Origin of the sequence: Paenibacillus sp. 102 (assembly GCF_039549175.1) — a bacterium.
Taxonomy (GTDB): domain Bacteria; phylum Bacillota; class Bacilli; order Bacillales; family Bacillaceae_G; genus Bacillus_A.
Genome location: NZ_JBCGHT010000005.1, coordinates 227,439 through 275,761, shown reverse-complemented (window position 1 = coordinate 275,761; position 48,323 = coordinate 227,439). Strand labels below are relative to the sequence as shown.

The 48,323-nt window shown below is 37.4% G+C and carries 41 protein-coding genes and 3 pseudogenes (1 of these 44 only partly in view); 34 read left to right on the top strand and 10 right to left on the bottom strand.

The genetic code is table 11. The features are described from left to right. Window positions 1-125: 125 nt before the first annotated feature. Window positions 126-314 carry a hypothetical protein gene (locus AAIE21_RS15360; RefSeq protein WP_343267560.1) on the top strand — a complete coding sequence of 63 codons (189 nt, stop codon included), beginning with the start codon at window positions 126-128 and terminating at the stop codon, window positions 312-314. A gap of 28 nt (window positions 315-342) precedes the next feature. Here the strand turns inward: AAIE21_RS15360 and AAIE21_RS15355 are convergent, their stop codons facing one another. Together AAIE21_RS15355 and AAIE21_RS15350 are read right to left on the bottom strand one after the other, a co-directional pair. Further along, window positions 343-1,512: an acyltransferase gene (locus AAIE21_RS15355; RefSeq protein ID WP_343267559.1), complete on the bottom strand. Its 1,170-nt coding sequence runs from the start codon at window positions 1,510-1,512 to the stop codon at window positions 343-345. A 235-nt stretch (window positions 1,513-1,747) separates the two neighbouring features. Continuing rightward, the gene (locus AAIE21_RS15350; RefSeq protein ID WP_343267566.1) at window positions 1,748-2,965 is read right to left on the bottom strand and encodes a dicarboxylate/amino acid:cation symporter; all 1,218 of its coding nucleotides are present in this window, start codon (window positions 2,963-2,965) and stop codon (window positions 1,748-1,750) included. A 213-nt stretch (window positions 2,966-3,178) separates the two neighbouring features. Between AAIE21_RS15350 and AAIE21_RS15345 the strand changes: the two are divergent. The 4 genes and pseudogenes from AAIE21_RS15345 (at window position 3,179) to AAIE21_RS15330 (ending at window position 5,277) form a co-directional block, all read left to right on the top strand. Continuing rightward, window positions 3,179-3,957: pseudogene (locus tag AAIE21_RS15345) on the top strand (PTS sugar transporter subunit IIC). 1 nt (window position 3,958) lies between these two features. Beyond that, the gene (locus AAIE21_RS15340; protein WP_174100385.1) at window positions 3,959-4,276 is read left to right on the top strand and encodes a PTS lactose/cellobiose transporter subunit IIA; all 318 of its coding nucleotides are present in this window, start codon (window positions 3,959-3,961) and stop codon (window positions 4,274-4,276) included. A 133-nt stretch (window positions 4,277-4,409) separates the two neighbouring features. Continuing rightward, window positions 4,410-4,859: a LytTR family DNA-binding domain-containing protein gene (locus tag AAIE21_RS15335; RefSeq protein ID WP_343267558.1), complete on the top strand. Its 450-nt coding sequence runs from the start codon at window positions 4,410-4,412 to the stop codon at window positions 4,857-4,859. Window positions 4,860-4,863: 4 nt separating this feature from the next. Next, window positions 4,864-5,277 carry a DUF3021 domain-containing protein gene (locus AAIE21_RS15330; RefSeq protein ID WP_343267557.1) on the top strand — a complete coding sequence of 138 codons (414 nt, stop codon included), beginning with the start codon at window positions 4,864-4,866 and terminating at the stop codon, window positions 5,275-5,277. 125 nt (window positions 5,278-5,402) lie between these two features. Here AAIE21_RS15330 and AAIE21_RS15325 read toward each other — a convergent pair. Further along, window positions 5,403-5,937: pseudogene (locus AAIE21_RS15325) on the bottom strand (IS3 family transposase); the annotation flags it as partial. 116 nt (window positions 5,938-6,053) lie between these two features. Between AAIE21_RS15325 and AAIE21_RS15320 the strand changes: the two are divergent. The 6 genes from AAIE21_RS15320 (at window position 6,054) to chbG (ending at window position 12,006) form a co-directional block, all read left to right on the top strand. Further along, window positions 6,054-6,713, top strand: coding sequence for a hypothetical protein (locus tag AAIE21_RS15320; RefSeq protein WP_343267556.1), 660 nt, complete (start codon window positions 6,054-6,056; stop codon window positions 6,711-6,713). Between the two features lie 695 nt (window positions 6,714-7,408). Further along, entirely contained in the window at window positions 7,409-7,711 is a 303-nt protein-coding gene (locus AAIE21_RS15315; protein ID WP_002174230.1) for a PTS sugar transporter subunit IIB, read from the top strand. A gap of 17 nt (window positions 7,712-7,728) precedes the next feature. Beyond that, window positions 7,729-9,036 (top strand): PTS cellobiose transporter subunit IIC, encoded by a 1,308-nt coding sequence (gene celB / locus AAIE21_RS15310; protein ID WP_343267555.1) that lies wholly within the window; start codon window positions 7,729-7,731, stop codon window positions 9,034-9,036. 182 nt (window positions 9,037-9,218) lie between these two features. Continuing rightward, the gene (locus AAIE21_RS15305) at window positions 9,219-9,542 is read left to right on the top strand and encodes a PTS lactose/cellobiose transporter subunit IIA (RefSeq protein ID WP_343267554.1); all 324 of its coding nucleotides are present in this window, start codon (window positions 9,219-9,221) and stop codon (window positions 9,540-9,542) included. 3 nt (window positions 9,543-9,545) lie between these two features. Continuing rightward, window positions 9,546-10,871, top strand: coding sequence for a 6-phospho-beta-glucosidase (celF, locus tag AAIE21_RS15300; protein WP_343267553.1), 1,326 nt, complete (start codon window positions 9,546-9,548; stop codon window positions 10,869-10,871). A gap of 430 nt (window positions 10,872-11,301) precedes the next feature. Next, window positions 11,302-12,006 carry a chitin disaccharide deacetylase gene (gene chbG / locus AAIE21_RS15295; RefSeq protein ID WP_343267552.1) on the top strand — a complete coding sequence of 235 codons (705 nt, stop codon included), beginning with the start codon at window positions 11,302-11,304 and terminating at the stop codon, window positions 12,004-12,006. A 223-nt stretch (window positions 12,007-12,229) separates the two neighbouring features. Here the strand turns inward: chbG and AAIE21_RS15290 are convergent, their stop codons facing one another. Beyond that, complete coding sequence (locus AAIE21_RS15290) at window positions 12,230-13,390, bottom strand: chromate transporter (protein WP_343267551.1); 1,161 nt, start codon at window positions 13,388-13,390, stop codon at window positions 12,230-12,232. Between the two features lie 226 nt (window positions 13,391-13,616). Between AAIE21_RS15290 and AAIE21_RS15285 the strand changes: the two genes are divergently transcribed. After that, entirely contained in the window at window positions 13,617-14,045 is a 429-nt protein-coding gene (locus tag AAIE21_RS15285) for a CHRD domain-containing protein (protein WP_343267550.1), read from the top strand. 43 nt (window positions 14,046-14,088) lie between these two features. On the opposite strand, the gene AAIE21_RS15280 is transcribed toward AAIE21_RS15285, so the two are convergent. The 3 genes from AAIE21_RS15280 to AAIE21_RS15270 form a co-directional block, all read right to left on the bottom strand. Next, window positions 14,089-16,764: a sigma-54-dependent transcriptional regulator gene (locus AAIE21_RS15280; RefSeq protein ID WP_343267549.1), complete on the bottom strand. Its 2,676-nt coding sequence runs from the start codon at window positions 16,762-16,764 to the stop codon at window positions 14,089-14,091. A 102-nt stretch (window positions 16,765-16,866) separates the two neighbouring features. Next, window positions 16,867-17,601 carry a polysaccharide deacetylase family protein gene (locus AAIE21_RS15275; protein ID WP_481858683.1) on the bottom strand — a complete coding sequence of 245 codons (735 nt, stop codon included), beginning with the start codon at window positions 17,599-17,601 and terminating at the stop codon, window positions 16,867-16,869. A 198-nt stretch (window positions 17,602-17,799) separates the two neighbouring features. Next, a complete protein-coding gene (locus AAIE21_RS15270) occupies window positions 17,800-18,873 on the bottom strand; it encodes a glycosyltransferase family 4 protein (RefSeq protein WP_343267547.1) in 1,074 nt (357 codons plus the stop codon). 665 nt (window positions 18,874-19,538) lie between these two features. Between AAIE21_RS15270 and AAIE21_RS15265 the strand changes: the two genes are divergently transcribed. Next, window positions 19,539-20,864 (top strand): UDP-glucose dehydrogenase family protein, encoded by a 1,326-nt coding sequence (locus AAIE21_RS15265; RefSeq protein ID WP_343267546.1) that lies wholly within the window; start codon window positions 19,539-19,541, stop codon window positions 20,862-20,864. Window positions 20,865-21,344: 480 nt separating this feature from the next. Beyond that, window positions 21,345-22,463: a non-hydrolyzing UDP-N-acetylglucosamine 2-epimerase gene (gene wecB, locus AAIE21_RS15260; RefSeq protein ID WP_343267545.1), complete on the top strand. Its 1,119-nt coding sequence runs from the start codon at window positions 21,345-21,347 to the stop codon at window positions 22,461-22,463. A gap of 62 nt (window positions 22,464-22,525) precedes the next feature. Here wecB and AAIE21_RS15255 read toward each other — a convergent pair whose 3' ends face one another. Both AAIE21_RS15255 and AAIE21_RS15250 read right to left on the bottom strand, forming a co-directional pair. Beyond that, window positions 22,526-23,635 carry an LCP family protein gene (locus tag AAIE21_RS15255; protein ID WP_343267544.1) on the bottom strand — a complete coding sequence of 370 codons (1,110 nt, stop codon included), beginning with the start codon at window positions 23,633-23,635 and terminating at the stop codon, window positions 22,526-22,528. 31 nt (window positions 23,636-23,666) lie between these two features. Further along, on the bottom strand, window positions 23,667-24,302 hold the full coding sequence (locus AAIE21_RS15250) for a YigZ family protein (protein ID WP_343267543.1): 636 nt from the start codon (window positions 24,300-24,302) through the stop codon (window positions 23,667-23,669). Between the two features lie 240 nt (window positions 24,303-24,542). Here AAIE21_RS15250 and AAIE21_RS15245 point away from each other — a divergent pair, with 240 nt between their 5' ends. The 16 genes and pseudogenes from AAIE21_RS15245 (at window position 24,543) to AAIE21_RS15165 (ending at window position 44,243) form a co-directional block, all read left to right on the top strand. Further along, complete coding sequence (locus AAIE21_RS15245; protein ID WP_343267542.1) at window positions 24,543-25,385, top strand: DegV family protein; 843 nt, start codon at window positions 24,543-24,545, stop codon at window positions 25,383-25,385. A 359-nt stretch (window positions 25,386-25,744) separates the two neighbouring features. Further along, the gene (locus AAIE21_RS15240) at window positions 25,745-26,059 is read left to right on the top strand and encodes a winged helix-turn-helix transcriptional regulator (RefSeq protein WP_016112543.1); all 315 of its coding nucleotides are present in this window, start codon (window positions 25,745-25,747) and stop codon (window positions 26,057-26,059) included. A gap of 138 nt (window positions 26,060-26,197) precedes the next feature. Continuing rightward, window positions 26,198-27,657: pseudogene (locus tag AAIE21_RS15235) on the top strand (C40 family peptidase). A 128-nt stretch (window positions 27,658-27,785) separates the two neighbouring features. Beyond that, window positions 27,786-29,132 (top strand): ATP-dependent helicase ComFA, encoded by a 1,347-nt coding sequence (locus tag AAIE21_RS15230; RefSeq protein WP_343267541.1) that lies wholly within the window; start codon window positions 27,786-27,788, stop codon window positions 29,130-29,132. After that, entirely contained in the window at window positions 29,132-29,836 is a 705-nt protein-coding gene (locus AAIE21_RS15225; protein WP_343267540.1) for a ComF family protein, read from the top strand. Before AAIE21_RS15230 ends, AAIE21_RS15225 begins: the two co-directional genes overlap by 1 nt. Window positions 29,837-30,156: 320 nt before the next feature. Then, window positions 30,157-30,354, top strand: a complete 198-nt coding sequence (gene cspC / locus AAIE21_RS15220; RefSeq protein WP_001162040.1) for a cold shock protein CspC — start codon at window positions 30,157-30,159, stop codon at window positions 30,352-30,354. Between the two features lie 482 nt (window positions 30,355-30,836). Beyond that, the gene (hpf, locus tag AAIE21_RS15215; RefSeq protein ID WP_343267539.1) at window positions 30,837-31,379 is read left to right on the top strand and encodes a ribosome hibernation-promoting factor, HPF/YfiA family; all 543 of its coding nucleotides are present in this window, start codon (window positions 30,837-30,839) and stop codon (window positions 31,377-31,379) included. 319 nt (window positions 31,380-31,698) lie between these two features. Continuing rightward, a complete protein-coding gene (secA, locus tag AAIE21_RS15210) occupies window positions 31,699-34,209 on the top strand; it encodes a preprotein translocase subunit SecA (RefSeq protein ID WP_343267538.1) in 2,511 nt (836 codons plus the stop codon). 419 nt (window positions 34,210-34,628) lie between these two features. Further along, a protein-coding gene (prfB, locus tag AAIE21_RS15205; RefSeq protein ID WP_343267537.1) for a peptide chain release factor 2 occupies window positions 34,629-35,730 on the top strand; the annotation gives its coding sequence in 2 pieces (ribosomal slippage) (window positions 34,629-34,700 and window positions 34,702-35,730; 1,101 coding nt in all). A gap of 451 nt (window positions 35,731-36,181) precedes the next feature. Continuing rightward, a complete protein-coding gene (cccB, locus tag AAIE21_RS15195; protein ID WP_343267536.1) occupies window positions 36,182-36,505 on the top strand; it encodes a cytochrome c551 in 324 nt (107 codons plus the stop codon). Between the two features lie 789 nt (window positions 36,506-37,294). Beyond that, window positions 37,295-37,981, top strand: coding sequence for a cell division ATP-binding protein FtsE (ftsE, locus tag AAIE21_RS15190; RefSeq protein ID WP_343267535.1), 687 nt, complete (start codon window positions 37,295-37,297; stop codon window positions 37,979-37,981). Further along, window positions 37,971-38,864, top strand: a complete 894-nt coding sequence (gene ftsX / locus AAIE21_RS15185) for a permease-like cell division protein FtsX (protein WP_343267534.1) — start codon at window positions 37,971-37,973, stop codon at window positions 38,862-38,864. The genes ftsE and ftsX overlap by 11 nt, the downstream gene beginning before the upstream one ends. A gap of 118 nt (window positions 38,865-38,982) precedes the next feature. Then, complete coding sequence (locus AAIE21_RS15180; RefSeq protein ID WP_481858682.1) at window positions 38,983-40,422, top strand: S41 family peptidase; 1,440 nt, start codon at window positions 38,983-38,985, stop codon at window positions 40,420-40,422. A 300-nt stretch (window positions 40,423-40,722) separates the two neighbouring features. After that, a complete protein-coding gene (locus tag AAIE21_RS15175) occupies window positions 40,723-41,925 on the top strand; it encodes a PDZ domain-containing protein (RefSeq protein WP_343267533.1) in 1,203 nt (400 codons plus the stop codon). A gap of 150 nt (window positions 41,926-42,075) precedes the next feature. After that, on the top strand, window positions 42,076-43,791 hold the full coding sequence (locus AAIE21_RS15170; RefSeq protein ID WP_343267532.1) for an ABC transporter ATP-binding protein: 1,716 nt from the start codon (window positions 42,076-42,078) through the stop codon (window positions 43,789-43,791). 140 nt (window positions 43,792-43,931) lie between these two features. Continuing rightward, the gene (locus tag AAIE21_RS15165; RefSeq protein WP_174101036.1) at window positions 43,932-44,243 is read left to right on the top strand and encodes a heavy metal-binding domain-containing protein; all 312 of its coding nucleotides are present in this window, start codon (window positions 43,932-43,934) and stop codon (window positions 44,241-44,243) included. Between the two features lie 358 nt (window positions 44,244-44,601). On the opposite strand, the gene AAIE21_RS15160 is transcribed toward AAIE21_RS15165, so the two are convergent. Further along, entirely contained in the window at window positions 44,602-45,495 is an 894-nt protein-coding gene (locus AAIE21_RS15160; RefSeq protein ID WP_343267531.1) for a LysR family transcriptional regulator, read from the bottom strand. Between the two features lie 398 nt (window positions 45,496-45,893). Between AAIE21_RS15160 and AAIE21_RS15155 the strand changes: the two genes are divergently transcribed. The 4 genes from AAIE21_RS15155 to AAIE21_RS15140 all read left to right on the top strand — a co-directional run. Then, on the top strand, window positions 45,894-46,916 hold the full coding sequence (locus AAIE21_RS15155) for a YeiH family protein (RefSeq protein ID WP_343267530.1): 1,023 nt from the start codon (window positions 45,894-45,896) through the stop codon (window positions 46,914-46,916). A gap of 119 nt (window positions 46,917-47,035) precedes the next feature. Continuing rightward, on the top strand, window positions 47,036-47,239 hold the full coding sequence (locus AAIE21_RS15150; protein WP_343267529.1) for a helix-turn-helix transcriptional regulator: 204 nt from the start codon (window positions 47,036-47,038) through the stop codon (window positions 47,237-47,239). Window positions 47,240-47,260: 21 nt separating this feature from the next. Then, complete coding sequence (locus tag AAIE21_RS15145) at window positions 47,261-47,488, top strand: hypothetical protein (protein ID WP_343267528.1); 228 nt, start codon at window positions 47,261-47,263, stop codon at window positions 47,486-47,488. Between the two features lie 98 nt (window positions 47,489-47,586). Then, a protein-coding gene (locus AAIE21_RS15140; protein ID WP_343267527.1) for a MerR family transcriptional regulator crosses the window boundary here: on the top strand, window positions 47,587-48,323 show its 5' portion. The gene runs 25 nt beyond the window's last position; the window shows 737 of its 762 coding nt (coding positions 1-737); the start codon lies at window positions 47,587-47,589; its stop codon lies beyond the right edge, outside the window.

Here is a 48,323-nt window from a genome sequence, read left to right as displayed (position 1 = left end):
AAGATAACTCTTGTTTTTGATGCATATTCATAAAAAGCACGTCACCCTTTCTCATTAACATAAGAGAATAGTAACGTGCTTTTAACTTCAAAAATAGTCTAAATCCTTAAGTTGATGGATGTGGGGTGAACACACATAGGCTATTAATTAGAGGGTACCGCGTTCCTTATAATGAAAAAGAAAAGAAAAAAGAAGAAAGTGCTAAGCCATTTAGGATAGATAAAAGGATGGCAGCAGCTTCAGCGGTTATTGCAAGTGGGATTTTATTTGCTATTTATAAGAGAAGAAAGAAACAGAAACCGGTTTCTGAATAAGAAGGAGCTGCCCCTAGGGACAGCTCCTTTACTTTTTACTTCTTAATAGCGGTCGTAACGGTACAAGCGTTGGCCATTTTATTGCCGGAGCAGGAGAAGGCCCTATAATCCATGTATGGAATGGAATAGTGCTACATATAACCATTGTGATGATAGAGAATGTTGCCGTCATAAGAAATAGTAATAGACTATATAGAATTGTATTTGCTTGTATTGTAAATAAAGATAGTAATTTCGTACTTAGATGTAAAAAGAAAAAGTGTGCTAAATAAGCTCCGTATGTGTAGCTCCCGATAAAATGTAATGTTTTATATAATGTTCCTCGCCGCTGAACAATCATAATAGATAGTACATATAGTATGAATATTTCACAGACGATATATAAAAACATAGATGGTTTTAAATAAGTAGATACAGTAAGGTGAATCGAATCTACACCATAAAAGCTAAACAACTCATAGTTGATATATAAGAATAAAATAAAAAACAAAATGGTAAAAAGAGGTATATGTTTCGTGACGAATGCACGCCAAGCTTTTAACGCTACAGCAGCAATTCCTCCCATGACAAAATAGAACGAATAGAAGAAAAAGGATCGATCTGTATATTGTAAGATTGCTGAACTTGTTAGTTTTTCTCCATTAAAAATATAGTGAGAAGAATACCACATTAAGAGAAAATATAAGGTAGCGAATATGACCATATATTTGTATATGTCTTGCTGATTGTGTGTTCGTTGTTTAAACCAATAAAACAAGGTACATAGTAAAGGAAATAGTAAATGAATTTGAAACATCATGATGACATACCAAAGGTGAGGGGCAGCTGTTCCGAGGAATAAGCCCTTAAGTGCGCCTTCCATTGTAACAACTTGGTTTGCAATAAATAAATAAACAATAGACCAGAAAAAGTAAGGAGCAATGAGATGCGCTGTTTTTTCATAGATGTATTCTGTATACACCATTTGTTTTGTATATTGCCGAATTAAATGAAAGCCAACGATAAAGATGAAAGCTGGTGCCGAAAACTTTGCAAGATTAAAGAGCATTCCGATAATGAGAGAGTGCTCGAGTGTGATATTTCCTTGGTTCATTGTATATAGTAAGGAACTTTGCAAAACAACGGCGAGAAATGCGATACTTTGCAATACTTTAAATTCTGGTGCATTTTGTGTCATAGATTCCATCTCCTTTTCCATACATGATTATAGTACGAAGGAGGGAGAAGGGTTGTGGAAACTTTGTGAAAGTTATAACAAATTTGTGACGAGATGGAGAAATAGTAAATGAAATTATATAGGCGCAAATTGAAATATATCGACCGTTTCTTCAAATATATTGGCGTTTCGCCACAGGATATCGACCTTCCGATAAAAAACGACAAAAAACAGGGGTTTGTCTGAATGAACTTCCCCTGTTTTTTCTTATTATTTATTATGCAAATTTATTTTTAACCCAGTTCTTGCCTTCAACAAGGCGAGCTGTCATTACGGCACAAGCGTTATCTGCTGTTACGTTTAACATCGTTGCTGGTGGGTCAATGATAGTACTAATAGCCGCGATAATTGGCAGAGCTTCGGGCGGGAAACCATATAGAGAAACGATTAACATTTCACCAATCATACCCCCGCCAGGAATTGCTCCCATTACTGTTCCAACTAATAGGGAAACAACAAGTGCGATTGCTAATGTTTTTGGACTTGAGAATTCCATATTGAAAATCCCGAATAAGAAAGCGATTTTTAAAACGCCACCTAATACAGATCCATCTTTATGAAGCGTAGATCCAAGAAGAACAACTGTTTCACGAACGTCAGAAGAGATGCCCATTTTTTTCGTTGCTTCTAAGTTTGCTGGAATACTTGCGGCACTACTACAAGTTGCAAGTGACGTAACTGTAGGATAAACCATGTTTTTCCAAAAAATTTGTACACCTTGTTTGCGTCCTGCAAGGTATGCATAGAATGTAAAGAAGACAAAGAAGTATACAAGAGAAGCTGGATAGTATACCATCGCTGCTCGGAAATATGTTCCAAGAAGCTGTGGACCAAATTCCCCAACTAAAGCTGCGAAGTAAGCAGCTAGTCCAATTGGAGCATAGTACATAATGAAAGATACAACTTTCATTGAAATTTCTGCACCAGCTTGTAAAAATGTAGCGAATGGTTTTCCTTTTTCGCCAACTGCTGAAGTTGCAATTCCCATTAAAATAGAGAAGAAAATAAGCGCTAGCATATTTTCACGAGAGAGTAACTTCGAGAAATCTGATACTGTAAGAATGCCGACAATTTGATCAGCAACACTAATGCTTTTTTCAGCCTTATCAGGTTGTGTTAATTCTAATACAACACCTTGTGCGGGCGGAAATACTTTCACGACAATAATCATAAAAATTGCGGCAATAATACTTGTAAATAAGAAAGTCCCTGCCATGCTAGACATGATTTTTCCGAAACGTTTTAATCCATCCATATTGGCAATAGAGGAAGCAATGCTGAAGAACACAAGAGGTACAACAATCGTAAACATTAAGTTTAAGAAAATGTCACCAAGCGGTTTTAAAGCAACTGCATCGGTACCCATGAAATAACCAATGAAACCACCAATTAGGATGGAAGATAATAAAATAATTGGAAAGCGATAAGCCTTCATCATATATCTCCTCCTATCTAATGTAAAAAAATCATACTAAATTATTATAGCGACTTGTGAGGCAGTTTACTAGGAAAATACGGATAGATGGAATAGCGTGAAAACGGAGGGATTTTTGTTTTTATGCGTGGTATACGGTATGAAATCTAGACATATGTATTTGTAATCTAGTAGCTACCTAGGTTCATTCAATAAGGGAGGGAAGTAAAATGAATATTTTTCTTTGCTGCGCAGCAGAGGCATTTACAAGCGATTCGTGATGGAATTATTTTAACGATGCCATTTTTAATTATTGGTTCTTTTTTTCTTATTATTAGCGCTTTACCAATACCCGGATACAATGAGTTTATGGAAATTTTATTTGGTGGGAATTGGCAGAAGGCGTTAGGGTATCCAGTTAGTGCAACATTTAATATAATGTCTTTAATAGCTACTTTTGGAATCGCTTACAGATTATGAGCCCGGTTTGGTTATCACTTATGGATCAAAACTGCATTGCTTTTCAGGCGGGAAAAGATATACCTAATACGATAACAGCACAATTCTTTGATTTATGGATCTATACCGGTGGCTCTGGAGCCACGCTTGCACTTGTTGTAGCAATGTTACTATTCGCAAGAAGTCAGCAATTAAAAAATTTAAGCCGGTTATCAATTGCGCCAGGTATTTTTAATATTAATGAAATGGTCACGTTTGGAATGCCGATTGTACTGAATCCACTTTTGCGCATTCCATTTATACTTGTTCCAGTCGTTATGACATTTGTTTCTTATTTCGCAATGGAATGGGGGCTTGTTGCTCGGCCAAGCGGTGCGGCAGTACCGTGGACTACACCAATTCTTTTTAGTGGATATTTAGGGTCAGGTGGGAAAATTTCAGGTGTTGTCTTGCAAATTGTTAACTTTATACTCGCATTCTTGATTTATTTACCGTTCTTGAAAATGTGGGATAAACAAAAAGTAGCCGAAGAAAAAGGGGGAGTAGGGAAGTAAGATGGATACATTAGAGACGCAAGCTTTTCATTTAATTTTACACGGGGGAAATGCAAGAAGTTGTGCGATGGAGGCTATTGATTATGCAAAGCGCGGAGAGTTTCAAGAGGCGGAGGCAAAATTACAAGAGGCCTTACAAGAACTGCAAGAAGCACATCGCTTGCAAACAGAGTTGATACAAAAAGAAGCTGGCGGGGACAAAACAGAGATTACACTGCTCATGGTTCATGCACAAGATCATTTAATGAATGCGATCACGGTGAAGGAATTAGCGAGTGAATTTGTAGCGTTATATAAAAAAATGTCAACGAAAGAATGAGACCTTGCGTATGCAAGGTTTTTTTATGTTTGAAAAAGAGTCCGTTATGACAAAAACAATACCACTTATGTACCAATCTATTTATTTTTTTGAAATATATGTAAAAATAAAGGTGAAAGGGAGGTGGGAGGCAGTGAAAATTCACCTTGAATTAGATCCATCACAAAATGAAATAGAGATTATTGTCAAAGCAAAAGAAGTGACAGATGAAGTTCAGCATCTTTTAAAAAGAATAGAAGGGGGGAATGTGAAGCAGATTGTTGGGATGTCGAAGCAGCAATATTATTTGTTAGAACTAAAAGATATTTATTGGTTTTATGCAGAGGATCGAAAGGTAATGGCGCAAACGACGAAAGGAAGTCTTGAGGTGAAATCACGTTTGTATGAGCTAGAAACAAAATTACAGGGTGATCGCTTTGTACGATTTTCAAAGTCGACACTTGCTAATTTGCAGCATGTAACAAGCTTTGAAATGTCTTTTAGCGGTAGTATGTGTGCACACTTTTCAAATGGAATGAAAGAATACGTTTCAAGAAAATATGTACCGCTTATTAAAGAAGCTTTAAATATAGGAGGAGGTTAGGGACATGGTTACATTGTTTGATAGAATAGGCGCCAAAGTGATTGCAGGAATGGCGATGGCGATGATGTATAGTTTATTGTTTTTAGGAATTGGTTATGCAAATGGAATGGATGTATTACAGACAAAGACATTGCTTACTCACCTTGCAATAGCAAATATTGTAGGGTTAATCTTCTCGTTTGCTTCTTTTGTATTTGAGAGAGAAGAATGGGGCATTTTAAAGCAAACAATCATTCACTTTATCATCTTACTAGGCACATTTTTACCGATTGCAATTTGGGTGGGCTGGGTTCCAGCTCAGATAGGCACAATTTTCATTTTTATCGGGAGTTTTATTCTTATTTATTTCATTATATGGTGCATCATGGCGATGTATTGGAAGAATAAAATTAAGGAACTGAATAAGCAGTTGAAATAGGGCTATACATTAGGATTTATATAACCTGATAGCTTATTTTAATACATCATGAATTTTTTGGAATTTAATAAAAGGATAGAATACCAAATAATCTGTACTCTTTGTAAAGGACATTTTAAAAACAGTTAGGCGGCATCAAGAAGATGATTTCTGTATTCGCCAGGGGTCATCTTCTTTAAATTCCACTGATATCTATGTTGATTATAGTATTTCATATAATCTTTAATTTCTTGTTTTAACTGGGCAAAAGACGTACAAGTTTTTATATGTGCTTCATCTTTAAAGTGTCCGAAGAAAGATTCTTGAGGGGGCATTACCCCAATAGTTCCCTCGTCTTGACATGGATTGTCCAAGTTTTAATTTTTTGACTAGCTTTTGATAGGTAGGACTTGTATAATGAGCGCCCTGATCGGAATGAATATAGGCAGCCTTCGTTAATCGAACTCTCTTATTTTTCTTTAGTTTGTGCAGAGTCTTCGTTACGATGTCTAATATAAGTTGTTCTGAAACATGATAGGCTAAAATTTCATTCGTGGGACCGTCTAGAATGGTAGATAAGTATGCTTTCTGATTCTTACCATAAAACAGATGAGTGATATCTGTAAGAAGTACTTTTTCAGGAGAATCTTGCCTGAACTCTCGCTTCAATTGATAGGGTACACTATAAATTTTTATATTTTTTCGAATATATATTGTTTTCAGAAAAAACATGTTAAAATCAACCTAAGCTACCATTAATTAGGATATTAACTATGAAAATTGGGGGAGAGAGCTTTATGAAGAAAAAAATATTGTCTTTACTCATAGTAGCGCCAATGTTATTTACAACCGGTAATATTACTCAGGCGGAGGAAAATTCTAAGGTTATTGGAGGAGGGAAATCAACACAACAATTCCCGAAAGTTGATATTGATGTAATGAATTCTAACCATATAACTCTTCAAGGGGAAACTCCAGAGGGGGTCCAAAGAGGTGCTACAGATATTATTTGGAAATTGGCGGATACCCAATGGGAATATAAAGGATATGCATTACTAGATATTAATAACTTAGGTTGGGGGTACAGGAATTCTATAACGATAACTGAAACTGAGACTTATAATGTAGGATTATCTGGTTTTGGCTTAAGTGGTAGTGCTAGTATTTCTTATGCTTTTGGAGAAACTAAAAATACTAGACCGAATTACTTATCTTCAATTGGAACGTTTGGTGAACTATGGAAGGCTAAGCGCACATATAAAAAATATCTTCAAAACGGTCAATATATAGGATCAGAAGTTTATAATTCATTAGAAGCTTGGGCTACCGTTAAATTGCCGGTATATAACGATAATGGATGGTTATGGTACGACTGGCCAGAAGATGGTAAGTGGTATTGGGCTTATAATTTGTCTAATGGTGGATTAGAATATGCTAAGCTTTCGAGATGGAGATAATGGGAACGGAGAAGTAAAACACATATAATATTTTGTTATTATGTTTATTTTATTAATTGTGGTAGCGCTTAAAGTTATTAATGATAAAGAATAATGAGAAATGTAAATGTGCAAAAGTGGCTTTGGTATAATACCAGAGCTATTTTTTGTGAAATTGTAATTAATAGTGATAAACTCCCCAATAACAACGGTCTAAAATTCTTCAAAAATAACAGATAATCGTTTCAAAACAAATCCCTGAGATGGAGTGGAGATATGTTTATGAGGATAGAGGAGTTCAATGATAAATTGAGAGTCGGTTTAATCACATTTAGTCTGGTATGATTGAAAGTACTCGCTTTTTATAATTGACATATATGAGTTCTTCCTTCTTTATCTATCCTTTTGTATATTTAAAAATAAAAGTTCTATAAATGTTTTTTATAAAAATATTTTATTTTTTTGTTTCTACACATAACTAGACAACTAAACACTAATCTATATTCATACAGTTATGTGTTAAAAGAGTGTTGTTTTATAACACACTATCGTTATTTCGGGTAACACACTATTTGAAAGCGGTAACACACAATAAAAACATAAGAAAAAACGTTAATTTTAGGCGTTTTAAAAAGTTGGCACGCTAATTGCATTAATAAAAGGCGTAAAGAAAAAGAAATAACAAAAATAGTTTACATGCATAGGGGGACTTATTAATGAATATTTTACTTTGTTGTTCAGCAGGAATGTCTACAAGCTTACTAGTTACAAAAATGGAAGCAGCTGCAAAAGCTCGTGGTTTAGAAGGAAAGATTTGGGCTGTATCTGGAGATGCCGTAAAAAATAACATTGATGAAGCAGATGTATTATTACTAGGACCACAAGTTCGTTACATGCTTTCTTCGATGAAAACGCTTGCCGATGAGAAAAATGTTGGTATCGATGTTATCAATCCAATGCATTACGGCATGATGAATGGTGAAGCAGTTTTAGATCACGCATTAACACTTAAAAAATAATTAGGGAGGGAAAGAAAATGCAAAAGTTTATTGCGTTTATGGAAAAATATATTGTTCCAGTTGCTGGGAAAATGGGATCTCAACGTCATTTAGCTGCGATCCGTGATGGATTTATTGCAGTTATGCCGCTTATTTTAGTGAGCTCGCTTGCTTCATTAATTAATGGTTTTCCATCTGAAACATTCCAAAACTTTATGAACAATACATTCGGAGAAGTTTGGAAAGAAGTCGGCGGTGGAATGTGGACAGGGTCTTTCGCAATTTTAGCAATAATTATAGCGTTTACTACAAGTTATAATTTAGCGAAGTCCTATGGAATTGATGCTTTATCAGCTGGAATTATTTCAATAAGTTCATTAATTATTCTTACACCGACAGTAGAAAAAGGAGCAGGACTTGATTTTGGTTGGACTGGTCCAAAAGGTTTATTCGTAGCAATCATTTTATCATTACTTGTAACGGAAGCGTTTCGTTTCTTTGTTAAAAGAGAAATTACTTTTAAAATGCCAGATGGAGTACCACCAGCAGTTGTTCGCTCTTTTGCAGCGTTAGTTCCAGCATTTATTATTTTAACAGTTATTGCAGGGATTAAATTAGCAGTGAAATTAGCAGGTACAAGTGTTCATGAATTTATCTTTAATACACTTCAATTACCATTACAAGGCTTAGCAGGTACATTACCAAGTGCGATTGTTGTCGTTTTATTCGTTCATATTCTTTGGTTCTTTGGTTTACATGGTCCAAACATTGTTGGGGGGATTATCGAGCCGTTATACTTACCAGCATTAGAAAAAAATATCAAGATGTTCCAAGATGGTATGTCTTCATTTGATGTTCCGAATATTATTACAAAGCCATTCTTTGATACTTTCGTATATCTTGGTGGTTCTGGTGCAACATTAGCATTCTTGGTCGTTGTATTAATTGTCGCAAAAAGTGCGCAATTGCGTGGGGTATCCCGACTATCAATTGGACCTGGTGCATTTAACATTAACGAACCAGTAATCTTTGGTACACCAATTATTTTAAACCCAATTTTATTCGTTCCGTTTATTGTGACACCAATTGTATTAGTAATTACTTCTTATACAGCTATCTCTCTTGGATGGGTGCCAAAAACAGTCGCGATGATTCCATGGGCAACACCACCGATTATTAGTGGTTACCTTGTAACAGGTGGACATCTATCCGGTGCAATTCTACAGTTATTCAACTTTGTAATCGCAATGGTAATTTACTATCCATTCGTTGTATTATGTGACCGTTCTATCATTAAAACTGAAAAAACAACAGCACAAGGAAAAGATCAATCTGTACCTATGTAATATATGATTGTTCTCACGGGCGAAGCCAGCCCGTGAGAACAATACCTTTATATCATGTTCAGAAAGATGGCACACATCTAGAAGAACATCAAAATAAAATTAAGAAAATAATATTTTAATAGACACGTTCAAACTGAAGGGGTATTTCCAGTCGGTTGAACTTAATAGAGAGGGCGGTATTTATGATGACTACAGCAGAACAAATCCCATTCCAATTAATTTTACACAGCGGTAACGCAAGAAGCTATGCGATGGAAGCTTTGCAATATGCAAAACAGGGGAAATTAGGGGAAGCAGATGAAGCGATGACAAAAGCGAAAGAAGCGATTAATGAAGCACATCATTTCCAAACAGAGCTCATACAATCAGAAGCAAGAGGAGAAAAAACAGAAATTAGTGTTCTTTTAATTCATGCACAAGATCATTTAATGAATTCAATGACTGTAAAAGAATTAGCAGCTGAATTTATCGATCTTTATAAAAAGCTTGATGCGAAAGGAGAATAGAGTATGAGCGGAATTAAAATTGCTACAATCGGCGGTGGATCTAGTTATACACCAGAGTTAATTGAAGGATTTATTAAGCGCTATGATGAACTACCAGTTCGTGAAATTTGGTTAGTAGATATTGAAGCGGGAAAAGAAAAGTTAGAAATCGTTGGTAACTTAGCGAAACGCATGGTGAAAAAAGCAGGTTTGCCAATCGATATTCACTTAACACTTGATCGCCGCGCAGCACTTAAGGATGCTGACTTTGTAACAACACAGCTTCGAGTTGGTTTATTAGAGGCACGCGCGAAAGATGAAGCAATTCCATTAAAATATGATGTGATCGGTCAGGAAACGAATGGTCCTGGTGGTTTATTCAAAGCATTGAGAACGATTCCTGTTATTTTAGATATTTGTAAAGACATGGAAGAGCTTTGTCCAAATGCTTGGCTGATTAACTTTGCAAATCCAGCTGGTATGGTAACAGAGGCTGTACTTCGCTACACAAGTATTCAAAAAGTAGTGGGATTATGTAACGTTCCAATTGGCATTCGTATGGGACTTGCAAAGCTCCTCGAAGTAGATGCAAGCCGTGTACATGTTGACTTTGCTGGTTTAAATCACATGGTCTACGGATTAGATGTGTATTTAGATGGCGTAAGTGTCATGGACCGTGTGCTAGAACTTGTAACAGACCCAGAAAAGCAAATTACAATGGAAAACATCGCCGCGCTTGATTGGGAGCCAGATTTTATCCGCGGACTTCGTGCAATTCCATGTCCATACCATCGTTACTACTATAAAACACGTGAAATGTTAGAAGAAGAAAAACAAGCTTCGATTGAAAAAGGTACACGTGCAGAAGTGGTGAAACAATTAGAAGATGACTTATTCGAGTTATATAAAGATCCGAATTTAGATATCAAGCCACCGCAATTAGAAAAACGCGGAGGGGCGTACTACAGTGATGCAGCATGTAGTTTAATTACATCTATTTATAATAATAAAGGTGATATTCAACCTGTTAATACAAGAAACAACGGTACAATTGCAAGCTTGCCTCATGATTCGGCTGTTGAAGTAAACTGTATCATTACGAAGGAGGGTCCAAAGCCGATTGCGGTAGGTGACTTACCAGTTCCTGTTCGCGGTTTAGTTCAGCAAATTAAATCATTTGAGCGCACATCAATTGAAGCTGCTGTTACAGGTGATTATCATAAAGCGCTGCTAGCTATGACAATTAATCCACTTGTACCATCAGATAAAGTAGCAAAACAAATTTTAGATGAAATGTTGGAAGCGCATAAAGAATATCTTCCTCAGTTCTTCAAAAAGGTAGAGAAATAAAAAGCGGCGCTTTCTAAGCCCGCTTTTTTTGTTTATATAAATATAAATTGAATAAATGACATAAAACCTTTCTTTTTAGGTGGAAGAGAGTATCTGGCGATGCATAGAAGCGATCAGAGCCTTTTCCTGCCCCATGCCAAGCTAAAACAAAGAGAGAAAATGAGTGTAAGTCATTTTTTGTTTTTTATAGCCGGGACTTATACGCCTGAAAATCAAAAGAGATTTATATAGTAGAAGACTTGGTAATCCTATGTTGACCTTTTTTTAGGTGGAAGAGAGTATCTGGCGATGCATAGAAGCGGTCAGAGCCTTTTCCTGCCCCATGCGAGGCAAAACAAAGAGAGAAAATGAGTGTAGGTTACTTTTTGATCTTCATAGCAGCTTATATGTTAGTAAATCAAGATGGATATATATAGCAGGAGGGAAAATTATGATTCGATTAATCGTAAATGCAGATGATTTTGGTCTTACAGAAGGGACGAACTACGGTATTATTGAAGGTCATGTAAACGGAATTGTAAACTCCACGACAATGATGATGAACATGCCAGGAACGGAGCATGCTGTCCGTTTAGCGAAAGAATATAAGTCATTAGGAGTAGGGGTGCATCTCGTTTTAACGGCAGGAAAATCGCTTCTTACAGATGTTCCGTCTCTTGTAAATGAAGATGGGGCATTTCATAAGCAAGGCGTTGTAAGAGAAGGGAATATCAATCCTGAAGAGGTTGAAAGAGAATGGACTGCTCAAATCGAAAAGTTTTTATCTTATGGATTAACACCAACGCATTTAGATAGTCATCATCATGTACATGGGTTACCGATTTTGCACGATGTTCTTGAGCGATTAGCAGATAAATATAATGTGCCAATTCGCCGCTGCGGAGAGGAGAGGGCAGTGCGTCCATTTTCTGATGTGTTTTATAGTGACTTCTATAGCGATGGCGTGCAGGAAGATTACTTTGTTAAATTAAAAGAGCGTGTGCAGGACGGGAAAACAGTGGAGGTAATGGTGCACCCTGCTTACATTGATCCAGAGCTTGTGAAGCGTTCTTCTTATGTAATGGATCGCGTGAAGGAACTACGAATTTTAACGGAAAGTGTTTTGCCAGAAGGGATAGAGCTTGTGAGGTTTTAATGTATAGGAAGATTTAAAAACCTTTCTTTTTGGGTGGAAGAGAGGATCCGGCCATGGATAGAAGCGGTCAGAGCCTTTTTTGGCCCCATGCCAAGTTAAAACCAAAGGAGCAAGTGAGGGGAAGTCTTCTTTTGTGTTCAAAGCCGTGACTTATGCGCTTGAAAATCAAAATGGATGTATATAGTACAAAAAGACGGTTTAGTAAGACCGTCTTTTTGTATGGCTAGATAATAGAAAGAACATAGCCACTTAAAGCGCCAAGAACAACAACAATCCATGGGGGAGCTTTCCAAAATGCTAATAGGCAAAATAGGAGAGAGGCGATGACAAAGTCAACTGTATTCATAATGGAGCTTGTCCAAATTGGATTGTAAAAAGCGGCTAGTAAAATACCGACAACGGCGGCGTTAATGCCAAGAAATGCGCCTTGTACATAAGACAAGCGTCTAACTTGATCCCAAAATGGCAGTGCGCCAATGACAAGTAAGAATGCCGGAAGAAAGATAGCGATTGTTGCAAGTGTAGCTCCTAGTGCTCCACCTAGTACAGTTCCTATGTAAGAAGAGAATGTAAAGAGCGGGCCTGGAACAGCTTGTGTTAAGCCGTATCCTGCAAGAAACTGTTCTTTTGTCATCATACCATTTAATACAAATTCATTTTCAAGAAGAGGAAGAACGACATGCCCTCCGCCAAATACGAGTGAGCCAGAGCGATAGAAACTATCGAACATGGCGATCCAGTGTGAAGATGGTCGTAATATTGGTAACAAGAACAGCAAACCAAAGAATAGTAAGAGACAAAGAGCGCCTGTTGTACGTGAAACAGGAATATGTATCTTGCTAATAGGTGGAATTTCATGCTTACGATATAAGAGCCAACCGATAAGGCCAGCAAGTAGAATAAGTGTAACTTGTGTCCAAATACTTGGAAAGAGTAATGCAATTGCAGCGGTAATAACTGCAATGGTTGCCCGGTTTCGATCAGGTGTTAATTTCTGTGCCATTCCCCATATTGCATGGGCGACAATTGCTACTGCTACAAGTTTTAACCCATGAATCCAGCTAGCTTCTCCTGGGTGAAATTGCTGGAGTAGTGAAGCGAAAAAGACAAGAACGAGAACTGATGGGAGTGTAAAGCCGGCCCAAGCTACTATAGCTCCAAGAAGTCCTCCGCGTGATAAACCGATGCCAATTCCAACTTGGCTGCTTGCAGGTCCAGGGAGGAATTGGCAGAGTGCCACCAAATCCCCATAGCTTCGCTCATCCATCCATTTGCGTCTTTGTACGTATTCGTAATGGAAGTAACCAAGATGAGCGACAGGTCCTCCAAAAGATGTAAGGCCTAGTTTAAGTGATACGAGAAAGATTTCTACTATATTTTTCAAGACGACCTCCTAAAGAAATTTCAATTCTAGGTGCATTATACAGGAAGCAGTGCAATTGAAGGAATACTTGTCATGTAATATTTTTGTAAATATTTGCGAAGAGGAATCAGACATCTCATAAAAAGCATTCCTGAAAGAGTCATAATTAATCGTGTCCTGACAATAAATTAGTTAAAGAGATACCAGCTATTCGAGTTGAAATTCATATAAGGAGAATGTTGCTAGTATGACAAAACATTTCGTTGCTAAGCTGAAAGGTGGTAATGAATTACCTCCTGTAAAAACAAAGGCTTATGGGGTCGTTGAGCTTATTTTTAATAGTGATTTTACAAAACTACATTATAGAGTCATATTGAAAAATATTGAGAAGGTAACATCTTGTCAAATCCATTTAGGGAAAGGGAATCAGAATGGACCAGTAGTTTTATTTTTATATGGACCTGTAAAGCATGGAATTAGCGTGAATGAAGGAACGATAACAGGTGTGGTGTCTACGAAAGATTTAGAAGAAGGACCTTTGCAAGGGAAGACATTTGAGAATCTTGTGCAGGCAATTGACGAAGCGAATGCATATGTAAATGTTCATACAAAGGCATATACAAGAGGAGAGATTCGTGGGAAGGTAAAGGAATATAGCCGATCGATGAACCAGTAAATAAATATGCCCGTGAATCTTAAGATTCATGGGCATATTTGCTTTACTCTTTTTTTTCGGGTTGATTCTTTATGAAGAAGTCCATTACATAAAAAACTTCATCATCTGGAATTTGTATTTCAAACGTATTTTCGATAGGTTGCAATGCCTTTTTTATTTTCATATACATCCAGTATTCATCTTGCCTACGTGCTTCTTTGTCAGGATAAGGAAGGAGTTTTTCTCCTTTTTGAAGCCGGTCAATCATACAGCTCATATGCAAAATAACTCCCATTAAGCTATCAGGATTTAACTGTAAGGAGATGAGCTCTTGAATTGTATTGAGCGCGTACCGTATTGTTTTAATCATGAGTGCTCCATCATCTCGCTGCATTTGTTGTCCGAGAATATCAGCCATTTTTGCATATGTTTCTTCGTACGTAATTAATTCTTGAATCGGCTGAATAGCTTTATAGTTTACGATATCTTGGAAATGATAGGTTAAACATGGTACTTGTACATCAAAGTTTGTGACAATACAAATCATATTGCGTTCTTTCTTTATATTTTCGATCATTTTTGTTAAATCTTTTTCATGAACGATACTAATCGGAATAATTTCTATTAAATCTTTATCGAATCGCAAATAATTTTCAAGCATTTTTTGAATGGCCAGTGCGCTTCCTTCTCCTGTTAAACAAGCTGTTAAAATGACGGACTTCATTGGAGCGAGTGGCTTTTTCTTTTCCTCTTGTACGTTCAGATAAAATGGTGTTAAGTTTTTTACCGTTTCATACAACGCATCTAATGAGTACCCGAGCTGTGCTTTTCTTGCTGCTTCCAGTACGTGCGGTGTACTTGTCATAGAGAGGACGCGCACAGGGACATGAAATTCCGTCTCTAATATATCCCCGATATAAGCAAGTGAACCCATATCGACGAGTAAGAGAAGACCATTGATATGTTCTAGCGTTTTCATGTACACTTTTACTCGTTCTAAGAAATCTTTCGGTGATTCATGAAGCGGCATATCAATTCCTGTTACTTCATCAATACCGAGAAGTTCATTCGCGACATTTGCCATTTCTGTTGCGATACCATTGCCGTGGGCTAAAATTAATACTTTTACTTCTGTTTGAGAAGCAGGAATGGGATCAACGACGAAAAACATCGTTAAAAATCCGGCTTCATCAATTGGCATTGTGAGTTGCAGTTCTTCTTCCAAAAGTTGAATACACTGCATAGCAACCGAGAAGGCATCTTTATATTTCGTACGAATTTGATTAAGCTGCGGGTGATGAATTTGTTTCCCGCTCTGTAGACGTTGTAGAGTTGTCTGTACATGTAAACTTAAAGCGAGAAAGACTTTTTCATCGAACGTCTTAGATAAATGTTTTTCTGCCAGTTCAGCGATTTTTTCACATACAGAAACAATATTAGGATCGACAATTTTAAAGACATTTTCATGATTTGTCTTTTGGGACATTTGATTAAAATAATGAACGAAAAAGCTTTGGATATCATTGTCTATTAATAACTCTAATTCTTCTTCTTCAATCCCGCGTGCTTGTAGTTCTTCATATTTATGATCAATGTAATCATAAATGGAAGAACGCGTATCTTCTGTTTTATGTCTACTCCATCCTTCGTCACTCGTAAATACAAATGTTTCGTTTGGCACTTGATACAGATGGCGACTTTTTCTTTCGATAAATAAGCCTTCCTTCATGTACCATGGTAAATCAGTACTAGAAACGCGGACATAGTCTCTTTTCTTTGTTACGAAGTCAGAATAGGCTTTCGCACAGGCAATTTGTACATCTGTTTTTAATTGTCCAATGTTATTTGGACATTGATAAAAGACGAATGCGCGCATGGCATTCGGGCTGACATGAATTTCTTTTCGCAGACGAATCGCTTCATTTGTAAAAAAGAGCTGCAATAAAGCGAAGCGTTCCTGATGCGTTCTCTCACGAAGTGGTGGAAGCGTTACGGTCATCGGAATTCGTCTTGTAAATGTTTTGAGTAAAAAAGAGTTTGGTTCTTCTGTTGTTGCAGTAATAATTAATACTTGTGCTCGGCGCTCGTTCTCTGTCTCTCCGAGACGACGATACACACCCCGATCAATAAATGTGAATAACATTTCCTGACCTTCTGGAGGAAGACGGTGCACTTCATCCAAAAAGAGAATTCCTTCATGGGCTTTTTCGATTAATCCTTTCTGGTCACTTGCGCCAGTGTAAGCACCCTTTTTGATCCCGAAAAGTTGTCCAAGCAGGAGCTGTGGATTATTTGCGTAATCCGCACAGTTAAAAACGATAAACGGTGCATCTTTTTGGAGTTGATTTACTTCAATCGCGTATTCATGCATTAAAGAGGCAAACATGGATTTCCCGACACCTGTTTCTCCAAGGAGTAATGTATGCATACCATTTGGAGGATAGAGTACAGCAGCTTTTGCTTTTTCAATCGCAATTTTGAGGCTGGTGTTTTCTCTCGCAAAGGCATCGAGTGAAGTGTCATTTTGTGAATGCGTTTCCATGAGGGAGTTACCTCCTAAATAGAAACGGACAGGGCGTGATCCTGTTTTAGATAAACGACCATCTTTCACAAGTTTATTTAAATCGCTGCTTACATTTGCACGGTCTAGCTGTAGAAGTGTAGCGAGTTCAGATGCTGTTACACCTTCTGAGTAATTCCCTTTTTGCACGGCATTATAAATGAGGTCCATTCGTTTCATTTTTTTCACCTCGAAACTTCATCACTATTTAAAATTTTACACAAAAATAGGAAGTGTGGGAAGAGAAAAAGGATAAACAGCTTTAGTATTATACTAAAGCTGTTACAATCTTGTGTCCTTCCAAAAATTTACTTCTAAATGGGAGGAGGGATTATAAGGAAGAAGTGTGTATCCTTTTTCCTTAAGATAGTCAATTACCTTTGGAAGAATTTTCACTGTGACGCTAGAATCATGCATTAAAATAACTTCCACTTGTTCGTCGCTTTGGTTCATAACACGCTCTAGTATTGCAGAAGGATTATGATAACTTTTCCAGTCATATGTATCGATTGTCCAATCCCACATTTTGTACTGAGCAGAAACAAGTGCATCACGATAATTCTTTTTTAAATAAGGCATACTACCATATGGAACGCGAACAAGGTGTGTATTCAAATTTGTTGCACGGCGGACAATGGAACGGGTTTGTTCCATTTCAGTAATTAAAGCGGATGGATCACCGGTATATAGACGTTTCACGTCATGAGACATGCTATGGAGGCCAATATAATGACCTTCTTGTATGAGACGTTTCATTGTTTGTGGGTAATGTGAAGCTTTGCCACCAATTACAAAGAAGGTTGCTTTTCCCTGTTTTTGTTTTAAGATGTTTAAAATTTGTGATGTGTATTTGTTTGGTCCATCATCAAATGTTAAGTATGCAATTTTTTGCGGAAGAGCCACGTCCTGAATCATAGAGTCATGTATAAGTGGGGAGTTAGCGGCTGCTTCAGTATAAGATATCGAACATGTAGTAATACTTAGGAATATAATAATACATTGAAACATTTGCTTCATCAAAATACTCACCCTCAGTCTAACAGTCATGAAGAAGGAATTAAGATTATAGTCTCAGCATCCTCTTTATATGTATATCTTTCTCCAATAGAAGAACTCTCAAACAAACTATATTTTGGAAATAAAAAATAGCACCCTTTCTTAAAAAAAGAAAGAGTGCTATTTGAATATTTTTTGCTAGTAAAGGCTATACTACAGTTATTCTTCGCGTTTTTTTACTTTTTTATAGAAGGAAATAATTGGTTTGTAGCGTTCGTGTACAAGGCCAATTACTTCTGCTACGATTTCAGTAAAGAAGATTAAAGCGAACAGAAGGATAATGGATAACCATAATGTTGCACTAGAGAAAATAATCGCATTTACGCTAAAGAAAATACCAAATGCGTAAATGATAAGTACCGTTGTGCGGTGAGAGAAGCCCATCGCTAATAGACGATGATGTAAGTGCGATTTATCTGGTGCGGAAATTGGTTTTTTATTCACAACACGTCTGATAATCGCGAACAGTGTATCGAATATAGGTACGCCTAAAATAATAATTGGGACAAGGAAGCTGAATAACGTTACGCTTTTGTATAATCCAAGTAACGATATAACAGAGATACAATATCCTAAGAATAATGCCCCTGTATCTCCCATGAAAATTTTGGCTGGATGGAAGTTATAGAATAAAAATCCAAGTGTACTTGCAAGTGCAATTAGAGCAAGCGGTAGAATAATGACAGCACCAGTACCAATCGGACTAGTAAAGGCCATATATGCTAGCGTTGCAAGGACAATGGATGAAATTCCAGCAGATAGTCCATCTAATCCATCAATTAAGTTAATCGCATTTGTAATACCTACAATCCAGAATATTGTAATTGGATATGCAAGTATCCCTAGTTCAGTATCCCCTAAGAATGGAATATACAGTACTTGTACTAATAATTGACTCTTCGCGATGAGTGCAGCAACTACTAGTTGTCCACCGAATTTTACCTTTGCTGATAATTCATACATGTCATCTAAAATACCGATAATGACAATGATGACAGCACCTAAACTAATCGATAGCATTCTTTGTTCATATAATCCACTAACAAAAAATCCTACAGCTACACCAATGAAAATTGCCAGTCCACCTAGACGAGGCATGATTTTTTGGTGTACTTTACGTGCGTTTGGCTTATCAGTCGCTCCGATTTTAAATGCTAATTTGATGACAAAAGGAGTAACGACTAATACGGTAATGAAAGATGCCAAAACGGCATAAATCACTTGTGAGTCCATTAATACCCCACCTTTTATATTTTAACGTAGTTTTTAAATTAATTATCTGAAAATTATGATGTTTGTTTGCAGGCTCATAACATATGGTATCACAAAAAGATTAGAATTCAATCTTTTTTTCTATTCACTGTAATTGGAAATAGATAAAATATATGACAAATTCATCATAAACGTGATGTCGTGTAAGAAGGTTACCATATATTTTATCATTCACTTGTATCGCATGGTTTTGAAACTGTAGTACAGATTTATGGCATTTATATATAAATCTTTTCCTGATGTGACCGATTTTCTTTACTATAAGTGTTGCACGTTAAAATACTTACGTTTCGCGTTAAAATATGGAAATATGAGATGTGCCAATAATAAAGCGTTTTGTAAAGAAAAATGTCCAAATGAAGGGCTTTATTTTACAAAATCTTAAAAAAAGAAAGAGCAGAAGTCTCATATAATAGGGAGTGAGAACTCACATGATATCTCATTTAACAAATTCATGTTTTAATATGGAAAAAAGAGTACCTAAAAGACATTACCTTCTATTTATTTTTAGTATGAAAGGGGGAAGCGCAGGAGGGCTTTTTATCACAAAAGATGTACATCTCTCGTCTTGCTACTTTCATGCAGTATTCTCACAAAAATGTTAAGGATCCTGTGCGGAAAATCTAATGAAAATTACGGTGATAGGTACTGGATATGTTGGGTTAATTACTGGAGTGGGATTAGCGACATTAGGTCATGATGTTACTTGTTTTGATATAAATCAAGGGAAAATCGCGCGAATGAAGCAAGGAGAAATACCAATTTATGAACCTGGCCTAGAGCAATTAGTAGATGCAGCGGTTAAAGAAAGGAAGCTGGCATTTACATCAAATCAAACAGAGGCATTTAAACATGTAGATTTCATATTTGTAGCAGTTGGTACACCCTCTTTACCAAATGGAACGGCAGATTTAACATATATTCGCAATGTTTGTTATGAAATCGGTATATATGCAAATTCAGATGTAATTGTGATTACAAAAAGTACGGTTCCTGTAGGTACGAACGATCAAATGAAAGAATGGATTCAAGAAAAGCTACAAGGAAGACATATAATATATATGGTATCCAATCCCGAGTTCTTACGTGAAGGTTCTGGTATACATGATTTTTTCCATGGTGATCGCATCGTGATAGGAGCGGAGACAGCAGAAATTGCACAAAAGATAGAGACGTTATACAGTAAGCTGCTAATTGAAACGTTTGTTACAGATATCCGCAGTGCTGAAATGATTAAATATGCTTCAAATGCTTTTTTGGCTACAAAAATTAGTTTTATAAATGAAATTTCTAATATATGTGAGAAGGTAGGCGCAGATGTGTTAGAGGTAGCAGGCGGCATGGGAATGGATCGACGAATTGGTTCTCACTTCTTACAAGCAGGTATCGGTTATGGAGGTTCATGTTTCCCAAAAGATACAAATGCTCTCGTCCAAATTGCAGGTAATGTTGCGCATGATTTTAGGTTGTTAAAAGCAGTAATTGAAGTGAATAATAAACAACAAATATTGCTTGTTCGGAAAGCAAGAAGCGTAATAGATATGAGAGGTAAACGGATTGCGGTGTTAGGAGTAGCCTTTAAGCCAAGTACAGATGATATTAGAGAGGCGCCGTCTCTTCCCATTATAAGAGAGTTAGTAGAGATGGGTGCAAATGTAATTGTATATGATCCACAAGCTATTTTGCATGTGCAGCGGTTGTTTGAAGATGAAATAAAATATACAACGGATATAGACGAGGCAGTCACAGGGGCAGAAGCAGTTTTTATTATAACCGAATGGGAATGCATACGAACGTATCCACTAGAAAGGTATGTGAAACTTATGCGTGAACCTATTTTATTTGATGGGAGAAATTGTTATACTGGGGAGGATGTTGAGAAGCATAGAATAGATTACTATTCCGTTGGGAGAAAAAGTATTCGTAATAGGAAATGTTCTACCGTCTATTAAGAACGCTTTCTTTTGTCCTTTTGTCTTCTCATATATAATGGTGAGTGTAACAATACTATATAAATCCATGTTGATTTGCTGGCATATAAATTGCGGCTATGAAAAACAAAAGAGATCTCCACTTGTTTTCTCCTTTTGTTTTCATTTGGCATGGGGCGAAAAGAGGATCTGACCGCTTCTATGCATGGCTGGACGCTCTCTCCCACTCAAAAGGTGAGGTTTTATGTTAGTTTTCAACTTGAATTGTATATAAATCCATGTTAATTTTTCGGCATACAAGTTGCGGCTATGAAAATAAAAAGAGACTTCCACTCGTTTTCTCCGTTTGTTTTCACTCGGCATGGGGCGAAAAGAGGAACTGACAGCTTCTATGCATGGCTGGACGCTCTCTCCTACCTAAAAGAGCAGGTTTTATGTCTGGTTTTCAACTTGTATTTATATAAAATATATTGTAACTAGTGAAAGAAAAGAGGCAGTGAAATGACTGAACGTTTAAAAGTAATGACGATTTTTGGAACACGTCCAGAAGCGATTAAAATGGCACCTCTTGTGTTAGAGTTGCAAAAACATCCTGAACAAATTGAATCAATTGTGACAGTGACAGCGCAGCATCGTCAAATGCTAGATCAAGTATTAGATATCTTTGGAATTACGCCAGATTTTGATTTAAATATCATGAAAGACCGTCAAACATTAATTGATATTACAACACGTGGTTTAGAGGGTTTAGATAAAGTAATGAAGGAAGCAAAGCCAGATATCGTTCTTGTACATGGTGATACAACAACTACTTTTATTGCGAGCCTTGCTGCTTTCTATAATCAAATTCCAATCGGCCATGTTGAAGCTGGGCTTCGTACATGGGATAAATATTCTCCATATCCGGAAGAAATGAACCGTCAATTAACAGGTGTAATGGCCGATCTTCATTTCTCTCCTACAGCAAAATCAGCAACGAACTTGCAACAAGAAAATAAAGATGAATCTCGTATTTTCGTAACAGGAAACACAGCAATTGATGCCCTGAAAACGACGGTAAAAGAAGAGTATAGTCATCCGGTACTAGAGAAGCTTGGAAATGACCGACTTGTACTTATGACAGCGCACCGTCGCGAAAATTTAGGTGAACCAATGCGCAATATGTTCCGTGCGATTAAACGTCTTGTTGAAAAGTACGAAGATGTACAAGTTGTATATCCAGTTCATATGAATCCTGTTGTTCGTGAAACTGCCAACGATATTTTAGGAAATCATAACCGCATTCATTTAATTGAACCGCTAGATGTAATTGATTTCCATAATGTTGCAGCACGTTCGTACTTAATGCTAACAGATTCTGGTGGTGTACAAGAGGAAGCGCCTTCTCTAGGTGTACCGGTTCTTGTTCTTCGTGACACAACAGAACGTCCGGAAGGTATTGAAGCAGGTACGTTAAAATTAGCAGGTACAGACGAAGAAACAATCTTTACACTTGCAGATGAATTGTTATCTAACAAAGAAGCGCATGACAAAATGGCGCGAGCATCTAATCCTTACGGTGACGGTCTTGCTTCAGAGCGTATTGTAGAAGCGATTTTACAATATTTTAATAAAAAATAAGTAAAAAAGAGCCGCTCCTCATATCTGCCCGATAGAGGGAGTGGCTCTTTCCTTTTCTGTCTTTAATTTTGCTGATGATTTCGCATTAGCCACTCCGCATTCGCGTTCGTAGATGGAGGAGGCTCTTGTTCTTTTTTCTTAGTAGATGGATTTGTTGCATTCGTATCGGAGTTAGAACTTGAATCGTTTGTAGTATTTGTATTTGTTTGATCTTGTCCTAAGTTTTTCAAAATTTCATTACGAACAGTTTGAACGTTCACTTCATCTGGGACAAAGTAATAAATATCGTTTAGTTTTTTATCCTCACCTTCTAATTTAAGCGTTTGGATGTTAGAAGGATCGAATCCAGATAATTTATTGTATAAGGCAAGTCCATCAGACACAGGTATATCAGTTTTTACATATTTTCCAACAACCTCTGCTAAATCTTTAATCTTAAAGACTGTGGAAGTGGAATTTAGTTTATGGGTGACTGCAGCAAGTACTTGGCGTTGCCTTGTAGCACGGCCGTAATCTCCATTTGGATCTTGTTTTCGCATGCGGACATAAGCTAGTGCTTCTTCACCATTTAATTCTTGCTGCCCTTGTTTAAATTGAATTAGTTTGTAGTAATCGATATCAGATCGTTCCTCGAAATCGAAAGGAACATCGACTGTAATGCCACCAACAGCATCAACAATTCCTTTAAAGCCTTTGAAATCAATTTTAATATAATGGTCAACTGGCACATGTAAAAAGTTTTCGACTGTTTCTAATGCCATTTTTTCTCCGCCGTAAGCGTGTGCTGCATTAATTTTGTCTTTTTTATTTTTTCCAGCAATCGTAACGCGTGAGTCACGCGGAATACTCATAAGAGAAACGCTTTTTGTTTTTGGGTTAACTGTTGCGAACATAAGCGAATCTGTTCGTCCATTTTGTCCATCGGTTGCATAATCTTCAATTCCCATAATAAGGACGCTGAAAGGTTCTTTTGTGATTTTTACATCTTCCGCACGTAATTTTGATTTATCACGAGTGAAGCCACTATACATCTCCATGAGGGAAGAATAGGAATTAAACATGTAGAGTCCTACGCTGCTGATTAATCCTATAAAAAAGAGATAGATGAAAAATCTACGTCTACGCTTTTTTTTAATTCTTCTCTTCTGGAGATGATGATAACGCTCTTCCATACATAATCTCCTTTAAAATCATATGTTATTGTTACACGATGTTTTGTTCTAAATACAGCATGTTGTCTTCTTTTATTGTACATTTCCCATTTGTTAATTCAATCATCCAGTCCGTAAAAATTTGTTTTTGATTTTCTTCTACATAAGTATCGAATGTAACATTTTCTAAGTAATGTATATCTTTAATCGCGTAGGCTGAGTGACGTAATTCATTTTCAACTTTACCGAGCAGTGTATAATCAACTTCTGTCTTTATAATGCGCATTAGTTTTCGTTCTACAATCCCCACATGATTAAGCCCTTCGCTTGTGCATTTTCCATATGCGCGAATTAAACCACCAGCACCAAGTTTGATACCGCCAAAATAACGTGTGACGACAACGACTGTATCTTTTAGACCGCGTTTTTTTAATACTTCTAACATAGGAACACCAGCAGTTCCGCTCGGTTCACCATCATCATTTGCCTTCTGAATTTGATCACGTTCACCAATTAAATAGGCAGAGCAGTTATGCGTTGCATTCCAGTTTTGTTTTTTAATTTTTTGAATAAACTCTTGAGCTTCTTCTTCTGTTTTCGCTCGGCTTACATAGCAAATAAACCGTGACTTTTGAATGACAATTTCGTGCTCACCGTAGCCTTTGATTGTTAAATATTGTAATAGCAATGGTATACGCTCCTATCTTTCAAAATGACTAGTACTTTTTATTGTAAAAGGGCTAGTTTTCAGATTCAAACATTTTTTGTAGAAATATAGCAAATTATATTATAAATATAACGTTTTTGTTGTAAATTGCCCAAGTGTTGATTATAATCTTAAACCGGCATTTTTCATACATTAATGCACCTTTTCCTATTTTCGTGTAAAATTAGGAAATAAAAACTTTTTTATAAGGCAGGTACGAAAATGAGAACAGCCATTGTTACGGATAGTACAGCATATATACCGAAGCATATTCGTGAAGAACTTAATATACATATGATTCCATTAAATGTGATTTTTGGGACGAATTCTTATCAAGAAGAAGCTGAAATCACAGCGGATAATTTTTATGTGCAAGTGCGTGAACATGAAGAACTTCCAAAGACTTCTCAACCAGCAATTGGAAAATTTGTAGAGCTATTTGAAGAGTTAGCAAAAGAATACGATGCGGTTATTAGTATCCACCTTTCAAGTGGAATTAGTGGTACTTATCAAACGGCAACGACGGCAGGACAAATGGTCGAAGGGATTGACGTATATACGTATGATTCTGAAATTAGTTGTGAAGTACAAGGTTTCTATGTACGTGAAGGTGCAAAAATGGTGAGCGAAGGAAAAACGCCAGAAGAAATTTTAGCTAGGTTTGATGAAATGAAACAAACAATAGATGCTTATTTTGTTGTGGATGACTTGCATCATTTGCAGCGTGGTGGTCGTTTAAATAGCGCTCAAGCATTTATCGGTAGCTTATTACAAGTAAAGCCGGTTTTATATTTTAGAGATAAAGTGATTATTCCGTTTGAAAAAATTCGCACGCGCAAAAAGGCGCTAAAGCGTATCGTTGAAATCTTCGATGAACAGGCGAGTAAAGGTATGCCAATGGAAGCTGTTATCATTCATGCAAATCGTGAAGAGGAAGCGAAAGAATGGCAGCGAGAACTAGAAGAAAAGTATCCTCATGTTGCAATCCGCATCAGTTATTTTGGTGCTGTAATTGGAACGCATTTAGGAGAGGGATCACTAGGTCTTGGTTGGTATACAAAATAATAAAAGTGCAAAAGCTCTCTTTTTGTAGAGAGTTTTTTTACGGATATACGTATGCCTATTTGACAAGTTAATATTTGGAAGTAAAATTTAACTTATATAAATGCGGATTGAAAGAAGAACAGAAACCATTCCTTTTAGGTGGAAGAGGGGATCCGCTCATGGGTAGAAGCGGACAGTGCCTTTTTTAGCCTCATGCCATGCGAAAACAGAAGAGGGAAAATGAGTGGAAGGCTCCTTCTATTTTTCGGATCCGAAATGTATATGTTGGAAAATCAAAATGGATTTATAAAAAAATAAGGAAAGTTTTATTACTTACTTTTTATAAGAAACTATTTTATAATAAAGGAGAGGTGAAACATATGGAGCATAATTCTTGTTTATGTCCAAAGTTTGAGTCGGCTTTTACACTGCTTAGTAAAAAGTGGACGGGTTTAATTATTAAATCTTTGTTAGAAGAGCCAAAGCGATTTAGAGAAATTGCGGATATTATCCCAAATATGAGTGATCGTATGTTGTCAGAGCGTTTAAAGGAATTAGAGAGTGAAGGTGTAGTTGTACGTAATGTTTATCCAGAAGTACCTGTTAGAATCGAATATGGATTAACAGACAAAGGGAAAGCATTAGAAAGTGTTATGAATGAAGTCCAAAATTGGGCTGAAAAATGGGTGAAATAACAGAGTGTTCTATGAAAAGCGCAGGGAAGTTTCCCTGTGTTTTTTTTGTAACAAGGGTATAACAATTGTAAAAATAAATAGCGTGATTTTCTTAAAATTCTACAAGAAATTACAGGATTAGAAAAATAATGGCAGGAAATCACAAATTTAATATTACATTTATTTTACAAAAGCGTAACATTGATAAAATATCTCCCGAAATATGGTATAAATTTTAATAGATTACATACGGAAAAGAAAAAAAGGAAAGCGGTGTAAAAAACAAAATGAAAAAGCTAAAAATGGCCTCTTGCGCATTAGCTGCAGGATTTATGATGTTTTCAGTAGTAACACCAAATGTATTTGCGGAAAAGATTGAGGATGTAAAAACAGAAATTAACTCACAAAATGACACTTTACATAAACAACAACAAGAACGTGATGAGCTTCAAAAACAAATGAATGACTTAAATAAAACAGTTCAAGGTTTAGATAAGTCTGTTCAAGAAAACGCTGCAAAGCTTGACGAAACAACGAAAAAAGTTGAGGAAGCACAGGCATTAATCGAGAAGAAAAATCAAAACATTGCAGATTTACAAACGAAAATTGCAAAACGTGAAGAACTATTAAGAAAACGTTTAGTAGCACTTCAAGAGCAACCAAATACGAACGTTGTAACAGAAGTCGTTGTAAACTCTAAAAACATTGCGGATTTAGTTGATCGTTTAACTTCTGTTTCTAAAATTCTTGAATCTGATGAAGATATCATGAAAACACAACAAGAAGACCAAGCAACTGTGAAAAAAGATGTTGAAACGGTAAAAGAAACACAAAAAGAATTAAAAGAAGCACAAGTGAAAATCGAAGCTGCAAAGCAAGAACTTGACGCTGAAAAAGCGAAAAAACAAGAAGCAGTAAACGATTTAAGCGGTAAAATGGATACAGTTGTAAACAACATGACAAGCACAGAAGATCAGTTGAAAGAGCTTGAACAACAAGCTTTATACTTACAACAATTAGCTGAAAAAGAAGCACAAGAGAAAGCTGCACAAGAAGCAGCTGCGAAGCAACAAGCAGAGGAAGCGCAGAAGAAAGCTGAGCAACAAGCAGCTCCAGCACAACCAGCGGCTCCGCAACAAGCAGCACCACAACAAGCAGCACCAGCTAAACAAGAAGAGTCTAAAAAAGAAGAAGTAAAACCAGCTCCGGCACCAAAACCAGCTCCGGCACCAGCACCAGCACCTACCAATAATGGTGGAGGAAATGTTGGAGTAGTTGAAAAAGCAAGAGGATTAATTGGTCTGAAATATGTATGGGGTAGTGCTGATATTTCAAGAGGCGGTTTTGACTGCAGTGGATTAATTTCTTATGTATATGGTTTAGGACGCCAAGATACAAGAAGTTTATGGAGTTCTGTACAAAAAATTAGCGCATCTGAAGCACAACCAGGAGATCTTATCTTCTTACAAGGTACTTACAGAGCGGGCGTATCACACGTTGGTATTTACATCGGTAATGGTCAAATGATTCACGCTGCTGATGAATCAACAGGTGTTACTACAGGTAATGTAAATAGCTCATACAATCAAAAACATTTCTTAGGTTACGGTAGATTATAAGATTTTTAAGTAGAATAAAACATGTGTATAAAGTCGATAGCTTACTATTTTAAAAGTAGGTTATCGGCTTTTTTGGTTTTTTACGAGATAAAGAGAAAGAATTATAGTAAAGCTAGGGGTGTTTTACTATGCTAGCAGGAAGACAAATGCTACTAGAAGAGCTTTCGTTGTCAAATGACGAACTAGATCGTTTGGAAAGACAAGGAGATATTTCCTTGGTAAAAGGGGTAAGCAAGAAATCTTCACGCTATGTATGTCAGCGCTGCGGAAATATAGAGCAGCGGTTATTTGCTTCATTTTTATGTAAAAGGTGCAACCAAATGTGTACGTATTGCCGAAAATGCATCACGATGGGGCGAGTGGGAGAATGTACAATACTCGTTCGCGGTATACGAGATGTAGAAAGGGAAGTTTTGTTGAGTTCTTTACAGTGGGAAGGCCAATTATCACCAGGGCAGGATAGAGCAGCTAGCGGAGTAATAGAAGCGGTCCAGAGAAAAGAATCTTTTTTTATTTGGGCAGTATGCGGAGCTGGTAAGACAGAGATGCTTTTTTATGGTATCGAAGAGGCACTAAGAAAAGGCGAGCGGGTTTGTATTGCAACCCCGCGGACCGATGTAGTGTTAGAGTTAGCACCTCGCCTGCGAACTGTTTTTTCGGATGTACCGATTGCTGCACTATATGGTGGTAGTTTGGACCGTGAAAAGGAAGCGAGACTCATCGTTTCCACAACGCATCAGTTGCTTCGTTATTATAGGGCTTTTGATGTCATGATTGTCGATGAAATTGATGCTTTTCCATATGCGATGGACAAAATGTTACAGTATGCGGTAGAACAAGCGAGTAAAACTCATGCAGCGAAAATTTATTTAACCGCCACTCCGACAGAAACATCAAAACGTAAGTTATGGAGTGGAAAACAACAAGGTGTAATTATTCCAGGGCGTTATCATCGTCACCCTTTGCCGGTTCCGAGATTCCAGTGGTGCGGTAATTGGAAAAAGACATTAAAGCGAAAAAAAATCCCGTCTGTTGTTTTGAAATGGTTAAAGTATCATCTCCTCAAACAATCTCCTATTTTTCTATTTGTTCCCCACATAAATTATATTGATGAAGTAAGTACAATGTTAAAAACATTAGATGATCGAATTGAAGGTGTTCATGCAGAGGATCCAGAGCGAAAAGAAAAGGTGGCTGCTTTTCGAAAAGGAAATATCCCGCTATTAGTAACGACAACAATTTTGGAACGAGGTGTGACGGTAGAAGACTTGCAAGTCGCTGTGTTAGGAGCGGAAGAGGCTGTTTTTTCAGAAAGTGCACTTGTACAAATCGCTGGTAGGGCTGGCAGAAGTCATCTTAAACCAGATGGTGATGTTCTGTATTTTCATTATGGAAAAACAGAAGCAATGGTGCGCGCGAAAAAGCATATTCAATCTATGAATAAAAAAGCGAAGCAAGAAGGGTTGATAGATTAATGCATTGCTTACTTTGTGATGAGTATATTTCAGAGCTTGTTAGTTGGTATTCTTTTTTTATTCAGTCTGAAATGCGGTGTATATGCGAGAGATGTGAACGGAAACTTTCTTATATAATAGGAGAAAGTTGTGAGGGTTGCGGCAGGTCTTTTACGTCTCTTTCAGAGGAGTATAGAGAAGGTGACTTTTGCAAAGATTGTGTAAGATGGAAGGAAGAGATGAAGTTTCTACCTATAAAAAATCGATCTGTGTACGTCTATAATGATTGGATGAAGGAAGTGTTAGCTCGGTTTAAATTCAGAGGAGACGCTGAGCTTGTCCAAGTTTTTCATGCGAACTTTGTAGCTGTATTCCACAAGTATTTTTCAGATTGTCATGCGGTTATTCCGATTCCACTTAGTAAGGAGCGAGAATATGAGCGTGGTTTTAATCAAGCAGAATTGTTAGCATCTTGTTTACCACTCAATATTTTACAAACATCTATCAGTAGAAAAAATACGGAAAAACAAAGTAAAAAAAAGCGTATAGAGAGGCTGTCAGTAGCAAATCCTTTTTACTTTCAAAAGGAAGAAACGTTTGCTGGTCAGCATCTTTTACTCATTGATGATGTGTATACGACAGGTATTACGGTTAGGCAAGTTGCAGCGTGCTTGTATAATGCTGGTGCCCAAACAGTTTCTAGTCTTACTCTTTGTCGGGGGTAATATATAAATCCACATGAAAAAAACAACATCAAACCATTCTTTTTAGGTGGGCGAGAGCATCCGGCCAGGCATAGAAGCGGTCAGTGCCTTTTTTCGCCCCATGCCGTGTGAAAACAAAAAGAGGAAATAAGTGAAGAACTGTTTTTGTTTTCATAACTGCAACTAATATATCGAAAAATCAAAATGGGTTTATATATATGCATGTCGAAAGATACAATAAAAAGACGACAAGACTTCTTTGACTTGATATGTTGTCATTCGTTATAGTCAAAATATGGGGTAAATGCCCTTATTTTTAGAGTGAAGGGAATGGAACGAACATGCAAGGAAGAGTGAAGTGGTTTAATGCAGAAAAAGGATTTGGGTTTATCGAGCGTGAAGATGGTGATGATGTTTTTGTTCATTTTTCTGCAATTCAACAGGATGGATATAAGTCGTTAGAAGAGGGACAAAAAGTAGAGTTTGATATTGTAGATGGTGCGCGTGGACCACAAGCAGCGAATGTTGTGAAATTATAATTTTGAATGAATAGTTTTATGAGAAACATAGAGCTGCGTATGTGGTAACGGTTTATATATAGATGTTAAATTTGATCTTCCAACATATAAATTACGGCTATAAAGAACAGAAGGAGACGTCCACTCATTGTCTCCTTCTGTTTCTACATGGGATGGGAATAAAAAAGGCTCTGACCGCATCCTATCCAAGAGCGGACCCTCTCTCCTATCTAAAAGAAATGGTTGTATGTCGGCTTTTTAATTTTCGAAAGCGTTGTCAAAAAGTTGTTTCTTTTCTGTAACGAATTGTCCATACTTATATTCGTTATTTACGATGTAAATAGGATAAAATGTAAATAGAAACGATGCATCTTTTCTTTTCAACAAAAAATGATAAAAAATTGCAATTTCGCTAACTTTTTTAAATAAAGTTAGAAGGAGTTTTTAAGCCGGTGTCGAAATTGTATACATAGGCTTGAAGGCTTGAAAGGAGGAATTCATCTATGAAATTCAACATTCGTGGTGAAAATATTGAAGTAACTCCAGCATTAAAGGAATATGTAGAGAAAAAACTTAGCAAATTAGAGCGTTATTTTGATACATTTCCAGAGATTAAAGTTAATTTAAAAGTATACTCTGACAAGCAACGTGTCGAGGTAACAATCCCATTTACAGATTTATTACTTCGTGCAGAAGAAACTCATAGCGATATGTACGCTGCAATTGACTTAGTGGTTGATAAAATTGAGCGACAAATTCGTAAACATAAAACAAAAGTAAATCGTAAATTACGTGAAAAAGGTTCTCCGAAAACTGCATTAATCCTTACAGAACCAGCGGCAACTCTGGAAGAAGTAAAAGAGGATGAGTTAGAGCTGGTACGTACAAAGCGATTTGACTTAAAACCAATGGACATTGAAGAAGCTATTTTACAAATGGATATGTTAGGGCATAACTTCTTCGTCTTCACAAATGCGGATACAAATGAAACTAATGTTGTATATGGCCGCAAAGATGGAAAATATGGATTAATTGAAACAAAATAATAAGCAGAAAACGCAGCTGTAAAAGGCTGCGTTTTTTTACATTTATGATTTTATATGTAAATCGATGAAATATGTGAAAAACTGTCTATAAAACTTCTATTGAGCAAACTTTCAGCTAACTTTGACCACGCTTTTGGTCGGTTGTTGTCATAGTTATAAAACAAGTGTTACAATTATCATTAGGTTTATACTTTTTTGTTTTTTAATTAGGAGAAAAGAGAGTAGTAAATAAATTAGCGTTTTATAACGACTGATTAGTGGGCTGTCATATAGAGCACGATCAGAAGTTTTATTTTAATAAAAGAGGAGCGTATTTCCTATGATCGGTATTTTAAAAAAGGTGTTTGATGTAAACCAGCGCCAAATTAAACGTATGCAGAAAATTGTGGATCAAATAGAAGCGTTAGAATCGTCGATTCAACCGTTAACTGACGAACAATTAAAAGGAAAAACAATTGAATTTAAAGAGCGTCTTACAAAAGGCGAAACAGTAGACGATTTATTACCAGAGGCTTTTGCGGTTGTTCGTGAAGCAGCGACACGCGTTCTTGGTATGCGCCCTTATCCTGTTCAATTAATGGGTGGTATTGCCTTACATGAAGGGAATATCTCTGAGATGAAAACAGGGGAAGGTAAAACGTTAACTTCTACTTTACCAGTTTATTTGAATGCTTTAACAGGTAAAGGTGTTCATGTTGTTACAGTCAATGAGTACTTAGCACAACGTGACGCGGGTGAAATGGGACAATTACATGAGTTCCTTGGCTTAACAGTAGGAATTAACTTAAATAGTATGTCACGTGAGGAAAAGCAAGCTGCTTATGCTGCTGATATTACATATAGTACAAACAACGAGCTTGGTTTTGACTATTTGCGCGATAACATGGTGCTATATAAGGAACAATGTGTTCAGCGTCCACTTCATTTTGCGATTATTGATGAAGTCGATTCCATCTTAGTCGATGAAGCGCGTACGCCGCTTATCATTTCTGGACAAGCACAAAAATCAGCAGAGCTATATATGTTTGCAAATGCATTTGTTCGTACGTTAGAAAATGAGAAGGATTATTCATTTGACGTGAAAACGAAAAATGTCATGTTAACAGAAGACGGGATTACGAGGGCAGAGAAAGCTTTCCATATTGAAAACTTATTCGACTTAAAACATGTTGCACTTCTTCACCATATTAATCAGGCCCTTCGTGCACACGTTGTTATGCACCGCGATACAGATTATGTTGTACAAGATGGTGAAATCGTAATTGTAGACCAATTCACTGGTCGTCTTATGAAAGGCCGTCGTTATAGTGAAGGTTTACACCAAGCAATTGAAGCAAAAGAAGGCGTAGAAATTCAAAATGAAAGTATGACGCTTGCAACAATTACATTCCAAAACTACTTCCGTATGTACGAAAAGTTATCAGGTATGACTGGTACTGCGAAAACGGAAGAAGAGGAATTCCGTAATATTTATAATATGAATGTTATTGTAATCCCGACAAATAGACCGATTGTTCGTGATGACCGTGCCGACTTAATTTTTAAAACGATGGAAGGTAAATTCAACGCAGTTGTTGAGGACATTGTGAAACGCCATAAACAAGGACAGCCAGTTCTTGTTGGTACAGTTGCAATTGAAACGTCTGAACTTATTTCAAACATGTTAACACGTAAAGGTGTACGACATAACGTCTTGAATGCGAAAAACCATGCACGTGAAGCAGATATTATTACAGAAGCAGGATTTAAAGGCTCTGTAACGATTGCGACGAACATGGCTGGTCGTGGTACAGACATTAAACTAGGCGAAGGCGTAAAAGAAGCTGGTGGCCTAGCTGTTATCGGTACAGAACGTCATGAAAGTCGTCGTATTGATAATCAGTTACGTGGTCGTGCTGGTCGTCAAGGAGACCCTGGTGTGACGCAGTTCTACTTATCAATGGAAGATGAACTAATGCGCCGCTTCGGTTCTGATAATATGAAAGCAATGATGGATCGTCTTGGTATGGATGATTCACAACCAATTGAAAGTAAAATGGTTTCTCGTGCTGTAGAATCTGCGCAAAAACGCGTAGAAGGAAATAACTACGATGCACGTAAACAACTCTTGCAATATGACGATGTACTTCGCCAACAACGTGAAGTTATTTATAAACAGCGTCAAGAGGTAATGGAATCTGAAAACCTACGTGGCATTATCGAAGGAATGATGAAATCTACTGTAGAACGTGCCGTAGCTCTTCATACGCAAGAGGAAATTGAAGAAGATTGGAACATTAAAGGTCTGATTGATTACTTAAATACAAACCTTCTTGAAGAAGGCGATGTAAAAGAAGAGGAATTACGCCGTCTTGCGCCAGAAGAAATGAGCGAACCAATCATTGCAAAATTAATGGAACGCTATGATGAAAGAGAAAAATTTCTACCAGCAGAACAAATGCGTGAATTTGAAAAGGTTGTTGTATTCCGCGTTGTAGATACGAAATGGATGGATCATATCGATGCGATGGATCATCTTCGCGAAGGTATTCATTTACGTGCTTACGGTCAAATTGACCCACTTCGTGAATACCAAATGGAAGGATTCTCAATGTTTGAATCAATGATCGCTTCTATTGAAGAAGAGATTTCTCGTTACATTATGAAAGCAGAAATCGAACAAAACTTAGAGCGCCAAGAAGTAGCGCAAGGCGAAGCGGTTCATCCAAAAGATGACGGTGAAGAAGCGAAAAAGAAACCAGTCGTAAAAGGTGACCAAGTCGGACGTAACGATCTATGCAAATGTGGCAGTGGCAAAAAATATAAAAACTGCTGTGGTATTGGGAAATAAAGAAAAGTGGCGCCGACTGTTCAGCCCCGTTGGCTAAGGTTCTTTCGCACAGAAAGTGATTTGTACTTTCTTGTGCGGAAGGTTCTTAGGCATGAGGGGCTAGGAGGCAGAACTGGATCAAAAGAAAAGCGGAAGCAGCTCGTTTAGAATGTGAGGGGGATGGAGCTCCTGACAGAGAGGCGTTTTTTGCCTCAGAGGAAGGCGCGAAGCCACCGATCATTCTAGCTGCTGGAGCTGGACAAAAAAGAAAAGCGGAAGTGGCTCGTTTAAAATCGACCTTCCATGAAATTTTATTTTCAAAATGGAAAAGTTTTAAAAATATCCATATAATAAAAAGGGATAAACTCTCTCTGTAATAAGCGGAGGGAGTTTCCCTTGTTTTATATAAAAGCGAAAGCAATTACATAGAGGTGAAGAGCATGGAATTAGTAGAAATTAGGCAAGAATTAGAGAAAATGGCTAAGAGATTAGCGGCTTTTAGGGGGTCTCTTTGACCTCCCTGCAAAGGAAAAACGTATTGCGGAGCTAGAAGAAACAATGATGGGCGCTGGTTTTTGGGATGACCAACAAGGTGCGCAAACAGTAATTAATGAAGCGAATGCACTGAAAGATATGGTTGGGAAGTTTCGCCAGTTAGATGAAACGTTTGAAAACTTAGAAGTGACACATGAGCTTTTAAAAGAAGAATACGATGAGGATTTACATGAAGAGTTAGAATCTGAAGTGAAATCTTTAATTCAAGAAATGAATGAGTATGAGCTTCAGTTATTATTAAGCGATCCATATGATAAAAATAATGCTATTTTAGAACTGCATCCAGGTGCAGGTGGAACAGAGTCACAAGACTGGGGATCTATGTTATTACGTATGTACACACGTTGGGCTGAGAAACGTGGATTTAAAGTGGACACGGTTGATTATCTACCTGGTGATGAAGCTGGAATTAAAAGCGTTACGCTATTAATTAAAGGTCACAATGCATATGGTTACTTGAAGGCAGAGAAAGGTGTACATCGCCTTGTACGTATTTCACCGTTTGATTCTTCTGGTCGTCGTCATACTTCGTTTGTATCTTGTGAAGTTGTACCTGAATTCAATGATGATATCGAAATTGAAGTACGTACGGAAGATTTGAAAATAGATACGTACCGCGCAAGTGGCGCTGGTGGACAGCACGTTAATACGACAGATTCGGCAGTTCGTATTACGCATACTCCAACGAATACAATTGTGACATGTCAGTCAGAACGCTCTCAAATTAAAAACCGTGAGCATGCGATGAAAATGCTGAAAGCGAAGTTATATCAAAAGAAAATAGAAGAAAAGCAAGCGCAATTGGACGAAATCCGTGGTGAGCAAAAAGAAATTGGCTGGGGTAGTCAAATTCGTTCTTACGTATTTCACCCATACTCTCTAGTGAAAGACCATCGTACAAATACGGAAGTTGGTAATGTACAAGCGGTTATGGATGGAGAGATTGATCCATTTATTGATGCATATTTACGTTCTCGTATTTCTTAAGAAAAAAAGCCAACGGACTGTTGGCCTATCGGTGAGGAGATAGGGGATATAAAGAGGTATACCTTATCTATATCGATAAAAGAAGGAGGAAGAGAAGTTGGATGACAACTTCTCTTTTTGATGGGATTGGTTTTATCATACAAGGTCGCATATTGTTTTGTAAAAAGAAGAAAATATAAGAACTCAGCTGTAATTGATGAGGAAATTGCATAAGATTTTTTTATTCTGTTTTTCAGAAAAAGGCTCTTTGCAGTAATTTGTATCTGTTCACAGAATTGAAACAATTGCGGAAAGCTTTGTATCAGTAGGTTTCTCATCATTTTTGTAAGAAATATCCTCTATAGGTTAGTTTTTCTGTAAGAGGATAATTATTATAATGGCTAGTGAGAGCTGTGTGAAAGTATGGCTGTATCAATAATGAGAAGGACATTAATAACGGGGAGCGATATAAGTGAAAAAGAAATTGTTGGCGATTGCATTAGGAACAACATTAGTTTTTGCTGTAGGAGCGTGCGGAAAGAAAGAGGACAGTAAGTCTTCTAATCAATCTGCGAGTACGGATAGTGCCGAACAGATTTACAAAAAAAGCTGTGCAGGTTGTCATGCTAATGATTTATCAGGTGCAACCGGACCAGATTTACGAACAGTAGGCGGCAAATATGACGCGGCGGATATTGAAAAAATTATTGAAAAAGGACGCGGCATGATGTCTCCAGGAATTATTCAAGGTGAGGATGCAAAAAAAGTATCAGAATGGTTAGCGGAACATAAATAAGAAAAGCGGAAGCGGCTCGCTCAGAATGTGAGGGGGATGGAGCTTCAGACGTAGAGGCGTACTTTGCCTCGCGGGAAGAAGCGAAGCCACCGAACATTCTAGCTGCTGGAGCTAGACAAAAGAAAAGCGGAAGCGGCTCGCTCAGAATGTGAGGGGGATGGAGCTTCGGACGCAGAGGCGTACTTTGCCTCGCAGGAAGAAGCGAAGCCACCGAGCATTCTAGCTGCCGAATGCTCTCTTAAGCCTAAATATCAGGTTTTATGTCGTTTATTAATTTGTAAATCCAAGTTTGATTTACTGGTATTTACATAGCATGGAGCTAGAAAGGGCACTAACTGCTTCTATCCATGAGCGGATGCTCTCTCCCACCTAAATAATAGTTTTTATGTCAGTTTTTCAATTTGTATTTATATAGATTATAAGATGATTCATCTTTTAGTAGAAACTATTTATAAAACGATATAGACTTGTTTGTAGTAGTTAGAAAGGAACCTCAGAATAACTACTTTTTTCGTGTTTCTTTTTATGCTGTAACATAACTGTAACAAAATTGTATCCGAATTGGAAACCGAATGATGTTACAATGTAGTTTGTAGAATTTTGCTGAAACATGTACATAAGCAGCAGTGATAGACTGGAAATGTTCTCACTGTTCTTTGAAACAACAGAAATACATCTATAGATTTGTAGTACAGCAGAGTGTAAGTAAGAGTGAAAGTTTTTACTTTCATGTTCAGATAGACAGAGAAAGTATGTCGAAAAAAATCATTAAGTATTGGGTGATAAATAATGATCAAAATGACGAATGTTTATAAGGAGTATCCAAATGGTATGCAAGCCATCGATGGACTCACAGTTAACATTAAGCAGGGTGAATTTGTATACGTAGTTGGACCGAGTGGAGCCGGAAAATCTACATTTATTAAGATGATGTATCGTGAAGAAAAACCATCAACAGGATCTATCAATGTGAATGGACTTGTAATTGAAACGTTGGCAGAGCGAGATGTACCATATTTTCGTCGTCAACTAGGCGTAATTTTCCAAGACTTTAAATTACTACCTAAATTAACGGTATATGAGAATGTAGCGTTTGCCTTAGAAGTAATTGAAGAAGAACCTGAAGCGATCCGTGAGCGTGTTACGGAAGTATTAGGTCTTGTAGGTCTTGAGGATCGTGCGGAGGCACTTCCAAATGAGCTTTCTGGTGGGGAGCAGCAGCGTGTGGCAATTGCAAGAGCGATTGTAAATAAGCCAAAAGTTGTAATTGCGGATGAACCGACAGGAAACTTAGATATTGATACAGCGCTTGATATTATGAGTATTTTTAAACGTATTAATGAGCGTGGTACAACGATTGTTATGGCGACGCATAACTCAGATATCGTAAATACAATTCGCCATCGCGTAATTGCGATTGAAGGCGGAAAAATTGTTAGAGATGAGATTGAGGGAGGATACGGATATGAAGACTAAAACCCTTAGTCGACATTTACGAGAAGGTGTAAAAAATCTATCCCGTAATGGTTGGATGACGTTTGCTTCTGTAAGTGCAGTAACAGTTACATTATTACTTGTAGGTGTCTTTTTAACAGCGATTATGAATATGAACCACTTCGCAACGAAAGTGGAGCAAGATGTAGAAATTCGTATACACATTGATCCAGCAGCAAAAGAAGCGGATCAAAAGAAATTGGAAGAAGATCTTAGCAAAATTGCCAAAGTAGAGTCTGTTAAATATTCTTCTAAAGAAGAAGAGTTAAAACGTTTGATTAAAAGCTTAGGTGACAGCGGAAAAACGTTTGAGTTATTTGAACAAGATAACCCACTTAAAAACGTATTTATTGTAAAAGCAAAAGAACCAACTGATACAGCGACAATTGCGAAAAAAGTTGAAAAAATGCAGTTTGTAAGTACCGTTCAATATGGTAAAGGTCAAGTTGAAAAATTATTTGATACAGTGAAAACAGGTCGTAATATTGGGATTGTGTTAATTGCTGGTCTTTTATTCACAGCGATGTTCTTAATCTCTAATACAATCAAAATTACGATTTATGCGCGAAGCACAGAGATTGAAATTATGAAACTTGTTGGAGCGACAAACTGGTTTATTCGTTGGCCGTTCTTATTAGAAGGTTTATTCTTGGGTGTACTCGGTTCGATTCTCCCAATTATCGTGATTTTATCTACTTATAATTCACTTCAAAGTATGTTTAACCAGAAGCTTGGTGGAACGATTTTCGAGCTTCTTCCATATAGTCCGTTTGTATTCCAACTTTCCGGTTTATTAGTGTTAATTGGTGCATTAATCGGTATGTGGGGAAGTGTAATGTCAATTCGTCGCTTCTTAAAAGTATAAAAAGTTGCAAACATAATTCGTACAAGCTTATCATATAGTAGAAATAGGTAAAGGCATCACACAATGTGTGATGCCTTTTGCTACACCACCTGTGTGTTTTGGAAAGGGGAATTCCGCATTGAAACGTAGAGTTGCGATTATTGGAATGGTTGTTGCATTTTTAATTGGTGCTGGCGGAATGTTTGCAGGTATGTATATGTTTGGAATCAATCCATCGTATATGGCGCAAACAATTTCAAGTGATAGTAGTGCCGGCACGAAACAAGGGGATTTAGCTAAAATTAATGAAGCGTATGCATTGATTGATTCGCGTTATGTGGAAGACGTGAAGGACGGCAAGCTTGTTGAGGGTGCGATACAAGGCATGTTGTCTACGCTGAAGGACCCTTATTCCACGTATATGGATAAAGAAACGGCAAAGCAATTTGAACAATCGCTTGATCCGGAGCTCGAAGGTATTGGTGCTGAGGTGAACAAAACGGATGGAAAACTGATCATTGTCTCTCCAATTAAAGGATCACCAGCAGAAAAAGCAGGCATTAAGCCAAATGATCAAATTTTATCAGTAGATGGGAACAGTGTAAAAGATTTATCGCGTGAAGAAGCAGTCTTAAAGATTCGTGGTAAAAAAGGAACGACCGTTGCAATTGAAATAAAGCGACCTGGTGTAAATGATCCAATCGAATTTAAAATTAAACGTGAAAAGATTCCGATTTTCACTGTATTTAGTTCTGTAAAGGAAGAGAAGGAGAAAAATATTGGTTATATTCAAATTACATCTTTCTCTGAAAATACAGCGAAAGAATTTAAAGATCAATTAAAAGAGCTTGAAAAGAAAGATATAACAGGTCTCGTTATTGATGTGCGTGGTAATCCAGGGGGTTACTTAAATAGTGTACAAGATATTTTAGGATTAATCATGACGGACAAAAAGCCAATGATGCAAGTTGAACAACGAAATGGTGAGAAAAAGAAATTCTCAACTACTTTAAAAGAGAGAAAGTCATATCCGATTTCAGTATTAATTGATAAAGGAAGTGCATCGGCCTCAGAAATTTTAGCAGGTGCATTAAGTGAAGGTGAAGGATATGATTTAGTTGGTGAAAAAACATTTGGGAAAGGTACTGTTCAGCAGGCTGTTCCATTTAAGGATGGTAGTAATATTAAGTTGACAATGTTTAAATGGCTTACACCGGATGGCAATTGGATTCATAAAAAAGGAATTGCTCCAACGGTAGAAGTGAAGCAACCAGATTATTATCATGCAACGCCAATTCAAATTGAGAAAACACTTTCTTATAATGTAAACGATGTGCAGGTGAAGCATGCGCAAGAAATGCTGAAAAGTTTAGGATATGTACCTGGACGTGAAGATGGGTACTTCAGTAAAGAAACAGAGTCAGCTATAAAAGCATTCCAAAATGCAAATGAAATGGAAGCAACAGGGAAGCTCGATAAAAAGACAGCTGAAGCAATTCAAAATAAAATTATCGAAAAGATTCGCTCTGGTGAAAATGACTTGCAATTACAGGCTGCATTAAAATTAATGGCGAAGTAAGAAGAAATACAGGCATGTTATTGCCTGTATTTTTTTGTACGTGTTTACCCCGCTATTTGCGGACAGTAACACTCCTACCTCAAAAATCAGCGAAAGCATTGCTTAGCTCTAGCGGCTAGAATCTCCGGTCGTTTTGCCCCCTCGGACGAGGCAAAAAACGCCTCTCTGTCGGGGCCTCCAATGTCTTGTGATTCTGAGCGAGCCGCTTCCGCTTTTCTAAAGAAGTTAGGTGGGGGATGGAGAAAACCCCACTGATTAAAGTTTCACTTTATGATAAGATAAAAAGAAAGAATGATATAAATGGTGGTGAAGCGGTTCGTGGAGGCGTGGTCTTTTGAGATAATGCGAGCAGTTGGGCGTTTTTTCTTACACCCTGCTGTTTATGTTTTTTTGATAAGTAGTATTTTTGTTGGATACTTACGTATATTACGAGAACGAAAAGATTTTTCTTTTAAAGTATATGATGTATGGTTTGAACTACGAACCTCCCTATTTGCGGGAGTTGGATATGGATTTATTGTATCCATCATAACAGTTGGAGCCGGGCTAGTTCTGTCACAAGCGAGTATATGGATGATTTTAATTTGGACACTCGTATTTGGACTAGCTACTGGGTATAGATATTTATCTCCCGCTTATACATTTGGCGTGGCGATTGTAGCAGCTTTATTATCTTCTAAGCTCCCAATCTCTTTCTTACAGTTTGGGGAAGGAGAAGAGAGTACGATTGTATCGCTTGCGATTTTACTTGGCTTGATGCTAGTAGTAGAAGGATTATTAATTTCGAAAAATGCAGTGCGATATTCAACGCCAAAAATGCGCAAAGGAAAGCGTGGTTTAAATATTGGATTACATGAATCAAAGCGTTTATGGCTCGTTCCGATTTTTATTCTTGTGCCGGGAGATGCCGTTACACAATTTGTTTCGTGGTGGCCGGTCGTTTCTGTTGGCTCGCAAACATATTCCCTATTCCTTGTTCCGTTTTTACTTGGCTTTATGCGAACAATTAGAAGTGAGGAACCGACAGAAGCATTGCTGTTTACAGGAAGACGCATATTTGGATTAGCGACTCTTGTTCTTATTTTAGGTGTAGTCAGCTATTGGTGGTCTGTTTTAGCGATTATTGCGATGGGAGTTGCGATGCTTGGGCGCTTTACGATAGCAATCAGAGAACGGATAGCTGATGAAACGCGTCCAGCGTACTTTGCAGCGCGTGATGATGGATTAGTTGTATTAGGTATAATTCCGAATACTATCGGTGCAGAACTAGATTTGAAGCCCGGAGAGGTTATTACGAAAGTAAATGGTGTAATTCCTAAAACGGCAGAGGAGTTTTATGATGCGCTTCAGTCCAAGACGACAGGGGCATTTTGTAAATTAGAAGTGCTTGATACAAACGGTGAGCTGCGCCTTGCTCAAACTGCATTATATGCAGGTGGACATCATGAATTAGGTATTGTGTTTGTAGAGCAAGATCATAAGTGGGATACGGAAGCAGTGTAATTCAAAAGACCTTCATTCATGAAGGTCTTTTATTTAGTAATAAAAGATTCATAGACAGATAACTTGAATAAATACTTGATAATGGTTATCATTTAGTAGGGGCTTTGTTATGATGCGAAGTCTTTTTATTTTGAATGAGGGAGGAACTTTATGCTGCGTCGATTTTTTTCTTACTATAAGCCATATAAAGGCTTATTCGTGCTTGATTTTTCCTGTGCGGTAATTGCGGGGTTACTCGAACTTGGGTTTCCGCTTATTGTGAATCAGTTTATTGATAAATTATTGCCAGGACAAGATTGGACACTTATTTTATGGGCTTGTATAGGTTTATTAGCAATCTATGTATTAAACGCAGGACTACAATATGTTGTTACATATTGGGGGCATATGCTTGGCGTTAATATTGAAACAGATATGCGTCAGAAATTATTTGATCATATTCAAAAGCTATCATTTCGATTTTTTGATAATAACAAGACAGGTCATTTAATTTCACGTCTTACAAATGATTTAATGGAAATTGGTGAAATTGCCCATCATGGACCAGAGGACTTATTTATTGCGATTATGACTTTAATTGGGGCCTTTTCATTTATGATGATCATTAACTGGAAGTTAGCTCTGCTTACTTTCTTAGTAATTCCATTCTTATTATGGTTAGCGCTTTATTTCAACCGCAAGATGACAGGAACGTTTAGACGGTTATTTTCAGATGTTGCTGACTTTAATGCGTGCATTGAAAATAATGTTGGCGGGATCCGTGTTGTCCAAGCATTCGGAAATGAAAAGTTTGAGAAAGAGCAATTCGCAGTAAATAACGCTCGTTTTCGCACAACAAAGCTGATGGCGTATAAAATCATGGCTTTAAATTCATCGATTAGTTATATGCTGATGCGTCTTGTGACATTGTTTGTTTTAATTTGCGGGACTTGGTTTGTTCTGCAAGGGGAATTAACATATGGTGGATTTATTGGGTTTGTATTATTAACGAACATTTTCTTCCGTCCCATTGAAAAAATTAATGCTGTTATTGAGAGTTATCCAAAAGGGATTGCAGGCTTTAAAAGGTATGTGGAACTATTAGAAACAGAACCAGATATTATGGATTCACCGAATGCAATTGAAGTAAAACAAGTACATGGTGATATTGAATATAAAAACATTACTTTCGGATATGACAAACAAGAGCCGATCTTAAAAAATATTGATTTAAAAATTCATGCGGGAGAAACAGTTGCTTTTGTTGGGCTATCGGGTGCTGGGAAAACAACATTATGTAGCTTATTGCCACGTTTCTATGAGCTTGCAGATGGTTCTATCACAATCGATGGTATTGATACAAAGGACATGACACTTTCCTCACTTCGGAAGCAAATTGGAATTGTGCAGCAAGATGTGTTCTTATTCTCTGGAACGATTCGAGAGAATATTGCTTATGGGAACTTACAGGCTTCAGAAGCTGAAATTTGGACAGCGGTCAAGCGTGCACAATTAGAGGATTTAATTTACTCGCAACCAGATGGATTAGATACAGTCATTGGTGAGAGAGGTGTCAAACTTTCGGGAGGACAAAAACAACGTTTAGCAATTGCTCGTATGTTCCTGAAAAACCCACCAATATTAATCTTAGATGAAGCGACTTCTGCACTTGATACAGAAACGGAACTTGCGATTCAAAAATCACTTGCGGAATTATCAGTTGGCCGCACGACATTAGTAATCGCTCATAGACTTGCAACGATTAAAAATGCAGATCGCATCGTCGTTGTAAATAAAGATGGTATCGCTGAGCAAGGTTCGCATGAAGAGCTAATTGAACGAGGCGAAGGTTACAGTAGATTATATGAAGCGCAGTTTAGTTCTTAAGAATGAAATCTAATGAATAGAAAGTGGAATATTGCGTTCATTGTCACAAATAAATGGACCTTGTATATGTAATTTTAATGGAATTAGCGTACCATATAGGTAGGTAACAAAAAGATACATATATATAGGAGGCTGTAAAAATGATCGTAACAACAACTTCTACTATTCAAGGAAAAGAAATTATCGAGTATATTGATATCGTAAATGGCGAGGCAATTATGGGGGCAAATATCGTCCGTGATTTATTTGCTTCTGTTCGTGACGTTGTCGGTGGCCGTTCTGGTGCATATGAAAGCAAATTAAAAGAAGCACGTGATATTGCGATGGAAGAGATGAAATCTCTTGCGAAGCAAAAAGGCGCGAATGCGATTGTTGGCATTGATGTGGACTATGAAGTAGTTCGCGAAGGAATGTTAATGGTTGCGGTTAGTGGAACTGCTGTCCGTGTATAATGTAAAGCCGTGCTTGGTGCACGGCTTTTTTGTATGGTCGCTTGGCTCTGTGTGTGTCAAATATTATCGGTAAGTCGATATGCTATGTCGAAACGCCGATATATTCGAAAAAACGCCGATATCTTGTGTTGAATCACCGATATTTCTTGGGAAATGGCAAAGGCCTTGTCGATATATAGGGAAGACATTAGGGTACTTCTTTGCAACTGCGAATTTGTTTTAATAACTTTACTTGTGCTAATGCTTCTTTATTATTTGAAATTTCATTTGGTGCATTAGCATTGCCAATCACATAGCCTTCAAATGAAGAACCGACAAAGTCAAAGATATATTGTAAACCTTCACATTAGTGTGAAGATCAACTCTGTTTTTGTGCAAATGATTGAACATGATCTAAAAATACTTGAATGGCTTTAGAGTGGATAAAGTATTTACCGCGCACGATCGAGAAGGGGCGGATGAGTTTTTCATTTGGAACTTCGACATGGAATAGTTCGCCTGCTTGCAGTTCTTTCCTTACAGTCCAGTCAGAAAGGATGGCGATACCAAGCCCAGCAGCAACAGCCTCTTTCACACTTTGAATGCTGCTAAAGGTAAAGAAGCGCTTCATTTTTAAATGGTGATGATGGATAAAGCGATCACTATAGGCACGTGTGCCAGATCCGGTTTCTCTCAGAACCCATACTTGATCTTGGAGGGAAGCTTCGTCGATTGTATGTATGCTCAGAAGAGGGTGATTTGGTGGAACAACAAGTTTCATTTCATCTTCCATAAAGGTCTCTACATCTATATCAGTGTATACGACTTGCCCTTCTACTAAGCCGATGTCGATTTGGTTAGAACGGATGCTTTGGAGAACTTCCTCTGTATTGGATATGAGTGTATGTACTTCTACGTGTGGATTTTCATTGGCATAGCGTGCCAATATTTTCGGAAGTAAGTACTCACCAATCGTAAAGCTTGCGCCGATACGCAGTGTTCCTGTGACAACGTTATGTAGTTCGTTAATTTCTTGTTTTGCTTCTTCATAAAGAGATAGCATTTGCTTTGCATGGATATATAAAATGTTACCGGCCTCTGTCACTTGAACATGCTTTGGGGACCGTTGAATAAGAGTCGTACCAAATTCGTTTTCTAAATTACGAATATGCATGCTGACGCCAGGCTGTGAAAGATTGAGTAGTTCTGCCGCGCGCGAGAAATGCTTTTGTTCTACGACAGTCACAAATATTTTTAAGATATCGACGTTCATTGTATATACTCCCTTACTTTAGATTTGGCTGTGCTCTGCATTTCAATGATGTCTAGCTTTAGCGGTGAATGGTCGGTTTCTTCGTGTCTTCGCCTCTAAGTCAGAAGCACCATCCCTCTTCTCATTTTGGGCGAGCCGCTTTGGTTTTTAATGATATCCAGCTCCAGCGGCAAGCTCTTCACATCTAAGAACCTTCCGCCCAAAAGGCAAAGAGCGCCTTGTGTGAGGAAGAACCTTAGCTGGTCAGAGCTGAGCGAGCCGCCTTCGCTTTTAATATTATCATAAGTTTTTCTGATGATTGAGATTGTATATTAGTATTAAACTTATCATTGAAACTCTTCTATAATGTAAATATAAAGAACATGCATGTTCCAATACGATTAGTGGAGTGGTACGAAGTGGAACAAACACTTGTTATACAAAAGAAGAAGCGTCTCGGTTTTTCGCAAGGAATTGGAATTACGTTATTAATTGCCATCGCCTCGAAATATTTAGCAGCGCTTCCATTTTTAAATATTATGGGACAATTAGTTATTGCTATTCTAATCGGTATGGTTTGGAGAGCAACAATTAGTGTGCCGCATGAAGCGATTGCAGGAACGAATTTTGCTAGTAAGAAGTTACTTCGGTTCGGAATTATTTTGCTAGGAATGCGTTTGAATCTAGTTGATATCGCAAAGGCTGGGCCAAAGGTGCTAGTGATTGCAGCGATCGTTATTGTATTTACACTTGTTGTTGTATACGCATTAACACGCGTTTTTAAAGTAGATAAGAAGCTTGGCATTTTAACAGCTTGCGGGACAGCAATTTGTGGTGCAGCCGCGGTCGTGGCCATTGCACCACAAGTGAAAGCGAAGGATGATGAAACGGCGGTTGGTGCCGCAATTATTGCAATTCTAGGTACAATTTTCACACTGATTTATACGTTATTATATCCGATTCTTGGTTTATCTCCTTATGGTTACGGTGTATTTTCTGGAGCGACACTGCATGAAATTGCACACGTCATCGCCGCGGCAGCGCCAGGCGGAAGCGCATCTGTTGATATTGCGGTCATTGTAAAATTAACGCGCGTTGCCATGCTTGTACCAGTGGCGATTTTAATTGGTTTATGGTTTAAGCGTAGTGAAGGGAATGGGCAAAAAGGCTCTTGGCGTGATATTCCGATTCCATGGTTTATTTTAGGGTTCTTGGCAATGAGTGCATTTCATTCATTAGGTATTATACCTGAGGTGGTTGCAGGATATATCGTAATCATCGCTTATATGCTCATTGCGATGGCAATGGCAGGGCTTGGTTTAAATGTAGAGTTTACAACGTTCCGTAAATTAGGAAGTAAAGCATTTGTCGCAGGATTAGTGGGATCAGTTTGTCTGTCTGTTCTCGGTTATATACTTGTATATGCATTAGGATTTATGTAAATGGAAAGAAGGAGACATATTCGGTATGTCTCCTTTTAGTTTGTAAAGATTTATTTACTAAATACTGGGAATTATTTATAATAAAAGTAAAGATATCTTTACTTTTAAAGGTGGAGCCTATGGGTGTGAAAAATAGAATTAAAGAGCTGAGAAAGCAAAATCACATCACGCAAATTGAAATGGAAAAAGCTATGCAAGTGACAAGGCAGACAATTGTGGCGATTGAAAATCATCATTACAATCCAAGTTTGGAATTGTCGCTGAAGATTGCGAAGTATTTTGGGATGAATGTAGAGGAGATATTTATTTTGGAGTGCAAATAGATAAATAAAGGGGAAAACAGAATGGGATTAGCGCTTTTATGTGTCGTTGCAGCTTTGTTTGCATTTATATGGGGTATGCAAAATTTTGTTCACAATCCAGTGCCAAGCACACTCGTCGTTATTGGAGTTGTTGGATTATCGTATTATTTACTAGTATCAGCGCACTATCACAAAACAGCAACGAGTGTTTTAGTTGGTGCAATTGTTTTGACATGTGGACGTACAATTCAAAAAATATTATTTCCGTAAAAGCTGGTTCATTCATGTAATCAGCTTTTTTTCATTTTTTTACAAAAAGACTTGAAAGTTACGTTACGTCATCTTTTACAATGAAAGAGGAAAGGGTGATGGAGATGATTTCGATTCAAGAGCTTACAAAGGAAACAGGAGTTACAGTAAGAACGCTCCGTTATTACGATCAAATTGATTTGCTGAAACCGAGCGGAAAAACAGAAGGTGGACACCGTTTATATAGTGAAACTGATGTCATTCGGTTGCAGCAAATTTTGTTTCTAAAAGAAATGGGTTTCTCGTTAAAAGAGATTATGAATATGCTAATGACAGATGAATTAAGTTTGAAAGAATCGCTGGAAAAACAGCTTAAATTTGTACAAGAAGAGCAGAAAAAATTTAATCGAATGGAAAAGATTTTGCAGGCTGTCGTTTATTCAGCGGAACTTGAAGGAGAGCTAGATTGGAAGATCATGTTCGAACTCATTCAACTTTCAAGGCAGTCGCCTCGTATACGTGAAATGTTTCAGCAAAAGGTATTTTCAGATGAAGAGCAAAAGCTTCTTCGCAATTTACCTAATATGAGCGAGGAAGATGCGAACGTTCGAGAATGGGTAGATGTATTGAAACAGTTACGTAACTTTATGAAAGAGGGTAAGGATGCATCAAATGATGAAGTGCAAGAGGCTACAAAAAGATTAATGGCGAAATGTATGGAGATGGCAAATGGTGATGAAGCGTTTTTGGATAAATTATGGGAAGTGCGAAAGTCGAAAGAAGATTCACAGAAGATGAATATGTATCCAATTGAAGAGGAGCTTTTAGCGTATATGGATGAGGCTTTTCGCATATA

Excerpts from the sequence above, each read along its gene's own strand:
- cspC (WP_001162040.1), top strand. The coding sequence starts at position 30,157 with ATGCAAGGAAGAGTGAAGTGGTTTAATGCAGAAAAAGGATTTGGGTTT.
- AAIE21_RS15330 (WP_343267557.1), top strand. The coding sequence starts at position 4,864 with ATGGTTACATTGTTTGATAGAATAGGCGCCAAAGTGATTGCAGGAATG.
- AAIE21_RS15265 (WP_343267546.1), top strand. The coding sequence starts at position 19,539 with ATGAAAATTACGGTGATAGGTACTGGATATGTTGGGTTAATTACTGGA.
- AAIE21_RS15280 (WP_343267549.1), bottom strand. The coding sequence starts at position 16,764 with ATGAAACGAATGGACCTCATTTATAATGCCGTGCAAAAAGGGAATTAC.
- AAIE21_RS15355 (WP_343267559.1), bottom strand. The coding sequence starts at position 1,512 with ATGGAAAAGGAGATGGAATCTATGACACAAAATGCACCAGAATTTAAA.
- AAIE21_RS15150 (WP_343267529.1), top strand. The coding sequence starts at position 47,036 with ATGGGTGTGAAAAATAGAATTAAAGAGCTGAGAAAGCAAAATCACATC.
- AAIE21_RS15165 (WP_174101036.1), top strand. The coding sequence starts at position 43,932 with ATGATCGTAACAACAACTTCTACTATTCAAGGAAAAGAAATTATCGAG.
- ftsX (WP_343267534.1), top strand. The coding sequence starts at position 37,971 with ATGAAGACTAAAACCCTTAGTCGACATTTACGAGAAGGTGTAAAAAAT.
- hpf (WP_343267539.1), top strand. The coding sequence starts at position 30,837 with ATGAAATTCAACATTCGTGGTGAAAATATTGAAGTAACTCCAGCATTA.
- AAIE21_RS15320 (WP_343267556.1), top strand. The coding sequence starts at position 6,054 with ATGAAGAAAAAAATATTGTCTTTACTCATAGTAGCGCCAATGTTATTT.
- AAIE21_RS15230 (WP_343267541.1), top strand. The coding sequence starts at position 27,786 with ATGCTAGCAGGAAGACAAATGCTACTAGAAGAGCTTTCGTTGTCAAAT.
- wecB (WP_343267545.1), top strand. The coding sequence starts at position 21,345 with ATGACTGAACGTTTAAAAGTAATGACGATTTTTGGAACACGTCCAGAA.
- AAIE21_RS15245 (WP_343267542.1), top strand. The coding sequence starts at position 24,543 with ATGAGAACAGCCATTGTTACGGATAGTACAGCATATATACCGAAGCAT.
- AAIE21_RS15145 (WP_343267528.1), top strand. The coding sequence starts at position 47,261 with ATGGGATTAGCGCTTTTATGTGTCGTTGCAGCTTTGTTTGCATTTATA.
- AAIE21_RS15240 (WP_016112543.1), top strand. The coding sequence starts at position 25,745 with ATGGAGCATAATTCTTGTTTATGTCCAAAGTTTGAGTCGGCTTTTACA.
- AAIE21_RS15270 (WP_343267547.1), bottom strand. The coding sequence starts at position 18,873 with ATGGACTCACAAGTGATTTATGCCGTTTTGGCATCTTTCATTACCGTA.
- AAIE21_RS15160 (WP_343267531.1), bottom strand. The coding sequence starts at position 45,495 with ATGAACGTCGATATCTTAAAAATATTTGTGACTGTCGTAGAACAAAAG.
- AAIE21_RS15225 (WP_343267540.1), top strand. The coding sequence starts at position 29,132 with ATGCATTGCTTACTTTGTGATGAGTATATTTCAGAGCTTGTTAGTTGG.
- celB (WP_343267555.1), top strand. The coding sequence starts at position 7,729 with ATGCAAAAGTTTATTGCGTTTATGGAAAAATATATTGTTCCAGTTGCT.
- AAIE21_RS15315 (WP_002174230.1), top strand. The coding sequence starts at position 7,409 with ATGAATATTTTACTTTGTTGTTCAGCAGGAATGTCTACAAGCTTACTA.
- AAIE21_RS15340 (WP_174100385.1), top strand. The coding sequence starts at position 3,959 with ATGGATACATTAGAGACGCAAGCTTTTCATTTAATTTTACACGGGGGA.
- AAIE21_RS15175 (WP_343267533.1), top strand. The coding sequence starts at position 40,723 with ATGGTGGTGAAGCGGTTCGTGGAGGCGTGGTCTTTTGAGATAATGCGA.
- AAIE21_RS15170 (WP_343267532.1), top strand. The coding sequence starts at position 42,076 with ATGCTGCGTCGATTTTTTTCTTACTATAAGCCATATAAAGGCTTATTC.
- secA (WP_343267538.1), top strand. The coding sequence starts at position 31,699 with ATGATCGGTATTTTAAAAAAGGTGTTTGATGTAAACCAGCGCCAAATT.
- AAIE21_RS15305 (WP_343267554.1), top strand. The coding sequence starts at position 9,219 with ATGATGACTACAGCAGAACAAATCCCATTCCAATTAATTTTACACAGC.
- AAIE21_RS15255 (WP_343267544.1), bottom strand. The coding sequence starts at position 23,635 with ATGGAAGAGCGTTATCATCATCTCCAGAAGAGAAGAATTAAAAAAAAG.
- ftsE (WP_343267535.1), top strand. The coding sequence starts at position 37,295 with ATGATCAAAATGACGAATGTTTATAAGGAGTATCCAAATGGTATGCAA.
- chbG (WP_343267552.1), top strand. The coding sequence starts at position 11,302 with ATGATTCGATTAATCGTAAATGCAGATGATTTTGGTCTTACAGAAGGG.
- AAIE21_RS15285 (WP_343267550.1), top strand. The coding sequence starts at position 13,617 with ATGACAAAACATTTCGTTGCTAAGCTGAAAGGTGGTAATGAATTACCT.
- AAIE21_RS15275 (WP_481858683.1), bottom strand. The coding sequence starts at position 17,601 with ATGAAGCAAATGTTTCAATGTATTATTATATTCCTAAGTATTACTACA.
- AAIE21_RS15350 (WP_343267566.1), bottom strand. The coding sequence starts at position 2,965 with ATGAAGGCTTATCGCTTTCCAATTATTTTATTATCTTCCATCCTAATT.
- celF (WP_343267553.1), top strand. The coding sequence starts at position 9,546 with ATGAGCGGAATTAAAATTGCTACAATCGGCGGTGGATCTAGTTATACA.